The following is a 56079-nucleotide window of genomic DNA, read 5'->3' on the forward strand; positions in this document are numbered from 1 at the left end:
GGCCGAGGACCACGCCGTCCTTCACGATCACGCAGCCCACGGCCGGATTGGGCGCGACCCGGCCCAGCCCGCGGCGCGCCAGCGTCAGCGCGGCGCGCATCCAGCGCGCATCGGCGTCATCGAACATGGGGGCTCCGCTTCTGTCTCCTCGCCGCCTGTCTAGCGCGCGGCGCGGGCGGGCGCGAGGGGGGGGGGCGGCGCGGATCAGGGATCCTCGGGCTTGGCGAGGGGGCGCAGCTCGGCCACGAACTCCTCGAAGTCGTCGGCTTCCTGGAAGTTCTTGTAGACCGAGGCGAAGCGCACATAGGCGACGGTGTCGATGCGCGCCAGCGCTTCCATGACGATCTGGCCGATCTCGTCCGACTGGATGTCGCTGTCGCCCTTGGATTCCAGCCGACGCACGATGCCGGAGATCATCTGCTCTATGCGCTCGGGCTCTATCGGGCGTTTCTGGAGCGCGATGCGGATGGAGCGCGAGAGCTTGTCGCGGTCGAAATCCTCCCGCTTGCCGTTCTTCTTCACGACGGTCAGGTCGCGCAGCTGCACGCGCTCATAGGTGGTGAAGCGCCCGCCGCAGGCGGGGCAGAAGCGGCGCCGGCGGATGGCGACATGATCCTCCGCCGGGCGGCTGTCCTTCACCTGGGTCTCGGTGTTGCCGCAGAACGGGCAGCGCATGTTGGGTCCCTCCCATCCGCGAAACGCCGGCAGTATAGGGGCGCCGCCAAGCGTTGGGTAGGGGGCAGGCGCCGGGCGCCAGATATGCCGGGGAGCGGCCGTCCCGCGGGCCGGGCCTCTTCGCCCCCGGGGCGTCGGCGGACGCCTCGATTCGCCGGGAGCGCGCCCTGATTTGGCCTATGTTTCTGAAACTAACGGACTCCCTTATGAGTTGAGTGCGGCCCGACATGCGGGTTGATCCTCAAAGGCAACGAACGGCGGTCGGGGCATGGCCGAGAGTGTCAATTATGGAAACAATAGGGGGTCAAAAACACATTCTGTTATCTGTATATAAAATGTGAATCATTCGTGAAACGAGCCACATTTCCGCCACAATTCGTCAGCTAAACTATTCCTTAAGTTGAATGTCCTTGAGCGGAGCAATGGCATGCGTGACGAAAACGTAAGCGTCGATAATAAGTTGGACTTAGGTCGTAGATCCGGCCGGGTCGGGGTTCTGGCGGGCCTTGGGTTGGCGACTCTTGCCTGGGTGGCGCCGGCGCAGGCGGCCTTCGTGGATCTCACGCTGTTGACCGGCGGTCAGTTGCCGACCGATCCGTATAGCATTGTTGCCGATGACGGAACGATCGTGACCTTCGAAGCGCTGGGGTCGGGGAACAACCTGAGAGCGACGGACTCGGATCTCGATGTGGTCGTCGACGTGGATATTCTCGGCGATCCGATCGAGCTGAGCCTCGTCGGGCCGCTCTTCCAGCACGGGATCTGCGCGGATGACGACGACACCCTGATCCCGATCGAGGACTGCGCGGAGACGCTCAAGGTCAGTTTCGACAGGCCGGTGGACGACCTGGTGTTCGAGCAGCAGGGCGTCAACCTGCTGACCAGCACCGAACTGACCATCGAGTTCGCGGACACCTCGACGCTGACGCTGGATGAGTCCGATCTTCTGGCGCTGAACCTGGACCTTTCGCTGGGATCGCTGGTGGGCGCGAACATGGACGGGCGGACCTTCGACCTCGCCATCTACTCGGGCATCGTCTCGGTCACGCTGGTTCCGCAGGCGCTGGTGTCGACCGGGCTCTATTACGGCGGGTTCCAGTTCGCGGCGGAGGGCGCGGGCGCCAACGTGCCGCTGCCCCCGGCTGCGGCGGGACTGCTGGCGGGCGTCGCGGCGCTCGGCGCGATGAGCCGTCGCCGGCGGCGCAAGGCGGCCTGAGGCCCGGCTCGAGAACGGGGTCGAGGTCGGCGCGGTCCCCTGCCGACCTCGGCCCTTGCTCGGGATCGGCCGAAATGCGTGCCTTGGGTCGGTTCCGTCGCGGCGTCGCTCAGGCAAGCGCGCAGGCGTCGACCCCCGTCGCCTGCGGGCTGCGACGCGAGCGCCCCCGTCCGGTTCGCGAACCGGGCGGGGGCGTCGACGTTGGGCGCCGCGTTTCTCGGGCGTCAGCCGCGCCGCAGATTCGGCCGCGGGTTGGGCGCAGGCCCGAAGGGGCGGGGGTTCGGGGGCGGCGCGCTCACCCCGCGCCGCCGGTCAGGACGCGCAGGGCGCGTCAGAGCGAGGGGTAGATCGGGAAGCGGCGGCAGAGGGCGATGGCCTCTTCCTTCACTTCGGCCTCGATCGCCGCGTCGCCCTCGCCGTTGCTGGCGGCGAGACCGTCGACCACCTTCACGATCATGCGGGCGATCTGGCGGAACTCCGCCTCGCCGAAGCCGCGGGTGGTGCCGGCCGGCGCGCCGAGCCGGATGCCCGAGGTCACGAAGGGCTTCTCCGGGTCGAAGGGCACGCCGTTCTTGTTGCAGGTGACATGGGCGCGGCCCAGCGCGGCCTCGGTCGCCTTGCCGGTGACGCCCTTGGGGCGCAGGTCGGCGAGGCAGAGGTGGTTGTCGGTGCCGCCCGACACCACGTCGATGCCGCCCTTCATCAGCTCGTCCGCCATGGCCTGGGCGTTGGCGACGACCTGGGCGGCGTAGCTGCGGAACTCGGGGCGCAGGGCCTCGCCGAAGGCCACGGCCTTGGCGGCGATGACGTGCATCAGGGGGCCGCCCTGCAGGCCGGGGAAGACCGCCGAGTTGATCTTCTTGGCCACCGCCTCGTCATTGGTGAGGATCATGCCGCCGCGCGGACCGCGCAGGGACTTGTGGGTGGTGGTGGTGGTGACGTGGGCGTGCGGCACCGGCGAGGGATGCGCGCCGCCGGCCACCAGGCCCGCGATATGGGCCATGTCGACCATCAGCCAGGCCCCGACCTCGTCGGCGATGGCGCGGAAGGCGGCCCAGTCCCAGGTGCGGGAATAGGCGGTGCCGCCGGCCACGATCAGCTTGGGCTTGTGCTCCAGCGCCTTGGCGCGGATGTCGTCCATGTCCAGCAGCTGGTCCTGGGCGCGCACGCCGTAGGAGACCACGTTGAACCACTTGCCCGACATGTTCACCGGCGAGCCGTGGGTCAGGTGGCCGCCCGAATTCAGGTCGAGCCCCATGAAGGTGTCGCCGGGCTGAAGCAGGGCGAGGAACACGGCCTGGTTCATCTGGGAGCCGGAATTCGGCTGCACGTTGGCGTAGTTGGCCCCGAAGAGCTGCTTGGCACGGTCGATCGCCAGTTCCTCGGCGATGTCGACGAACTGGCAGCCGCCGTAGTAGCGCTTGCCCGGATAGCCCTCGGCGTACTTGTTGGTCATCACCGAGCCCTGCGCCTGCAGGACGGCGAGGGAGACGATGTTCTCGGAGGCGATCAGCTCGATCTCCTCGCGCTGGCGGCCGAGCTCTTTCTCGATGGCGCCGAAGATCGCGGGATCGCGGTCGGAGAGGCTCTCGGCGAAGAAGCCGGTGTCGCGGGTGGCGGCGTCCATGGCGGGTCTCCTCGGGCTCGGCGCGTATGGGGCGCGCCTGGGACTGGGCGGCCGGGCCGGACGGGGCGCGGCGGCGATTCCAGCGCGTGATACACCCATGCGCCCGGTTTGTCCCGCGCCGGGGCGGCGCATGGCGGCGCGGGAACGACGCGGGAACGGGGCTGGAAAGGCGGCGGGGGCGCATCGATCCTGCGCGGGGCGCGGGCGGCCGGGGCAGGGTCAGGGGCAGGGGCGCCCGCCGGAGGGCCCGCGGGCGGCTCCGGGGCGCCGCGGGCGCGCTGCAAAGGCGGCGCGGGCGGAGAGGCGCGCGGGTGGGAAACGACGGGAGGCCCGGCCCGGACGACGGCCCGGACGACGGCCCGGACGATGGTCTGGACGATGGTCTGGGGCGGCGCCCCGCGGAGGGCGGGGCGCGCGGCCGCACGCGTCCTGCGCGCGGACGCTTGCCCCCGGGCGCGGCTGCGGTCATGGTCGCGATCCGTTCCGGCCGCGCGGCCGGGCCGCCGACCCGGCTTTCGCGCCCCCGCCCTCCGCGCCCCCGCCCTCCGCGCCTCGGACGCCTACGGCCCCGTGCGCCTGTCCCGCGCGCCGCTCCCGGCGCCAATTCGCAGACCGAGACGCCGCCCGTGATGGACCCTCTTCTTCTTCAGCCGCGCATCCACTTCACGCGCTCCGACGCGCCGGTGGCTGTGGAGGCTTTCGAAGCGCTGACCGCCCGCTACGGCCAGGCCCCGCGGGCGGAATGCGACGTGGTGGTGGCGCTCGGCGGCGACGGGCTGATGCTGGAGACCCTGCAGGAGACGCTGGAAAGCGTCGGCGAGGGCGCGGCGCAGGAACGCCGCCCGGTCTACGGCATGCATCGCGGCACCGTCGGCTTCATGATGAACGACTATTCCGAGGACGGGCTGATCGAGCGGCTGATGGCGGCCGAGGCCGCCGCCATCAACCCGCTGCGCATGACCGCCCACCGCATCGACGGCGAGACCCGCGTGGCCCATGCCTTCAACGAGGTGAGCCTGCTGCGCGAGCGTCACCAGGCGGCGAAGATCCGCATCTGCATCGACGGGCGCGAGCGGATGCCGGAGCTGGTCTGCGACGGGGTGATCGTGGCGACGCCGGCGGGCTCGACCGCCTACAACTATTCGGCGCATGGGCCGATCCTGCCGATCGGGGCGGATATCCTGGCGCTGACGCCGATTTCGGCCTTCCGGCCCCGGCGCTGGCGCGGGGCGCTTCTGCCGCGGCATGCGCATGTGGAGCTGGAGGTGCTGGACCCGGAGCGGCGGCCGGTCTCGGCCACCGCCGACAACATCGAGACCCGGCATGTGACGCGGGTGGAGATCGAGCTCGACGCCTCGATCACCCACACGCTGCTGTTCGATCCGGGGCATGGACTGGCCGAGCGTCTGATTCGCGAACAGTTCGCCTGAGCGCCCCGCCCCGCCCCGACCCGACCCGCCTCGCCCCGCCGCGATCCGGCTGGCCTTCGGGCGCAGGACCTGAGAGATACGCGCCCCCGAACCGGCCCCGCCCGGGTTCCGCACGCACCGCGCCGCGGCGACCGGCGGGGTTGATCGACAGGCGCCCCGCGCCTGATGCTGGCGAGACGCGGCGGGCGAGACGCGACGAAGGAGAAGATCATGGCGCTGAGCGTCGGCGAACAGGTCAGGTGGTGGACGGTCGGGCTCGCGGTCCTGATCCTGTTCTTCTGGGTGATGTCGGGCGTCATGCTGCCGTTCCTGGCGGGCGCGGCGCTGGCCTATTTCCTCGACCCCGCCGCCGACCGGCTGGAGGCGCGGGGGCTGAGCCGCGCCGCCGCCACCGCGGTGATCACCGTCATCATGGGCGGGCTGTTCGTCGCCGTGCTGCTGCTGCTGATTCCGGCCTTCATCAACCAGGCCCAGGCGCTGATCGAGCAGGCGCCGGTCTACGCCGAGGCCGTGCGGAACTTCGTCGAGACCCGCTATCCCGAGATGCTGGAGGAGGGCTCGCCGCTGGCGCAGGGGCTCGACACCCTGCGCGGGCGGGCGGACGAATGGTCCATGCAGGCGGTGAAAAGCGCCTGGACGGGGGGGCTGGCGGTGATCGACTTCGTGACCCTGCTGGTGATCACGCCCGTCGTGGCCTTCTACCTGCTGATGGACTGGGACCGGCTGACCGCGCGGATCGACGGCTGGATCCCGCGGGATCATGTGGGGACGGTGCGCAAGCTCGCCTCCGACATCGACAGCGTGCTGGCGGGCTTCGTGCGCGGGCAGCTGACCGTCTGCGCCATCCTCGGGACCTTCTACGCGCTGGCGCTGATGCTGGCGGGGCTGCAGTTCGGGCTGGTGATCGGGCTTTTCGCGGGGCTGATCAGCTTCATCCCCTTCATCGGCTCCATCGTCGGGGGGCTGCTTTCGGTCGGGGTGGCGCTGTTCCAGTTCTGGGACGACCCGCTGATGATCCTCATCGTGGTGGGCATCTTCTTCGCGGGGCAGGCGGTGGAGGGCAACTTCCTGACGCCCAAGCTGGTGGGCGGCTCGGTCGGGCTGCATCCGGTGGCGCTGATGTTCGCGCTGTCGGCCTTCGGCTCGTTGCTGGGCTTCACCGGCATGCTGATCGCGGTGCCCACGGCGGCGGCGATCGGTGTGGTCGGGCGTTTCGCCATCGACCAGTACACCTCCGGGCGGCTCTACCAGGGGCATGAAGGGCAGGCGGAGGCGCAGGCCGCCGCCGCCCGAAGCGAGGAGCGGGCGGAGGTCCTCGCCGCCCGGACCTTCCCCCCGGCGGCGGCCGAGCGCGCCGAGGAAGAGACCCCGGGCTGATGACCCTGACCCGCCAGATACCGCTGGACCTGCCGGTTCGCGCGGCGCTGGGGCGCGAGGATTTCCTCGTGTCCGAGGGCAACGCGCTGGCCGTGGCCCAGATCGACGGCTGGCGGGACTGGCCGGGCCGGCGGCTGGCGCTGGTCGGGCCGGAAGGCGCGGGCAAGACCCATCTCGCCGCCGTCTGGGCGCAGGAGGCCGGCGCGCGGGTGATCCGGGCGGATGCGCTGGCGGAGGAGGATCTCGGCCAACTGGCCGCGCTGTCCGGCGTGGCGGTGGAGGACGCGGACCGGCTGGCGGACCCGGCGGCGGAACGGGCGCTGTTCCACCTGCATAACCGGCTGGAGGCCGCCGGCGGCGCGCTGCTGCTGACCGGGCGCGAGGCGCCGGCCCGCTGGCCCGTGGCGCTGCCCGACCTGCGCACCCGGCTCGCCGCCCTGCCGGTGGCCCGCATCGCCGAGCCCGACGACGCGCTGACCGAACGGCTGGTGGAGAAGCTCTTCGCCGACCGCGGGGTGGAGCCGGAGAAGGGCCTCGCGCGTTGGCTGGCCCTGCGCGCGCCGCGCGACCACCGCGCGCTGGCCGAAGCGGTGGCGGTGATCGACCGCGCCGCGCTCGCCGCCGCCCAGAAGCCGCATCGCCGGCTGGCCAGGCGGGCCCTGGCCGGGCGCCCCGGTTTCGAACACCTGCTGGACGCGGAGCGCGAGCCGGACGAAGATGGCGACGCGGCGCCCTGACACGTCGCCGGACGCCCGCCGCCGAAACGCCGAAATATCCGCCGCCCCGCGCATGAAACCGTCATCAAACCCGTGCAGGTTCCCGCCATGCGAGCCGATTTCCTGAACGCGCCCTGCGCGCCCGCCCCCGACCACCAGCTCTCCTTCGACACCGAAGGGCCCGAGCGGTTCATCAACCGTGAGCTCAGCTGGCTGGGCTTCAACTGGCGCGTGCTCTCGGAAGCCGAGAACAAGGCGCATCCGCTGCTGGAGCGCATGCGCTTCCTGTCGATCTCAGGCGGGAACCTGGACGAGTTCTACACGGTGCGCGTCGCCGGCCTGCGCGGGCTTGTGCGCGGCGGGGTCGAGGTCGGGTCCGCCGACGGGCTGACCCCGGCCCAGCAGCTGGCGCGCATCGACGCCGACGCCCGCGCCCTGATGGACCGTCAGCAGGTGGTGTGGGAGGAGCTGCGCCGCGCCCTGAAGGACGAGCATATCCAGGTGCTCGACCGCCGCGCGCTGACCAAGGCCGACGTGGAGCGGCTGGAGACCTATTTCCTCGAACAGGTGTTCCCGGTGGTGACGCCGCTGGCCATCGACCCGGCCCACCCGTTCCCCTTCATCCCCAACGAGGGCTTCGCGCTGGCGCTGAAGCTGGAGCGGCTGTCGGACGCCGCCCCGCTGGACGCGCTGCTGCCGATCCCCGCGCAGGTGCGCCGCTTCATCCGCCTGGAAGGCGGGCGCGAGGGGCTGGTCCGCTATCTGCCGCTGGAGGAGCTGCTCAAGCTCTTCATCGACCGGCTGTTCCCCGGCTACGCCATGGTGGGCCACGCGCTGTTCAAGGTGCTGCGCGACAGCGACCTGGAGGTCGAGGAAGAGGCCGAGGACCTGGTGCGCGAATTCGAGACCGCGCTCAAGCGCCGTCGCCGGGGCGGGGTGATCCGCCTGAAGATCGCCGCGGGCGCCCCCGCCGACCTGAAGGCCGAGATCACCGACAAGCTGGGCGTGGCCCGCGAGGAAGTGGTCGAGGTCGCCGGGGTGATCGGGATCAAGGACCTGTCGGAGCTGGTCACCAAGGACCGGCCCGAGCTGCTGTTCCACCCCTATACCCAGCGCATGCCGGAGCGGGTGAAGGACTTCAACGGCGATATCTTCGCGGCCGTCGCCCAGAAGGACATGCTGCTGCACCACCCCTATGAGAGCTTCGACATCGTGGTCCGCTTCCTGCAGCAGGCGGCGCGGGACCCGGACGTGGTGGCGATCAAGCAGACGCTCTACCGGACCTCGAAGGAATCGCCCATCGTCGCGGCGCTGTGCGAGGCGGCGGAGGACGGCAAGTCGGTCACCGCGCTGGTGGAACTGAAGGCCCGCTTCGACGAGGCCGCCAATATCCGCCAGTCCCGCCAGCTGGAGCGGGCGGGCGCCCAGGTCGTCTACGGCTTCATCGACTGGAAGACCCATGCCAAGGTCTCGATGGTGGTGCGGCGCGAGGGCGACCGGCTGGTGACCTACACCCATTGGGGGACGGGCAACTACCACCCGATCACCGCCAACATCTACACCGACCTGTCGCTGTTCACCTGCGACCAGGGCATGGGGCGCGACGCGGCGCGGCTGTTCAACTACGTCACCGGCTATGCCGAGCCCGAGGGGCTGGAGCGTCTGCGCCTGTCGCCCCGCACCCTGAAGAAGACCCTGATCGCGGGGCTGGAGGCCGAGGCCGAGCATGCCCGCGCCGGGCGGCCCGCCCAGGTCTGGGGCAAGATGAACTCGGTCATCGACCCCGAGATCATCGACGCGCTCTACGCCGCCAGCAAGGCCGGGGTGAAGATCGACCTGGTGGTGCGCGGCATCTGCGGGCTGCGGCCGGGCGTGTCGGGCCTGTCGGAGAACATCCGCATCAAGTCCATCGTCGGCCGCTTCCTGGAGCATTCGCGCATCGTCTGCTTCGGGGCGGGCTACGGGCTGCCCTCGCGCAAGTCGAAGGTCTGGATCTCCTCCGCCGACTGGATGGGGCGCAACCTCAACCGCCGGGTGGAGACGCTGGTGCCGATCCTGAACCCCACGGTCCACGCCCAGATCCTCGAACAGATCATGGCGGCGAATTTCCGCGACGAGGCGCAGAGCTCGGTGCTTCAGCCCGACGGCCACTGGCTGCGCGCCGAGCCGCCGGAGGGGGAGACGCCGTTCTCCGCGCATGAGTTCTTCATGACCCATCCCTCGCTGTCGGGCCGGGGCAGGGCGGGGGCGGAGGATGCGCCGCGCCTTATCCCCGAGGCGTTCGAGGCGGAGATCGAAGCCGCCGTCGCCGCCGCGCCGCCGGCGCCGGAGCCCGGGCCGGAAGCGGACGCGCAGCCGGCGTCGGTCGCCGAATGACGCCCGGCCCGAACGCCGCGGGCCGGCGTTCGGGCGGCGTCCCCCACCGCTGCTTCCGCCCTTCCCGCGTCGCCCGTCGCCGTCGCGTCATGCGCGCGGGTCGCGCGCATCGCCCTTGACCGACCCGCCCCCGCATGCGAGCGCAGGGGGGCCGGAGCCGGACCGAAAGGAACCGCCAGCGATGAGCGAGCCGTCACGCAAGGGCAAGGCCGGCGCGCGCCGCGCCGCCACGTCGTCCTTCGCCTCCGTCGCCCGCGTGCGGGACCGGGAGTCGGAGCGCGCTCCGACCCGAGTGGGCGTGGTCGATGTGGGATCGAACTCGGTGCGGCTGGTGGTCTACGAGGCCATGTCGCGCTCTCCCGCCTATTTCTTCAACGAAAAGGTGCTCTGCGGGCTCGGGTCCGAACTGGGCGAGACCGGGCGGCTGGCGCCGGGCGGCCGGGTGCGGGCGCTGGCCGCGCTGCGCCGGTTCGCGGCGCTGGCCGATCAGATGAAGGTCGACGCGCTGGACGGGGTCGCCACCGCCGCGGTGCGCGAGGCCGAGGATGGCGAGGAATTCGTGGCCGAGGTGCTCGCCGCCACCGGCATCACCCTGCGCATCGCCACCGGCGAGGACGAGGCCCGGCTGGCCGCCCAGGGCGTGCTGATGGGCTGGCCCGATGCGGACGGTCTGGTCGCGGACCTGGGCGGCGCCTCGCTGGAGCTGTGCCGGGTGGGACTGGGCGCGGTCGGGCGCGGGGTCACGCTGCCGCTGGGCCCGCTGCGGCTGATGAACGTCGCCGGGGGCGCCGCGGCGCAGGACCAGCTGATCGAGGCCTCGCTGGGTCTGGCGCGCGGGGTCATGGGCGCGCCGGGCGGGCGGCTTTATCTGGTGGGCGGATCGTGGCGGGCGCTGGCCAAGCTGCACATGGCGCGCACCAACTATCCGATGAAGGTGCTGCACGAATTCGAACTGCCCGCCGATGAGATGCTGGCGCTGGCCGAGGAGGTCGCGAACGCCGATCCCGAGTCGCTGGCGCGGGAGGCGCCCAGTTCCAAGGAGCGCCTGGCGGTGACGCCGATGGGCGCGCGGGTGCTGGCCGGGCTGATCCGGGCGGTGAAGCCGGCGCAGGTCGCGGTCTCCGCCTTCGGGCTGCGCGAGGGCGTGCTCTACGAGTATTTCCCCGACGCGCTGCGCCAGCAGGACCCGCTTCTGTCGGCGGCGCGGGAGACCGAGCGCCGGCTCGCCCGGTTCCCCGGATTCGGGGCGGAGCTTGCCGCCTGGGTCTGGCCCCTGTTCCCGATGGCGACGCTGAGCCGACGGCGGCTGATCGAGGCGGCCTGCCTGCTCAATGACGTGAGCTGGAACGCCCATCCCGACTATCGCGACCAGGGCGTGTTCGAGGCGGTGTTCCGCGCCAATCTTTCGGGCGTCGGCCATGCCGAGCGCGCCTGGATCGGGGCGGCGTTGCGCTACCGCTACAAGGCGGGGGCGGGGCGGACGCCCTCGCCGGCGCTGTCGCTGCTCACGCCCGAGGAGACCGCCGACGCCAAGCTGCTGGGCCGGGCGATCCGGCTGGGGGCGATGGTCTGCGGCTCGGCGCCCGGCGTGTTGCCCGGATGTTCGCTGGATGTGGGGGCGGAGACGCTGACCCTGCGGCTGGGGCCGGAGGCGACGGCGCTGGCCGGGGAAGTGGTGCTCAAGCGGCTGTCGGCGGTGGCCGAAACCCTGGATCTGCGCCCGGAGCTGACCACCGCCTGAACAATTCAGGCGCGGCCGATGGGGAGCTGCCCCGGGGTCGCGCCCAATTGGTCGCCACTTTACGCGAGCGTCAGCGTGGTGGGTCCGAATGCGGATTTATTCAGGAAAAGACGGCGGGGCCCCAAAATGAAACGGGCCCGCCAAGGCGGACCCGAGACTTGTATCGAGCGCTTCGTGCCTTGCGGCCGTCGCTCTTTCTCCTCCCCAGACTTGCGCCTGTTGTCTTTCGTTGGCCACTTTAACGCTTTGTAAAGGAAGCGCAAGAAAATTGCGTATCTCCGGCACTGGAGTAAGAATGTTCGCCTAACGTCCGCTGCGGTTGCGAAGGAAACGGCGGTTTCGCGCGGGGAATCCCTTCGCGGGCGCCGTATTTCGGCCCGGACCTCGCGGCGGCGCAGCGAAGCGACCCGTCGGCAAGCGATTCGCCGCGTACACGAAGCGGCCATGCGCCGGGGCGCGTCGCCGCCGCCGGTTCCGATCACGCAGAGGCGCGCGCCAGTCGCACGGCGCCGGGTCGGCGGGCGTTGTTGCGCCGCGCGCCGCCATGACCTAACCATCCAACGCCCGTTCCGGGCGCGCTTCGGCCCGTTCCGGGGGCGCCCCCTGTCCAGCGAGACCCGATCCATGCGCCTGAGCCGCTATTTCCTGCCCGTCCTCAAGGAGACCCCCTCCGACGCCCAGATCGCCTCGCACCGGCTGATGCTGCGCGCCGGCATGATCCGGCAGCAGGCCGCGGGCATCTATTCCTGGCTGCCGCTGGGCTTCCGGGTGCTGGAGAAGCTGCAGCGCATCGTGCATGAGGAGCAGCAGCGCGCCGGCCATATCCCGGTGCTGATGCCCACCCTCCAGCCCGCCGAGCTGTGGCGCGAAAGCGGCCGCTTCGACGCCTATGGCAAGGAACTGCTGCGTATCCGCGACCGGCATGACCGCGACATGCTTTACGGCCCGACCAACGAGGAGATGATCACCGACATCTTCCGCTCGGGCGTGTCGTCCTACAAGTCGCTGCCGATGACGCTCTACCACATCCAGTGGAAGTTCCGGGACGAGGTGCGGCCCCGGTTCGGCGTGATGCGCGGGCGCGAGTTCCTGATGAAGGACGGGTATAATTTCGACCTGACCTACGAGGACTCCATGCATGCCTACAACCGGCACATGGCCTCCTACCTGCGCACCTATGAGCGGATGGGGCTGAAGGCGATCCCGATGCGCGCCGACAGCGGACCCATCGGCGGCGACGACACCCATGAATTCCTGGTGCTGGCCGACACGGGCGAGTCCGAGGTCTTCTACGACAGCGCGGTGACCGAGCTGACGCTGGGCGACCGGGCGGTGGATTACGACGACCGCGCCCAGCTGGAAGCCATCAAGGCGGAGTGGACCACCCCCTACGCGCGCACCGACGAAACCCATGACGCCGCCCTGTTCGAGCAGATCCCCGAGGACCGCCGCAAGGTGGGCCGGGGCATCGAGGTCGGGCAGATCTTCTATTTCGGGATCAAGTATTCCGAGCCGATGGGCGCGATGGTGGCCGACGAGACCGGGGCCAAGGTGCCGGTGCACATGGGCAGCCACGGCATCGGCGTGAGCCGGCTGGTCGGCGCGCTGATCGAGGCGCATCACGATGACAAGGGCATCAAATGGCCCGAAGCGGTGGCGCCCTTCGGCGCCGGCATCGTCAACCTGAAGGTGGGCGACCCGGACGTGGACGCCGCCTGCGCCCAGATCTACGCGGCGCTGAGCGCGGCCGGCGTGGACCCCCTGCTGGACGACCGCGACGAGCGGGCGGGGCAGAAATTCGCGACCATGGAGCTGATCGGCCTGCCCTGGCGGATCACGGTCGGCCCGCGCGGCCTGAAGAACGGCGTGGTGGAGCTGACCTGCCGCGCCACGGGCGAGAGCGAGGAGCTTTCCGCCGAAGCCGCCTGCCTGAAGCTGGCCGGGATCTTCGCGGGGCTCTGAGCCGCGCGGCCCCGAAGGGGGGCGGGCCGAGGGGGGCGTCGAGCCCCCCGCGGCCCGCGCCGGGCTTCGCCCGACGGGCGCCCGGATTTCGCCGGGGTTTCCGGCGATGCCCGTCGCGGCCGCCGCCGGAGGCGGCCGCCACCCGACGCAGGAAGGATCTCGCATGAGCGACGCCGCGGGCGACAGGGACACGGACAGGGGCCGGGACAGGGGACGGGGCGGCTCGGCCCCCTTCGCGCCGCATGAATGGCAGATCGCCTGGCGCTACATGCGCGCGCGGCGGCGCGAGGGCGGGATCTCGGTCATCGTCTGGTACGCGCTGGTGGGCATCGCGCTGGCGGTCGGCACGCTGATCGTGGTGATGGCGGTGATGGTCGGCTTCCGGGCCGAGTTCACCGACCGCATCCTCGGCGCCGAGGGCCATGCCCGCATCTATCCCATCCCCGTGGTGCAGGACGACGGGCGCCGGGTTTCGGCCATCGACGACTACGACGCGCTGGCCGAGCGCATCGCCGCCGTGCCCGGCGTGATCCGCGCCGCGCCGATGATCGAGGCGCAGGTGCTCGTGTCCCGCGGGTCCGCCAATTCGGGCGCGGTGGTGCGGGGGATGCGGATCTCGGACCTGCAGGACCTGCCCTATGTCGCCCATCCCGAACTGTCGGAGGGGTCGCTGGAGGATCTCACGCACGGGATCGCGCTGGGCGAGGGCGTGGCGCGCGAGCTGGGCGCCTATGTCGGCGACATGATCACCATGATCCTGCCCGGCGGCCAGGCCACCCCCTTCGGCATGGCGCCCAAGATCAAGACCTTCGAACTGGTCTACGTGTTCCGGGTCGGGCGCGCGGATGTCGACCGGTCCCGGGTCTACATGACCTTCGAGGCCGCGCAGGACTATTTCAACAAGGGCGACACCGCCGACCAGGTGGAGGCGCTGATGGCGCATCCCGACCTGCTGGGCAGTCGCGCCAACCCGACCGAGGCCGACGCGGCCCTGATCCGGGCGGCGGGGCATAACCGGGTGCTGTGGACCTGGAAGGACGCGAACGGCGCGTTCCTCTCGGCGCTGGACGTGGAGCGGGCGGTGATGTTCATGATCCTCTCCCTCGTGGTGGTGATCGCGGCGCTCAACATCATCTCGGGGCTGGTGATGCTGGTGAAGAACAAGGGCCGCGATATCGGCATCCTGCGCACCATGGGGCTGACCCAGGGGGCGGTGATGCGGATCTTCTTCCTGTGCGGGGCGGGGATCGGCACGCTGGGCACGGCCATCGGGGTCGGGCTCGGCATTCTCTTCGTCATCTATATCGACCCGATCTTCGACGTGGTGAACTTCCTCGCCGGCGGCGGCATATGGAACCCGGAGATCCGGATGCTGACCGAGTTCCCGGCCGAACTGCGCTGGCAGGACGTGGCGGCCTCGGCCGGGCTGGCCCTGGCGCTGAGCTACGGGATCACCCTGTTCCCGGCGCGCCGGGCCGCGCGGCTCGATCCGGTGGAGGCGCTTCGCTATGAGTGAGCACGCATTGGAGCTGGCCGGGGTCGAGCGGGTCTACAACGCCGGCGAGCCCGGGGAGGTGCGGGTGCTGACCGGCGCCTCGCTGGCGATCCGGCCGGGTGAGGTCGTGGCGCTGGTGGCGCCCTCGGGGTCGGGCAAGTCGACGCTGCTGCATCTCGCGGGGCTGCTGGACCGGCCGGATGCGGGCTCCGTGCGCATCGCGGGCGAGGCGGCGGAGGCGCTGTCGGACGCGCGGCGCACGGCGATAAGGCGGCGGGACGTGGGGTTCGTCTACCAGTTCCACCACCTGTTGAAGGAGTTCTCGGCGGTGGAGAACGTGTCCCTGCCGATGCGCGCGGCGGGCCTGTCCGCGCGGGCGGCGGCGCGGCGGGCGGCGGCGCTGCTCGACCGGGTGGGGCTGGCGCCGCGCGGGCATCACCGGCCGGCGGAACTGTCGGGGGGCGAGCAGCAGCGGGTGGCGATCTGCCGGGCGCTGGCCAACCGGCCGCGGCTGCTGCTGGCGGACGAGCCGACGGGGAACCTGGACCCGGCGGCCTCCAGCCTGGTCTACGAGATGCTGGCCGGGCTGGCGCGGGACGAGGGGCTGGGGGCCTTGATCGCCACCCATAACCTGGAGCTGGCCGGGCGCATGGACCGCGTGCTGCGGCTGGAGGACGGGCGGGTGGTCGACGGCTGAACCGGCGCGGTCGGGCAGGGCTGCGGCCGCGACGCGAGCCGCATCGGCCCGCCGCGAACGGTCGTTGCAGAAGGAGGCGCCGAAGATGACGGTCAAACGCATCGTCGCCAACATCGCCGCCGCCTACGTCGAGGAGGTCGGCACGTTCTACTCGGAGCTTTTCGGCCTGACTGCCGTGATGGACCATGGCTGGATCGTCACCCTGGCCTCGGAGGAGGTCGCGCGCACGCAGCTCGGCATCGCCTCCGAGGGCGGCTCGGGCGCGCCGGTCCCCGATCTCTCGATCGAGGTGGAGGACGTCGACGCCGTCCATCAGCGCGCCCTGAGGCTGGGGCACGGGATCGTCTACCCGCTGACCGACGAGCCCTGGGGCGTCCGCCGCTTCTATCTGCGCGACCCGACGGGAAAGTTGCTGAACATCCTGTCGCATATCGACTGATCGCCACGAAAAAGGCCCCGGCAGCGATGCCGGGGCCTTTTTCGTAGCGGTCGCGAACGCCCGCGCTGTGCGGGCGCAAGGATCAGCTGGAGACGGTTTCCTTGTCGCCGCCGCCGCTGGGGGCCGCGGCCGGGGCGTCGCCGTCCGACCCGCTTCCCGAGCCGGAGCCGCCGGAGCCTTCGCCGCCTTCGGCCGGTTTCTCCCGGCGGGGACGCCGACGGCGCGGGGCGCGGGCGCGGGGGGCGGCTTCGGCCGGCGGCTCGGCGGCCTCGCCCTTGGACTCGGCCTCCGGGGTCGCGACCAGCGGATCGGCGTCGTCGGAGGCGTCGATCGTCTCCATCCCGCCGGACGCGGCGCCGTTGGAGCCGCCGCCATTGCCGTTCGCCCCGTTGTGAGAGGCGTTGTTGTGGGAGGCGTTGCCGGACCCGCTATGCGACCCGTTCTGGCCGCCGGACTGCCCGCGAGACGACTGTCCGTCGTCGACGGAGTCCCGCGCGCCGTCATTGCCGTTGTGGTTGCGGTCGCGCTGCTGCGACTGCGGCTGGCTGGCCTGCTGCTCGGCCTGGGCCGAGGACAGAAGGCGCAGGTAGTGTTCGGCATGCTGCAGGAAATTCTCGGCGGTCACACGGTCCCCGGAGGTCTGGGAATCCCGCGCAAGCTGCTCGTATTTCTCAATGATCTGCTGCGGCGTGCCGCGGACCTTGCCCTCGGGTCCAGCGCTTTCGAAAACGCGGTTGACCACGTTTCCCATGCTCTTGGGGCGATTGTTCTTACCGCGATTGCGGTTCGACTTCTGCGAAGGTCTCATAGCGTCCGGTTCTCTGCCCGATCGGGTCTCGCCCGATCCCGGCCCGGCCGGCGGGCGCGCATGCCCACGGGCTCCAGGCCACCGAGGCGAACCAGGTCGATGGACCCGGATCCGCGTCTACGATGCGATTGGCTGTTCGCCACGCCCGGCGCATGCGCAATTCCCCTCGCGCAAGGGGCGTCTCCGGCGAACAAGGCGACGTTACACGCAAATTCGCGTCCAAGACAAGCCCGGTTCGGTCTTCAGCGCCGGTATTTCCGCGCAAATCCGCAGTATCAGCGGAAATCAGCTTCGCTTCGGCGAAACTCCAGCGCCCTCGGGCGTCCGTCCAGGTCCGGATGCGCGGCGTGCAGGCGGAAGCCCTGTTCGGCGAAGATCGCGGCGACGTCGTTCTCCTGCCCCGCCCCGATCTCCAGGATCGCGCGGCCGCCGGGCGCGAGCGCCCGGTCGAGCCCGGCGGCGAGGGTCCGATAATCGGCGAGCCCGTCCGGCCCGGCGGCCAGCGCGCCCATCGGCTCCCAGTCGCGGACCTCGGGGTCCAGCGCCTCGACCTCGGCCTCGGGGATGTAGGGAGGGTTGGAGACGACCAGCCCGAAGCGGCCGCGCACCGGGGCGAACCAGTCGCCCTCCAGCAGTTGCGCGCGGTCGGCGACCCCGTGCGCCTCGGCATTGGCGCGGGCGAGCGCGAGGGCGGCGGGGCTGCGCTCCACCCCCATGCCGATGGTCTCGGGCCATTCCGCCAGCAGCGTGAGCAGGATGCAGCCCGATCCCAGCCCGAGGTCCAGCACCGCTTCGGGGCGCGGGCCGTCGAGGGCGGCGGCGATCAGGGTTTCGGTTTCCGGGCGAGGGTCGAGCACGTCGGCGGAGACGGCGAAGCGCCGGCCCCAGAACTCCCGCCCCCCGACGATCTGGGAGACGGGGCGGCGGGCGGCGCGCAGGGCGATGGCGGCGGCGAAGCGCGCGGTCTCGTCGGCCGGGGACGAGTCGGAGAGGCGGGCGGAGAAGGCGGCGGCCTCCAGCCCGGAGGCCCAGCGCAGCAGCAGGCGGGCGTCGCGGGGCGCGCCCTCGATCCCCGCAGCTGTCAGCGTGGCGACGCCGCTGGCCAGAAGATCGGCGCGGGAGCTCATGCGTCCAGCTCCGACAGGCGCGCGGCTTCGTCGGCCTCCGCCAGTGCGGAGAGGATCTCGTCCAGGTCGCCCTCCATCACTTCGCCCAGCTTGTAGAGGGTGAGGTTGATGCGGTGGTCGGTGACGCGGCCCTGCGGGAAATTGTAGGTGCGGATCCGCTCGGACCGGTCGCCGGAGCCGACCTGGCCCTTGCGGTCGGCGGCGCGGGCGGCGTCGGCCTCCTGCCGCTTGAGGTCGAAGAGCCTGGCGCGCAGCACCTCCATGGCGCGGGCGCGGTTCTGGTGCTGGGACTTTTCGGAGGAGGTGACGACGATCCCGGTGGGGATGTGGGTCAGGCGCACCGCGGAATCGGTGGTGTTCACATGCTGCCCGCCGGCGCCCGAGGCGCGCATGGTGTCGATGCGGATGTCGTTGGGATCTATGGCGATGTCGACTTCGGCGGCTTCGGGCAGCACGGCGACGGTAGCGGCCGAAGTGTGGATGCGCCCGCCGGATTCGGTGGCCGGCACCCGCTGCACCCGGTGCACGCCGCTTTCGCGCTTGAGCCGGGCGAAGACGCCCTCGCCCTTGATGGCGGCGGTGACCTCCTTGATCCCGCCGAGTTCGGTCGCGGTCTCGTCCAGCACCTCCAGCTTCCATCCGGCGCGCTCGGCGTGACGGGCATACATGCGCAGCAGGTCGGCGGCGAAAAGCGCGGCTTCCTCGCCCCCCGTGCCGGCGCGGATCTCAAGGATCGCGGGACGGGCGTCGGCGGCGTCGCGGGGCAGGAGGGCGCGGCGCATGGCGGCCTCCGCCTCGGGCAGGGCGGCGTTGAGGCGGGCGAGCTCCTCGTCGGCCAGCCCGCGCATCTCGGGGTCGGCGCGCAGGGCCTCCGCCTCGGCCAGGTCGCGCTGGAGCGTCGCCCAGGCGCGGGCCTGCTCGGCTGCGGGGCGCAGTTCGGCGTAGTCGCGCGACAGGGCGGCGACGTCGCCGCGGCCCTCGGCGAGGGAGGCTTCGAGGAATTCGAAGCGGGCGAGGATCTGGTCGATGGCGTCGCGGGAGATCATGGCGATCTAATCGCCCCACCCGGCGGCGCGGTCAAGGCGACCCGTGGGCCGGCGCCGCGAGCGGAGCGCGCGCCCGGCTGGCCCGTCCGCCGCATGGGAGCGGACGGGTGCGGCAAAGTCCGCGTGCCGGGCGGGACCATCATGCGACGATTTTCGCTTTGCCGTAGCGGAAACCGGGCGCAGGATGGCGGGGTGACTCGCCTCGCCCGCATAATCCGGGCCGCCCGGTCGGCCCGTTGCCGATGCCTCTCGTCAGGCTTCTCGGCGTTTGCGCTGCCGAGCCTGATGCTGCTGAGCCTGGCGGGGCTGAGCCTGGCGGGGCCGGGAATGGCGGCGGAATCAGGCGCGGATCGGATCGCGAGCCCGCCCCCGATCTCCCCTCGATCGGCGGGCGACCCGGTGTTCACGCCGCCGCCGGCCAAGGACGGCTACGCCTATCCGGACTGCTTTTGCGTGAACAAGGGCGGGGAGCGGACCCCGATGGGCGGCTCCGCCTGCATCGAGATCGGTTCCACCCGCTACACCGCCCGCTGCGGCATGTCCCTGAACAACCCCGCCTGGCGCAAGCTGCGCGACGGCTGCGATCCGGGGCCGGGGGTCTTACTGTTCGAGCGGTTCGAGCGCCTGAAGCCAGGCTGACAGCCGCGCCTTGTTGACCCCGAAATCCGACGACCCGAAGCGCGACCGCGAGATCGCGGCCAGCGTCGCGCCCTCGGGCGCGGGCAGGGTGAGGACGGTCACGTAGTCGGGAAATCCGAACACCGAAGAGCGCTGCACATATGTCACGGGGCCGTCGCCGGGCTCGCCCAGCACGCGGCTGGTGCGGGGCTGCGCCAGGACCATCGCGTCCAAGGCCAGCGACAGCTCGGTCGGCGGGGCGGCGTAAACGGGGGATTCGAAGTCGGCCGGCCCGGCGCCGGGCTGCAACGCTTCGGTCGGGGCCACGAGCGCGGCGTTCGTCAAGTCGCCCGGGGCGGAGAGCGGGTCCAGCGCCCAGGCCTCGGGGTCCAGAGGCGCGAGGCGGACGGCCAGCGACAGCACGATGCCGATGGCGAGGGCCAGCGCCGCCGCTCCGAACAGGATTTTGACGATCATCGGTATGGCATCCTGGTCGAGAGGGGCGGAACGGTCCCCGAAGGCGGGGGCGAGCGGTCTATTGAGCGGCCTGGCCGGCGGCGTCGGCTTCGGCCTTTTCGGCGGCGGCGCGCTCGGTCTCCAGCGCCTCGGCCTTCTGCTCCACGAGATCGACGATATGGTCGATCATCTCGCCATTTCCAATCTTGTGATCGGCGACGCCGGACAGATAGACCATGCCCGAACCCGCGCCGCCGCCGGTGAAGCCGATATCGGTCTCCCGCGCCTCGCCCGGCCCGTTCACCACGCAGCCGATGATGGACAGGGTGAGCGGCGTCTTCACATGCTCCAGCCGTTCCTCCAGCATCGCGACCGTCTTGATCACGTCGAAGCCCTGCCGCGCGCAGGAGGGGCAGGAGATGATCGTCACGCCCTTGTGGCGCAGGTTGAGCGACTTGAGGATCTCGTAGCCGACCTTCACTTCCTCGACCGGATCGGCGGAGAGGCTGATGCGGATGGTGTCGCCGATCCCCATCCAGAGCAGGTTGCCGAGCCCGATGGCCGACTTGATGGAGCCCGAGACGCGGCCGCCGGCCTCGGTCACGCCGAGATGCAGGGGCGCGTCGGTGGCGTCGGCCATGGCCATGTAGGCGGCGGAGGTCAGGAACACGTCGGACGCCTTCAGGGAGATCTTGTAGTCCCGGAAGTCGTTGTCTTCGAGCAGGCGGATATGGCGGAGGCCGGATTCCACCATCGCCTCGGGGCAGGGCTCGGCGTAGCGCTCCAGCAGGTCGCGTTCGAGGCTGCCGGCGTTGACCCCGATGCGGATCGAGCAGCCGTGGTCCTTGGCGGCCTTCACCACCTCGCGCACCTTGGCGTCGGAGCCGATATTGCCGGGATTGATGCGCAGGCAGGCGGCGCCGGCCTCGGCGGCCTCGATGGCGCGTTTGTAGTGGAAGTGGATGTCGGCGACGATCGGCACGGGGCTGGCCGCGACGATGGTCTTCAGCGCCCGGGTCGAGTCCTCGTCCGGGCAGGAGACGCGCACGATGTCGGCGCCCGCCTCGGCGCAGGCGCGGACCTGGGCGATGGTGGCGCGAATGTCGTGGGTCAGCGTGTTGGTCATGGTCTGGACGGAGATCGGGGCGTCGCCGCCGACCTCGACATTGCCGACCTTGATCTTGCGGGATTGGCGGCGGGCGATGTCTCGCCAGGGGCGGATGCTCATGCGGCGTTCCTTCGGCGTCCGTTCGGTCTGTCGCTGTGTATCGGCGCTGCGGTTCGGGACCGGTTGCGGCCGATATAGGGGGCGCGGGCGCGGATGGCGAGAGGGCCTTGAGCCGCGGCCGGCGTCAGCGAACCCTGCGGCGCCCTTCGGGCACGCCCTCTTCTCCGGCCGCTGGCGCGGCCTTCGGGTGGTCGGGCCCCCGGCCTCAGAGCGTCTTGAGGTCGGCGCCCGGGTCGGCCAGCGCGTCCGGGTCGGGGCTGCGCCCGGCTTCCAGCCAGCGCTTGCCGGTCATGTAGCCGCGCGGGTCGTTCATGGCGTCGACCGCGATCAGCTCCGCCCCGCGGAAATACCAGTGGGAGAGCGCCCCCGCCCGCGTGCCGGGGCGGGTGACGATGCGGTCCCAGTCGCGGGCCAGGCCGGCGATCTGCAGCTTCACGTCGAACTGGTCGGACCAGAACCAGGGCATCGGGTCATAGTCCACCGGCTCGTCCAGCATGGAGGCCGCGGCGGCCTCGCCCTGTTCGATGGCGTTCTGCACCGATTCCAGGCGGATCCGCGCGCCCCGCCACGGCAAGGAGGCGCAGTCGCCGGCGGCGAAGATCGACGGGTCGGCGGTGCGGCAGGCGGCGTCGACCTCGATCCCGCCGGAGGGCGCGAGCGCGAGGCCCGCGGCCTCGGCCAGCTCCGCATTGGCCTGCACGCCGATGCCGACCAGCACGAAATCCACGTCGAGCGGCGCGCCCTCGGCCAGCACGGCGCGGGCGACGCGGCCGTCGGGGCCCGGCTCCAGCCGCGTCAGGCCCACGCCCTCGCGCAGGTCCACGCCGCGGGCCCGGTGCAGGGCGGCGAACCAGCCGGCGGTCTCGGCGCAGGCGACGCGGCCGAGGATGCGCGGCGCGGCCTCGATCAGCGTGACCCGGAGGCCGAGCGAGACCGCGACCGCCGCCGCCTCCAGCCCGATATAGCCGCCGCCGACCACCAGCAGCCGCCGGCCTTCGACGAATTCGGGGGCCATGGCGTCCACGTCGGCGAGGCTGCGCACGGCGAAGACGCCGGGCAGCGCGCCGCCGAGGGCTTCGGGCAGGGCGCGGGGGCGGGCGCCGGTGGTCAGGGCGAGCTTGTCATAGGCCAGCGTCTCGCCGTCCTGGAACCGCACCGTCTTCGCGGCGCGGTCGATCGAGGCGGCCTTCAGGCCCGTGCGCAAGGCGATGTCATGCTCGGCGTAGAAGGCTTCGGGGCGCAGCAGCAGGCGGTCCCGGGCCATCTCGCCGAGCAGGTATTTCTTGGAGAGGGGCGGGCGCTGATAGGGCGCGGCGGGCTCGTCCCCCACCAGCGTCACCGGGCCGTCATAGCCCTTCGCGCGCAGCGCGGCCGCCAGCGAGGCGCCGGCCTGGCCCGCGCCGAGGATCACCATGCCGGCCATCGCCGCGCTCCCCCTCTCAGCCATCGGTTCAGCGTCCGGTCAGAACGGGATCTCGTCGTCGAGATCCGAGCGGCCGCCGCCGAAATCGCCGCCGCCGCCGCCCGAGGACCGGCCGCCGCCGCCCCCGCCGGAACCGCCGCCATATCCGCCGCCGCCGCCGCCGCCGCCGAAATCACCGCCGCCGCCGCCCTGGCCGCCGGGGCCGTCGAGCATGGTCAGTTCGGAGCGGAAGGGGCGCAGCACGACTTCGGTCGAATAACGGTCCTGGCCGGACTGGTCCTGCCATTTCCGGGTCTCGAGCTGGCCCTCGATATAGACCTTCGAGCCCTTGCGGAGATACTGCTCCGCCACTTTCGCCAGCGGCTCGGAGAAGATGGCGACCGAGTGCCACTCGGTCCGCTCCTTGCGCTCGCCGCTGTTCTTGTCGCGCCAGGTCTCGGAGGTCGCGATACGCAGGTTGCACACCCTGCCGCCGTTCTGGAACGTCCGGACCTCCGGGTCGCGCCCGAGATTGCCGATGATGATGACCTTGTTGACGCTGCCCGCCATGTCCGCCCTCTTCTGCCGTGCCTCGCCCGACTTCCCGCGGGCCGCGCATACGGCTCACGGCGGGGGCCGAAGCGACTCGATTCCGGTCGATGCCGGCTCGGGGGGGACGTTAGCGGCGCGTCCGCGCCAAGGCCATGGCCCCGGAGGCCGGGCGACGCCACGGAGGGGCGGCGGCGGAGGGCGCCGCCGGGGGGCGGGGCGCGGATCGTCCGGGCCCGGCGCGCCCGGCGGACTTGACCTGCGGCGCCCGGGCGGGCGTCATGATCCCGTCGCGAAACCGACCGGCAGACAGACCCAGCGAGGCGAGACATGCAGGATGACGTGGCCCCGCCGCGCCCGGACCATCCCCAGACCCTGGGAGAGCGCCGCCATGACCCGGACGCGCTGCGCCGGGCCTTCGAGTCGGCCGATTATCCCTACGCCACCAAAATGCGCCGCCCGGCCTACGAAGCCCGCAAGGCCGAACTTCAGGTGGAATTGCTGAAGGTCCAGGCCTGGGCGCGCGACACCGGGCAGCGCATCGTCATCGTCTTCGAAGGCCGCGACGCCGCCGGCAAGGGCGGCGCGATCAAGCGGTTCATGGAGCATCTCAATCCCCGCGGCGCCCGGGTGGTGGCGCTGGAGAAGCCCACCGACGTGGAGCGCGGGCAATGGTATTTCCAGCGCTATATCAAACACCTGCCCACCGCAGGCGAGTTGGTGCTGTTCGACCGGTCCTGGTACAATCGCGCCGGGGTGGAGCGGGTGATGGGCTTTTGCGACGAGGCCGAATACATCGAGTTCATGCATCAGGCCCCGGAGCTGGAGCGGATGTGGGCGCGCTCCGGCGTGACGCTGATCAAGTACTGGTTCTCGGTCAGCCGGGCCGAGCAGCGCCGGCGCTTCAAGGCGCGCGAGACCGACCCGCTGAAGCGTTGGAAACTGTCGCCGGTGGACCTCGCCTCGGTCGGGCGCTGGGATGAGTACACCGTGGCCAAGGAGGCGATGTTCCGCCATACGGACACCGCCGACGCGCCCTGGACCCTGATCAAGTCCGACGACAAGAAACGCGCGCGGATCAACTGTATGCGGCACTTTCTTTCGCGGCTGGATTATGCGGACAAAGACCCGGCGGTGGTCGCCCATCCCGACCCGCTGATCGTGCGCCAGGGCACGCGCGGGCTGAGTTGGGCGCGGCCGGCGGACGCCGCGGCGGGCGACGCGGGCGTCATTCCCGCGGCCCGGGCCGGCGGCGATCCGGGGGACTGAAACCCCGCCGCGAGCATCTTCGACCGGGGCGAGCGGGGCCGGGGCTGCTGACAACGTGCTGTCAGCAGCGACCTCGCGCCGCGCGGGCTTGCGTGAATGTTCTCGTTTCGTTTACCATTTTGAGGTCTCGCAACCCCGGCCCGACGGCCTATCTGGAGGGCTTGCGAATTCAGACGGCGCGCGGGGCGGAGAACGATCCATGACTGAGCTCAAGACCATCTCGATCCGCGGCGCGCGCGAGCACAATCTCAAGTCCATCGATGTGGACCTGCCGCGCGACAATCTGGTGGTGATCACCGGGCTGTCGGGATCGGGCAAGTCCTCGCTGGCCTTCGACACCATCTACGCCGAAGGGCAGCGGCGCTATGTGGAGAGCCTGTCGGCCTACGCGCGCCAGTTCCTCAACATGATGCAGAAGCCGGACGTGGACCATATCTCGGGCCTCTCGCCGGCGATTTCGATCGAGCAGAAGACGACCTCGAAGAATCCGCGCTCGACCGTCGGCACGGTGACCGAGATCTACGACTACATGCGCCTGCTTTTCGCCCGCGCCGGAACGCCCTATTCGCCGGCCACCGGGCTGCCGATCGAGGCGCAGCAGGTCTCCGACATGGTCGACCGGGTGATGGCGATGGAGGACGGCGTGCGCGCCTACCTGCTCGCCCCCATGGTGCGCGACCGCAAAGGCGAATACCGCAAGGAATTCGCGGACTTGCGCAAGCAGGGATTCCAGCGGGTGAAGGTCAACGGCGAGTTTTACGAGCTCGACGAGCCGCCGGTGCTGGACAAGAAGTTCCGCCACAACATCGACGTGGTGATCGACCGGATCGTGGTCCGCGAGGGGATCGAGCAACGGCTGGCGGACTCGTTCTCCACCGCGCTCGGGCTCGCCGACGGCATCGCGGTGGTGGAAACCGCGCCGAAGGAGGGCGACCCGGAGCGGTTCGTGTTCTCCGAGAAATTCGCCTGTCCGGTCAGCGGCTTCACCATCGCTGAGATCGAGCCGCGGCTGTTCTCCTTCAACGCGCCCTTCGGGGCCTGCCCGAAATGCGACGGGCTGGGGATGGAGCTCTATTTCGACGACCGCCTGATCGTGCCGGATGAAAGCCTGTCGATCTGGAACGGCGCGCTGGCCCCTTGGGCGAAATCCAAGAGCCCCTACTTCAAGCAAACCATCGAAGCCATTGCGAAACATTACGAATTTGACTTCAAGACGGCCTGGAAAGACCTGCCGGAAAAGGTGCGCGAGGTGTTCCTGCGCGGCTCCGGCAAGGAGGAGATCGCGTTCCGCTACGACGAGGGGGGGCGGGTCTACTCGGTCTCGCGACCGTTCGAGGGCGTGGTGCCCAACATGGAGCGGCGCTGGCGGGAGACGGACAGCAACTGGGTGCGCGAGGAGTTCGAGCGCTACCAGAACAACCGTCCCTGCGGGGCCTGCGGCGGCGCACGGTTGAAGCCGGAAGCGCTGGCCGTGAAGATCGGCGGCGATCACATTGGAATCGTGACGCAAAAGTCGATTCGCGACGCGCTTGACTGGATCGAGGCCGCGCCCGAGGCGCTGTCGGTGCAGAAGAACCAGGTCGCGGCCGCGATCCTCAAGGAAATCCGCGAACGTCTTGGATTTCTTGTGAATGTCGGGCTGGACTATCTGACCCTGTCGCGAGGATCGGGGACGCTCTCGGGCGGGGAAAGCCAGCGGATCCGACTTGCTAGCCAGATCGGGTCGGGGCTCACGGGCGTGCTCTACGTGCTGGACGAGCCCTCCATCGGGTTGCATCAGCGCGACAACGGTCGGCTGCTGGAGACGCTGAAGAATCTCCGCGATCAGGGCAACACGGTGATCGTGGTCGAGCATGACGAGGAAGCGATCCGCGAGGCCGACTACGTGGTCGACATCGGCCCCGGCGCCGGCGTGCATGGCGGCGAGATCATCGCCGAAGGGACCCCGGCGGATATCGCGGCGCATCCGAAGTCATTGACGGGAATGTATCTTTCGGGCGCGCGCGAGATTGCGATTCCGGCTGAGCGGCGCAAGGGCAACGGCAAGTCGCTGGTGGTCGAGGGGGCCAGCGGCAACAACCTGAGGGACGTGACCGCCGCGTTCCCGCTGGGCGAGTTCGTCTGCGTCACCGGCGTCTCCGGCGGCGGGAAGTCCACGCTGACCATCGAGACTCTGTTCAAGACCGCCTCCATGCGCCTGAACGGGGCCAAGCAGGTTCCCGGACCGTGCCGGAGCCTGAAGGGGCTGGAGCATCTCGACAAGGTGGTGGACATCGACCAGTCGCCGATCGGGCGCACGCCGCGTTCGAATCCAGCCACTTACACCGGCGCCTTCACCCATATTCGCGACTGGTTCGCCGGCCTGCCGGAGGCGAAGACCCGCGGCTACAAGCCCGGCCGCTTCAGCTTCAACGTGAAGGGCGGCCGCTGCGAGGCCTGCCAGGGCGACGGCGTCATCAAGATCGAGATGCATTTCCTGCCCGACGTCTACGTCGAATGCGAAACCTGTCACGGCAAGCGCTACAACCGTGAGACGCTCGAAGTTCTTTTCAAGGGCAAGAGTATCGCGGACGTTCTTGATATGACGGTTGAGGACGCCCAGCAGTTCTTCCAGGCGGTGCCCTCGATCCGGGAGAAGATGGACACGCTGATGCAGGTGGGGCTGGGCTATGTCCGGGTCGGCCAGCAGGCCACCACGCTCTCGGGCGGCGAGGCGCAGCGGGTCAAGCTGGCCAAGGAGCTCAGCCGACGCGCCACGGGCCGCACGCTCTACATCCTCGATGAGCCGACCACCGGCCTGCATTTCGAAGACGTGCGTAAGTTGCTGGAAGTGCTCCATCATCTTGTCGATCAGGGCAATTCGGTAGTGGTGATCGAGCACAACCTGGACGTGATCAAGACCGCGGACTGGCTGATCGACATCGGGCCCGAGGGCGGCGATGGCGGCGGCGAGATCGTCGCGGTCGGGACCCCGGAGGATGTGGCGCGCGAGCCGCGGTCGCATACCGGGCGCTATCTCGGCGAGATCTTCGCCGCGAAGGGGCGGGTGGCCGCCGAATAGCGGCCCTCTCAATTCGCGCTTGCATGCTGCTTGACGGATACGCCCGTCGCGCGTCACGCTCCCCTGGTCAGGAACCTCGGACCCGGGAGCAACGCCATGACCGTCGCCAGGATTCTCCGTCAGAAAGGCTCGGCCGACGTGGCCACGATCACCGCCGCCGAAACGGTGGCCGACGCGGCCGCTGCGCTGTCCAGCAAGCGAATCGGCGCGCTGGTGGTGTCGAATGACGGCAAGGCCGTGGCCGGCATCATCTCCGAGCGCGACGTGGTGCGCTGGCTGGGAACGGACGGCGCGACCTGCCTGTCGATGCCGGTGGCGGACGTCATGACGGCCAAGGTCGTGACCTGCGCGCCCGAGGATGACGTGGCCGAGATCATGCAGCGCATGACCACCGGGCGGTTTCGCCACATCCCGGTCATCGACGAGGGCCGGCTCGCGGGCGTGATCTCCATCGGCGACGTGGTGAAGTATCGGATGGACGTGCTGCAGCACGAGGCCGAGGCGCTCACGGATATGATCAAGGGCTACTAGGCCCGTATGCGCGGGGGCGTTTCCGGCGCTTTTTCCTGCCTGGGCCGCTCTTGACCAAGCGGCTCGGATGGTGTCGCTTGTCCTGACGACCGCACGGGAGCGGTTCAAAGAACGGGCGCCCGCGCGCCGGGCGTCAGGACGACCCCGGCCCGCGTCCGCGACCCGGCAGGGAGGGGACATGACGCGCAGCACCACGCGCACGGGCCTTTATCCGGGCACGTTCGACCCGGTCACGTTGGGCCATCTGGACATCATCCGCCGCGCGGCGACTCTGGTCGACAAGCTGGTGATCGGCGTCGCGATCAATCGGGACAAGGGTCCGCTGTTCTCGCTCGAGGAACGGACCGAGATGATCGAGGCGCAGGTCAAGCCGATCGCGGAGCAGACCGGCACGCAGATCGTCTGCGAGCCGTTCGAGAACTTGCTCATCCATTTCGCCGAACAGGTGGGCGCGCAGGTGATCGTGCGCGGCCTGCGCGCGGTGTCGGATTTCGAGTACGAGTTCCAGATGGTCGGCATGAATCGGGCCATGAACGATTCGGTCGAGACCCTGTTCCTGATGGCCGACGCGCATCATCAGGCCATCGCCTCCAAGCTGGTCAAGGAGATCGCGCGGCTGGGCGGCGATGTCTCGAACTTCGTGCCGAAGGAAATCGAGACCCAGCTGCTGACGCGTCTGGGGCGCTGAACCCGGAGCGCCGCGGCGAGCGGGTCAGCGCAGGCCGCCGCCGGCGCGCCGCTCCAGGTCCGGCGGGTCGTCGGCCGGTCGGGAGGCGATGTCCTCCCGGCCGAAGGCGGCCGGGCGTTTGCGAGGGGGGGCGAGGTCGTGTTCGGCCTCGGCCTCCCAGCGCATCACCTCGCGCAGCTGCGCCTCGGGCATCGGGGCGCCGAAATAGAAGCCTTGCAGGTTGTCGCAGCCCAGGTCCACCAGAGCCTCGGCCTGGCTTCTGGTCTCGACCCCTTCCGCGGTGACCTTCATGTCGAGCCGCCGTCCCAGCGCGATGATGGCGGAGATGGTCGTGCGGGCGCGGTCCGGTTTCTGGTCGAAGGCCAGAACGAAGCTGCGGTCCAGCTTCAGCCGGTCGAAGCGGAAGCGCCAGAGATAGGACAGGCTGGAGTAGCCTGTCCCGAAATCGTCCATGGCCAGCGAGACGCCGAGCGCCTTCAGATCTTCGAGCTGGGCCTCCACTTCCTCGACGTTCGAGATCAGGAGGGATTCGGTGACCTCGAGCTCCAGTCGCTCGGGCGCCAGGCCGGACGCGTCCAGCGCGCTGCGGACCGAGGCGATGAGCCCGCCGTCGCGGAACTGCTCCACCGACAGGTTGACGGCGACGGTCAGCGGCTCGGGCCATTGGGCGGCGGCGGCGGTGGCTTCGTGCAGGGCCCAGGCGCCGAGCTGGTCGATGGCGCCGATATCCTCGGCGGCGGGAATGAACTCGCCGGGCGAGATCGGCTTGCCGGAGGCGTCGGTCAGGCGCATCAGCGCCTCGAAGCCGCGGGTGCGGCCGTCTTCGGCCCGGACCAGCGGTTGATAATGCAACGAGAAGCGGTTGCGCAGGATGCCGTCGCGGATGCTGCGTTCCACCTGCCGGCGACGGCGGACACGGGTCTCCATCTCCGGCCGGAAGACGCGCATCTGGCCCTGGCCCAGGGTCCGGGCCTCCTGCAAGGCGATTTCGGCGCGGCGCAGGCCGCCGTCCACGCCCAGCGCGCCTGCGTCCATCCGACAGGCGCCGATGGAGACGCTGACCGAAATCGCCCGGCCCGATACCGTGATCGGCGCTGCGCAACGGGTCGAGAGGCGCGCGAGAATAGGTTCCAGCTGCGCATCGGGCGCGAGGCGCACGACCACCCCGAACATGTCGGCGCCCAGACGCCCCAGGATGTCGCCGCGGCGCAGGCTGGCGCGCAGGCCGGCCGCGATCCGGCGCAGCACCGCGTCGCCGCTTTCCGCGCCATGCAGGTCATTCACCGAGTGGAAGCCGTCGATGTCGATGCAGATCACCGCGAAACTTTCGCCCTCTTTCGCGACCTCCTGCGCCAGGCGGGAGGCTTCGGTGGCGAAACCGGCCCGGTTGGGAAGGCCGGTGAGCAGGTCGCGCTGCGCGATCCGCTGCATTTCGTCCTGCGCCTTGCGGGATCTGCCGCGCGTCGCCAGCCAGCCCAGCGCCGGCGCCCCGAAGCCGATCAGCGCCACCAGCGCCACGCCGACGCCGGCGATGCGCATGGTTTCGGTCATCTCCTCCGAAAAGCTGGTGACGTCGAGATAGATCTCGACATAGCCGGCGAGATCGCCGTTGGGCGCGTGGAGGGGCAGGAACGCCTCCGCGTAGCGCTGCGGGCGGTCGTCGGCGTCGCCGGCGTCGTCGAGCTCGATCACCGTGCGGCCTGCGCGGATCATGCGCCAGACCTCGGGCTGCGCGGCGGCGAGGCTGTCCACGGCCGGGTCGGGCGCGGCCTCGGCGGTGGGTTCGGGCCGGTACCTGCGGCGGGACGCCGGGCGTGCGGCCCGCGCCTCCGACGCTGACGGGAGCGGCGCGGAGGCGTCGTGGATCCGCACATGGGCCAGGCCCCGGCCATTCCAGGTCCGCAGCACCGCGACCTCTCGTCCCGCGGTGTCGAAAAGCTTGAAGGCGAAGGCTTCCTCGATCAGGCCGGCGTCGCGAAGGGCGTCTTCGTCAGCCTCCCTCAGGCCGACGCCGAGCAACTTGCGCGGCAGGTCGGGCAGGGCGCGGCGCATATGCGCGACCCAGGACTGGGCGAGGCGGCTGGCATGCCCTTCCTCCGCCTTGCCGACCGTCCAGATCATCACGCCTTCGAGCGAGGCCACGAAGCACAGGGCCGCGAGCAGCAGAAGGGCGGGCATGCGCAAGCCGCTGGCCCTTCCGCCGATCAAGCGGCCGTTGCTGCGCATCATCAGGCCTCTCCTTCTTCGCATCGTCCCGGCGATCCGGGGGCTCTGGCCGAGGGGGCGTCCGCCTCGGAAGCGGGCGATCCCGCAGGCGCGTGGAAAACTCGTAAGGCCCTGATGCTTACGGGACGCTTAATCGCGGCGCCGCGGGCGTGGTTTGACCCCGGGCGCGATCCGCGATACGCCCCGGATCTCCGGCGTGATCGATCCGCGCCGCGTCCCCTGAGCAGGCAGGAGCCTCCGGTGATGAAACGACTGATCGCCGCGCTTTTCGCGCTGACCCTTTTCGCCCCGCAGATGGAGGCCCTGGCCGTGGAGCAGGACCCGCAGAACACCCTCGTCATCGAGCTCAAGGACGGAAACGTCCTGATCGAGCTGCTGCCGCAGGTGGCGCCCCAGCATGTCGAGCGCATCAAGACGCTCGCCAAGGAGGGCTTTTACGACGGCGTGGTGTTCCACCGCGTGATCGACGGCTTCATGGCCCAGACCGGCGACCCGACCGGGACCGGCCGCGGCGGCTCCAAGCTGCCCGACGTGCCGGCGGAGTTCTCCTCCGTGCCGTTCGAGCGCGGGACGGTGGGCGCGGCGCGGTCGCAGAACCCGAACTCGGCGAACTCGCAGTTCTTCATCATGTTCGCGCCGGGTCACTTCCTCAACGGCCAGTACACGGTCTGGGGCCAGGTGATCGAGGGCATGGAGCACGTGGACAACATCGCCAAGGGCGAGCCGCCGCGTAATCCCGACAAGATGGTCAAGGTCTACCTGCTCGCCGACAAGTGAGCCGGGACTGACGGTTGCGGGCCGGGCGCGAGCTTTTCGCGCCCGGCCCTTTTCGTTTGGGGCCCCGGGCGACGGGGCGGCAGGGACGGACGGGCCGATGCGCGTCGACGATTTCGATTTCGAGTTGCCCGAGGCGCTGATCGCGCTGCGGCCGGCGCGGCCGCGGTCCTCTGCGCGGATGCTGGTCTCGCGCCCCGGGGGGGGCGGAGAGACCGGGGGGGGGATCGAGGATCGGCGGGTCTCGGACCTGGCCTCGATCCTGCGGCCGGGCGATCTGCTGGTGTTCAACGACACCCGCGTGATCCCGGCGCGGCTGTTCGGCGAGCGGCGGCGCGAGAGCGCGGACGGGCCGGGCGTGGCGAAGGTCGAGGCGACGTTGATCGCGCGCGAGGGCGATGCCGCCTGGCGGGCGCTGGCGCGGCCGGGCAAGCGGCTGCGGGTGGGGGACCGGCTGTATTTCGGCGCGGACGGGGCGTTGGGCGCCGAGCTGACCGAAAAGGCCGAGGGCGGCGAGGTGCGGCTGGTCTTCGACCGGGGCGGGCCGGCGCTGGACACGGCCATCGCGGAGGCCGGGGTGATGCCGCTGCCTCCCTATATCGCGCAGCGGCGCGCGGCGGACGCGGCCGACCGGGACGATTACCAGACGGTGTTCGCTTCGAAGCTCGGCGCCGTCGCGGCCCCGACCGCGAGCCTGCATTTCGACGCGCCGCTGCTGGCGGCGCTGGAGGCGGCGGGCGTGCGCTCGACCCGGCTGACGCTGCATGTGGGGGCGGGGACCTTCCTGCCGGTGAAGTCGGACACGCTCGACGGCCACAAGATGCATTCGGAATGGGGCGAGGTGCCCGAGGCCGCGGCCGAGGCGGTGCTCGAGACCCGCGCGGCGGGCGGCCGGGTGATCCCGGTCGGCACCACGGCGCTGCGGCTGGTGGAGACGGCGGGGCGCGAGGACCGCTTTCTGGAGCCCTGGGCCGGCGACACCGACATTTTCATTCGGCCTGGCCATCGGTTCCGCATCGCCGATGGGCTGATGACCAATTTCCACCTGCCGCGCTCGACGCTGATGATGCTGGTCGCGGGGCTGGTGGGGATGGATCGGATGCGCGCCATCTACGCTCACGCGGTGGCGGAGCGGTATCGGTTTTATTCCTACGGGGACTCCAGCCTGCTGTTCCCTTGACCGGGCGCGGGCGCGGGCGGCGGCGGGGGAGGCGGGTTCGCACCCGCCCTACCGCGTGGCGAAGGGCGCGCTCCGGTCCCGCAGGCCCATCTCCCGCAGGCTCAGGTTTCGCAGGCGGATTTCAGCAGGGCGAGGGCGTGCAGGATGGTGGCCTCGCGCACCTTGCCGCGGCCGAGCGCGCCGAACTGGATGGTCTCGGTGCGCACTGGGTCGGTTCCCGCCACGAGGCCGAAACAGACCATGCCCTCGGGCTTGGGGCCGGACGCGCCGGGACCGGCGACGCCGGTGACCGATACCGCGATCCGGGCGCGGGAGCGTTCCAGCGCGCCCGTGGCCATGGCGCCGGCGGCGGGCTCGGACACCGCGCCATGCTCGCGCAATACCGCGCCGGAGACGCCCAGCGCCTCCTGCTTGGCATGGTTGGAATAGACCACATAACCCCGCTCGGCGACGGCCGAAGACCCCGCGATGGCGGTCAGCGCGCCCATGATGAGCCCGCCGGTGCAGCTCTCGGCGGTCACGATTTTCACGCCGGCGGCCTTGGCGGCGGCGACCACCTCGGCGGCGAGCGTCAGGATCTCGGGCGGGAGCAGGTCGTCGGTCATAGACTCAGAGCCATCCATGCGCGATCGCGGCCGCGGCCGTGACCAGGATCGCCGAGATCAGCCCCGCCACCAGATCATCGGCCATGACGCCGAGCGCGCCGGGCAGGCGCTCGGCCGTGGAAACCGGCGGGGGCTTGAGTATGTCGAAGGCGCGGAAAAGAAGAAAGGCCGCGACCCAGCCCGGCCAGGGGAACACATGCGGCGCGGCGTTGGCGAGCCAGAGGCCCAGCGACAGCGGCGCCATGGCGAGCAGCTGGCCGGCGAATTCGTCGGCGATGACCTCGCCCGGGTCCTTCTCGCCATGGGCGGCGAGGTAGCGGTCCGTCGACGTGTAGCCCAGCACGGTGGCGACGATCAGCCCGAAGGCGAAAAGCGGGAAGCCCCCGGCCCAGTGCAGCAGCCAGCCCGCGGGCAGGGCGGCGAGGGAGCCGAAGGTGCCCGGCGCGAAGGGCGCGCGCACGCCGAGGCCGAAGAGGGTCGCGAAGCCGGAAGTGATCATGCTCATCTCAGGTTGGAACGCCGTTCATGGCATCGGCGCGTTCGTCATCGGAACGATCGTCCGCGGGCGGGGCGCACGGCAGGGCGAGGCTTGCCGCGGCCTGGGCCGCGATGCCCTCGCCGCGGCCGGGAAAGCCGAGCCGCTCGGTGGTGGTGGCCTTCACCGAGACCCGGCCGAGGTCGATCCGCAGGATCTCGGCGAGGCGGCGTCTCATTAGATCCGAATGCGGGCCGATTTTGGGCGCTTCGCAGATCAGCGTCACGTCGACATTGACGATGCGCCCGCCGCGGGCGGCGACGCGCTCCGCGGCCTTGGCGAGGAAGATCGCCGAGTCCGCGCCCTTCCATTGCGGGTCGGAGGGCGGGAACCAGCGGCCGATATCGCCCTCGGCCAGCGCCCCGAAGATGGCGTCGGTGAGGGCGTGCATGCCCACGTCGCCGTCGGAATGAGCGAGAAAGCCCCGGTCGAAGGGAATCGAGACGCCGCAGATCGTGACCTGATCGCCGGGGCCGAAGGCGTGGACGTCGAAGCCGCTTCCGGACCGGTATTCGGTATGGGCCGTGGGGGCGGATCGGGCGAGGTCGGCCTCGGCGCGCATGAAATCCTCCGGGGTGGTCAGCTTGATGTTCGCGGGATCGCCCGGCGTCAGGGCCACGGCGAGACCGGCGGCGCGGGCGAGCTCGGCGTCGTCGGTCGCCTCCAGCCCGGTTTCGGCGGCGCGGCGATGGGCGTCGAGGATCGCGGCGTAACGGAAACCCTGCGGGGTCTGGGCGCGGACCAGCCTGTCGCGGGGGAGAAGCTCTCCAGCGAAGCCGTCTGAGTCGCGACGCAGGGTGTCGACGAGCGGCAGGACGGGGCAGGCGGCGGGATGGGCGTCGAGCGCGGCCGCGACGTCGCCCACCAGCCGGGGCGTCGCGAAGGGGCGGGCGGCGTCGTGGATCAGAACGCGCGCGTCGGGGGCGGCGGCCAGCGCCTCCAGCCCCAGGCGCACGCTCTCCTGCCGGGTCGCGCCGCCGGCGACGGGCGGGGCGAGCGGCGCGTCGAGCCCGGCCACCGCCTCGGCATAGGCGGCGACGTCGTCGACATGGATCACGACGGCGATGCGCTCGGCCCCCGCGGCGGCGAGGGCCGCCAGCGTGCGGCGCAGGACCGGGACCCCGCCCAGGCGCCGGTATTGCTTGGGGCCGCCGGGTCCGGCGCGGGTTCCCCGGCCGGCGGCGACGACCAGCGCGTGCAGCATCGGCGGGGGCGCGGTCGGGGAAGACGCGGTTGGGGAAGGCGCGGTTGGGGAAGACGCGGCGGGGGACATCGCGGCTGGGCGCTCCGTGAGGCGAGGGACGGGCCGGGCGGGCGCATCGGCGTGGGCGCGGCGCGGCCGGGGAAGGGGGTTGCGAGTTGTCGCGGGGCGGACGCTACAGCGCGGTCTTGCGCCGCTCAAGGCCCAAGGCTATGCGTTGTCCGTGCATAAGGAATGAGCAGATGTGTGTCTCTGTAGGCAATCTGTCTCTCCGGGATCCGGTAATGCTCGCGCCCATGGCAGGAATCACGGATCTGCCCTTTCGGCGGCAGGTCGCGCGGTTCGGCGCGGGCATGATGGTGTCGGAGATGATCGCCTCGCGCGAGATCGCGACGGGGGATGCGCGTGCGCGCGCCAAGGCGGAGATCGAGGGCGGGCTGGGCCTGACCTCGGTGCAGATCGCCGGGCGCGAGCCGCATTGGGTGGCGGAAGCCGCGCGCCTGGCCGAGGGGCTGGGCGCGCCGGTCGTGGACATCAACATGGGCTGCCCGGCCAAGAAGGTGACGGGCGGGCTCTCGGGCTCGGCCCTGATGCGGGTCCCCGACCTGGCGCTGAGCCTGATCGAGGCGGCGGCGGAGGCGGTCTCGGTCCCGGTCACGCTGAAGATGCGGCTGGGCTGGGACGCGACGAGCCGCAACGCCCCCGACATCGCCCGGCGGGCGGAGTCCGCGGGCGTCGCGATGATCGTGGTGCATGGCCGCGACCGCTGCCAGTTCTACGAGGGCGCCGCGGACTGGACCGCGATCGGGGAGACGGTGCGCGCGGTCTCCATCCCGGTGATCGCCAATGGCGATATCGCCGACGCCGAGGACGCGCGCCTGGCGCTGGCGCGATCCGGCGCGGCGGGCGTGATGGTCGGGCGCGCGGCGCGGGGCAGGCCCTGGCTGCCGGCGCGCATCGCCGCCGGGCTCGCGGGGCGGCGGCCGCCGCCCGAGCCGGGGCCCGAGGCGGAGACCGACCTCTGCTGCGCGCACTACGAGGACATGCTGTCCTTCTACGGAACCGAAACCGGCCGGCGCTGCGCGCGCAAGCATCTCGGCTGGCGGCTGGAACGCGCGCCCGGCGCGAAGCCCCTGATCGCCCGCCTGATGCGCGAGGAAAGCCCCGCAAGGGTGCTCGCCGCCCTGCGGGCCGAACTGCCCGGACTGCTGGCGGAGATCCCCGCCGGCCCCTCCCGCGCCATCGAGGACGCCGCATGACCAAAGAGGCCCGCTGGTCCGCCATCTGGAACGCCGTTCCCTTCGCGGCGCTGCTGTTCGACGCCGAGGACAAGGTGGTCGAGGTCAACAGCGCCGCCGAGGTGTTCTTCGACCTTTCGGCCAAGGTGCTGGAGGGACGCGCCCTGGAGATGCTGTTCGGCCCGAACTCGCGCATCGCCGACCTGGTAGACCAGGTGCGCGGCGGCACGCTCTCGGTCGGCGAGCATGACATGGAGATCGGCTTCGCCGACCGGCCGCCGCGGGTGGCTGACATCCATATCGCCAAGATCGCCGAGACCGGGGGCGACGTGCTGCTGGTCATCCAGCCCCAGTCGGTGGCCGAGAAGATGGACCGTTCGCTGACCCACCGGGCGGCGGCGCGCTCGGTCACCGGGATGGCGGCGATGCTGGCGCATGAGATCAAGAACCCGCTGGCCGGGATCTCGGGCGCCGCGCAGCTGCTGGCCATGCAGCTCGGCGACGAGGAGACCGAGCTGACCGACCTGATCCGCGAGGAGGCGGACCGCATCGCCAAGCTGCTCGACAAGGTGGAGCTGTTCGGGGACAACCGCCTGGCCCAGCGGCTTCCGGTCAACATCCACGACGTGCTGGACCGCGCCAAGCTGTCGGCCGCGTCGGGCTTCGCCAAGCATGTGCGCTTCGCGGAGGAGTTCGACCCGTCCCTGCCGCCGACCATGGGCGATTCCGGGCAGTTGATGCAGGTGTTTCTCAACCTGCTCAAGAACGCCGCCGAGGCGACGCCGCAGGTGGGCGGCATGATCACCATCCGCACGTCATACCGGCCGGGCATCCGCATGGCCTCTCCCGGCGGCGGGCATGAGAGCCTGCCGCTTCAGGTCACCATTTCGGACAACGGTTCGGGCGTGCCGGAGGGGCTGAAGCGGGACATCTTCGAGCCCTTCGTGACCTCGAAATCCACGGGCTCGGGGCTGGGGCTGTCGCTGGTCTCCAAGATCGTGGCGGATCATGGCGGCGTCGTGGAATGCGAGAGCGATCCGGGCTGGACCACCTTCCGGCTGCTGCTGCCGGTGTGGACCGATCCGGCCGAAACCAGGGCGCGCGGCGCCAAGGCGCGCGCGAAGAAGGAGACGAAGGCATGAGCGGCGGTCGGTTGAACGGGACGGTCCTGGTCGCGGACGACGATCGCGCCATCCGCACGGTGCTGAGCCAGGCGCTGACCCGGGCGGGATGCCGGGTGCGCTCGACCGGATCGGCGTCGACCCTGTGGCGCTGGGTGGAGGACGGCGAGGGCGACGCCATCGTCACCGACGTGATGATGCCCGACGGCGACGCGCTGGACCTGCTGCCGGCGATCCGCAAGAAGCGGCCGGAGCTGCCGGTGATCGTGATGTCGGCGCAGAACAACATGCTGACCGCGATCCGCGCCGCGGAGGTCGGGGCCTACGAATACCTGCCCAAGCCCTTCGACCTGCGCCAGGTGATCGAGCATGTGGAGCGCGCCCTGGAAGGCGCCCGCACGCCCGAGGCGGCGTCGCCGGATACGGGCCGGGACGAGGGGCTTCCGATCATCGGCCGCTCGGCGGCCATGCAGGAAGTCTACCGGATCATGGCGCGGCTGATGAACACCGACCTGACGGTGATGATCAACGGCGAGAGCGGGACGGGCAAGGAACTGGTGGCCCGCGCCCTGCACAGCTTCGGCTGGCGCAAGCAGGGCCCCTTCGTGGCGGTGAACATGGCCGCGATCCCGCGCGACCTGATCGAGGCGGAGCTGTTCGGCCATGAGCGCGGCGCCTTCACCGGCGCCACCGAGCGGATGGCCGGCAAGTTCGAGGCCGCGGCCTCGGGCACGCTGTTCCTCGACGAGATCGGGGACATGCCGCTGGACGCCCAGACCCGGCTGCTGCGGGTGCTGCAGGACGGCCAGTTCACCCGCATCGGCGGGCGCACGCCGATCAAGGCCGACGTGCGGGTGATCGCCGCCACCCACCAGGACCTGCGCGGGCTGATCAACGAGGGTTCGTTCCGCGAGGACCTGTTCTACCGGCTCAACGTGGTGCCGGTGCGCCTGCCGCCTCTGCGCGACCGGGTAGAGGACGTGCCCGACCTCGCCCGCGCCTTCCTGCGCAAGGCCGAAAGCGAGGGGCTGCCGCGCAAGGCGGTGAGCTCCGAGGCGCTGGAGGCGCTGAAGTCCCAGGCCTGGCCCGGCAACGTGCGCGAGCTCGAGAACCTGATGAAGCGGCTGGCGGCCCTGTGCGCCGACGATGTCATCAGCCTCGCCGACGTCGAAAAGGAGCTGGCGGCCCGCCCCTCCGCCGTCGCGCCGGACGTGGAGCGGGGGGCGTCGCTGGGGGCCTCGGTCGAGGCGCATCTGCGCGCCTATTTCCAGCTGCATGGCGACGCGCTGCCGCCGCCGGGTCTTTATGACCGGATCCTGCGGGAAGTGGAGCTGCCGCTGATCGCGCTGACGCTCTCGGCGACGCGGGGGAACCAGCTTCGCGCCGCGGACCTGCTCGGCATCAACCGGAATACGTTGCGCAAGAAGATCAGAGAGCTTGACATTCCGGTCACGCGCGGCAAGACGTTGATGTAAAGTTGCAACAGTGGGACGGGCGCTTATCGGCGCCTGGTCCCGGTCCGAAGCCTTGTCCGCCGGTCTCACGATGCGGTCGGGGCGCGTTCCCCGGCGATCGCCCGGCACCTTGATCCGAAAGGCACGATTTGGCCCCGCGCAGCGCCCGCGCAGCACGCTCCCTGATCGACAACGCCGCGGCCTTGCCCGGCGCGGTAATGAAGGGCGGCTGGTCGCGGGCCGCCCGGTTGCAGGTGACGGTGCTGGTGGTGCTTGTCGGCCCGGTGCTGGCGGCGCTGACCGGCTGGGCCCTGTCCGGGGGCGTCGACGGGCCGGTGCGCCAGGAGACGCTGCGCGGGGTCTTCCTGCTCGACGTCGTATACATCCTCGTCATCGCGGGGCTGGTGATCTGGCGGGTCACGGCGCTGATCTCGGCGCGGCGCGCGCGCTCGGCGGGCTCGCGCCTGCATCTGCGGCTGACCGGGGTGTTCGCGGTCATGGCGCTGGCGCCGACCATTCTCGTCGCGGTCTTCGCGACGCTCACCGTCAGTTTCGGGATCGAGGGCTGGTTTTCGGATCAGATCGGTTCGGTCGTGCGCAATTCGCTGGTGACCGCGCAGAGCTACGAGCAGGAGCACCGGCGCCGCATCCGGGCCGAGATCCTGGCCATGGCCAACGACCTCAACCGCGCTGGCGAGCAGGGGATCAACGACGGCCAGCTGGGCGAACTGCTGCGCGCCCAGGCCCGGCTGCGCGAGTTCCCGGAGGCCTATGTCTTCGACAGCTCGATGGAGCTGCGGGCGCGGGGCGAGTTCTCCTACCTTTTCGGGTTCGTGCCGCCGGATACCGAGGCGCTGGCCCGGGCGCGGGCGGGGGAGGTCGTCGTGGTCTCCGACAGCGACGCCAACGAGATCCGGGCGCTGGTCTACCTGCGGAGCTTCTTCGACTACTATCTGCTGGTCAGCCGCAACGTGGACGGCGAGGTGCTGCGCCTGCTGGACGAGACCCAGGACACCGTCCAGCTATACGAGCGGCTGGAGAAGGACCGCTCCACCATCCTTCTGGAATTCGCGATCCTCTATGTGGGCTTCGCGCTGGTGGTGACGCTGGCGGCGATCTGGGCGGGGCTCTATTTCGCGGAGCGCCTGGCGCGGCCCATCGGACGGCTGGCCGGCGCGGCGGAACGGGTCGGCGCGGGCGATCTGGACGTAAGGGTGCGCGAGGAGCGCGGCGACGACGAGATCGCGGTGCTGAGCCGGATCTTCAACCGCATGACCGAGCAGGTGAAGGGCCAGCGCGACGCGCTGGTCGCGGTGAACCACGAGACCGAGCGGCGCCGGCGCTTCATGGCCACCGTGCTGGGGGGCGTGACCGCCGGGGTCGCGCGCCTGGACGCGGCGGGACGGGTGGAGCTGCTGAACGAGGCCGGCGCGCGGATGCTGGGGGTGACCCCGCTGGAGGCCGCGGGACGGCCGCTGGGGGAACTCGCGCCCATGTTCCAGCCGCTGCTGGACCAGGCGCGGGATCGCCGGGCGGGACACGCCACCGACCGCATCCACGCGAGCCTCCAGGGCGCGGACCGGGATTTCCTGGCCCGCGTGGCGCGCACCGCGCCGGACGGGGACGCGGAGGCTTTCGTGCTGACCTTCGACGACCTGACCGAGCTGGTCGCCGCTCAGCGCATGGCCGCCTGGGGCGACATCGCCCGGCGCATCGCGCATGAGATCAAGAACCCGCTGACCCCGATCCAGCTTTCCGCCGAACGCCTCAAGGCCAAGTTCGCCGGCCGGCTGGAGGGACGCGAGCGGGAGCGGTTCGACAGCTACTCGGACATGATCGTGCGGCAGGCGGGCGACATCCGCCGCATGGTCGACGAGTTCTCGCGCTTCGCCCGGATGCCGGCGCCGGTGCCCGAGCCCAACGACGTGGGCGAGATCCTGCGCGAAGCCGTGCTGCTGCAATCGGAGGCCGGCGGTTCGGTGATCTTCGAGGCGGTCGAGCACGGCGAGCCCCGCGCCATCCGCTGCGACCGGGGAATGCTGGCGCAGGCGCTGACCAATCTGCTCAAGAACGCCGGCGAGGCGGTGGAGGCTCGGCTCGCACTTCGCCCCGAGCCGCCGGGCCGGGTGCGGGTGGAGCTGACCCGGACGCCGGAGGCCGAGGTGATCCGGATCATGGACAATGGGGTCGGCTTGCCGGAGACAGGTCGCTCTCGCCTGCTCGAGCCCTATGTGACCACGAGAGACAAGGGCACGGGGCTCGGCCTCGCGATCGTCAAGAAGATCGTGGAAGAGCATGGTGGGGGATTCGCGCTGGACGATGCGCCGGAAGGCTGGGACAGGCCTGACGGCGCCGACGCGACGCCCGGGGATGCGCCGCAGGACGAATCCGAGCCCGCGCGGCAGGGCGACGAAAAGCACGCGCCGCGAGGCGAGGCTAAAAACGCGCCGCGAGGCGCGATGGCGGTGATCCGCCTGCCGGCGACGCCGGCGGGCGGCGGCAAGGGGCCCGGAACGGGGACGCCCGAGGGCGGGGGCCCTTCGACGGCGCGCGCCGGGACGGACAATAACGCAAACCGCGAGGCCGATCGCCGCAAGGCGGCGGCGCAGACCGCGGAGACCGAGACGGGGCGCGCAGACCTCGCCGACGGCGGAGAGGCAGGAGCAGGAACGCATGGCTGACATTCTGGTGGTCGACGACGAAGCGGATATCCGCGAACTGGTCGCCGACATCCTGGAGGACGAGGGCCACGCGACCCGACAGGCCGCGGACGCCGACGGCGCGCTGCGGGCGGTGGAGACGGCGCGGCCCGATCTCATCATCCTCGACATCTGGTTGCAGGGCAGCCGCATGGACGGGATCGAGATCCTCAAGACCGTGCGTCGCAACCAGCCGGACATTCCGGTGGTGATCATCTCGGGTCACGGCAATATCGAGGTCGCGGTGGCCGCGGTGAAGCAGGGCGCCTACGACTTCATCGAGAAGCCCTTCACCACCGATCAGCTGATGCTGGTCGCCACCCGCGCGCTGGAGGCGAGCCGCCTGCGCCGGGAGAACGCCGCGCTGAAGGTCTCGGACCAGCAGCAGGCGGAGATCCTGGGCGCGAGCCATGCGGTGGCGGCGCTGCGCCAGAAGCTCGACCGGGTGGCGCGGACCGCGAGCCGGGTGCTGCTGTCGGGGCCCTCGGGGTCCGGCAAGGAAGTGGCGGCGCGCTATATCCACGCGCGGTCCGAGCGGTCAGGCAAGGCCTTCGTGGTGCTCAACTCGGCGACGATCGAGCCGGGCAAGATGGAAGAGACGCTGTTCGGGCGCGAGCGTGACGACGGCGGCGTGGTTCCCGGCCTGTTCGAGAAGGCGCATGGCGGGACCCTGTTCCTCGACGAGGTGGCGGAGATGCCGCCGGGGACCCAGGCCAAGATCCTGCGGGTGCTGGTCGATCAGCGTTTCGCGCGCGTCGGCGGCGCGGACATGGTGCAGGTGGACACGCGGGTGATTTCGGCCACGACGCGGGATCTGGAGGGTCTGATCGGCGCCGGCAAGTTCCGCGAGGACCTCTACCATCGCTTGTCCGTGGTGCCGCTGGAGACGCCGCCGCTGGCCGCGCGGCGCGAGGACATCCCGATGCTGGCCGAGCATTTCCTCGCCCGCCTGTCGGAGAGCGAGGGCCTGCCGCTGCGCCGTCTGTCGGCCGACGCCTCGGCGCTGCTGCAGACCCAGAACTGGCCGGGCAATGTGCGCCAGCTTCGCAACGTCATGGAGCAGGTGCTGATCCTGGGGCAGGGCGCGGGCGATATCCGGCCGGAGGAGCTGCCGTTATCGGCGGGGGAACCGGCGGAGGGCGGCTCGATCCTGTCGCCGGCCATGGCGACGCTGCCGCTTCGCGAGGCGCGGGAATTGTTCGAGCGCGACTATCTTATCGCCCAGATCAACCGCTTCGGCGGCAACATCTCCAAGACCGCGGCCTTCGTGGGAATGGAGCGATCGGCGCTGCACCGGAAACTGAAGAGCCTCGGGGTCGCCACGGTGACCCGCGGCGGCGCGCGCGTGGCGGTGGTCGGCGAGGGCGACGAAGAGGAATTCGAGGACTGAGGCCGGGAGAGGCGGACCCGGCCGACGGGGGCGCCCGGAGGCCGCAGGGCCGTCGATCCGCCCGTTTCCCAGCCTTCCGGGCCTGAGCGCGGGGCGTGCAGGTCGAGGGACGTTCTCGCCACGTTGCAGGCGGTGAGGCGGGCCAGCCTTTCCGACGGGATCAGGTGGACCAGGCGCAGGTTGGGCTGCGTGGGGGCGATGCGCCTGGGGGAGGGGTGCGTCCCGGTCACGCCGCGATGGGCGCGTCGTCGGCGTCCTGGCCCCCGATCAGGGGCAGGGCGCGGGCGGGGCCCCGTGACCGGGCGCGCAGGCCGGCGAGGCCAAGCGTCCGGGGGCGGTCATCCCAACAGGTCCGGCAGCAGAGCCGCGGCGGCCGCGGCGGGGGGCGTCAGGGCTTCGCGGTCCTCGCCGGGACGGAAGCGGGCGCGGAGCGCGGTCGGCATGGCCGGAGGCGCGAGGTGCAGGACCTCGTGGCGGAACGCGGCGGCTTCCTCGGCCCAGGCGCCGGTGAGGGCGCGGGCGGCGGCCTGCGACGCGGCGTAGGCGCCGTGGAAGGGGCCGGTATTCACCAGATCCTCGAAGAACACCGCCCGCCCGGCCGGCGCGGCGCGCAGCAGCGGGTCCACCACCCGGATCAGCCGCGCCGTGGCGCGGGCGTTGACGGCGAAGGTCTTGTCCCAGTCCTTGGCGTCCGCATGTTCGGCCGGCGAGAGCGGCGGCGCGTGCACGGCGGCATGAACCCAGAGGTCCAGCCGGCCCCAGCGCTGGTGGATGGCGGCGCCCAGCCGCTCCAGCCCCGGATCGTCGGTGACGTCGAGCGGGACCAGAGTCGCGCCCGGGCCGCCGGCGGCCCGGATGGCGTCGTCCAGCTCCTCCAGCCCGCCGACGGTGCGGGCCACGGCGATGATTTCGGCCCCACGGGCGCCCAGCGCCTCGGCGAGCGCGCGGCCGAGGCCGCGGGAGGCGCCGGTGACCAGCGCCGCCTTTCCAGAAAGTTCCAACGTCATGAGAGCCTTATTCGGCGGCCTTGAGAGAGATCCGGCCCATCTCGATCATGTCGGAGGGCTGGACGGGGTATTCGCCCGAGAAGCAGGCGTCGCAATATTGGGGCCGCTCGGGGTCGCGGCCGGTCTCCTCTCCCACAGCGCGGTAGAGGCCGTCGAGCGACACGAAACGCAGCGAGTCGACGCCGATATGGTCGCGCATCTCCTCCTCCGACATGGAAGAGGCGAGGAGCTTGTCCTTGTCGGGCGTGTCGACGCCGTAGAAGCAGGGCCAGGCGGTGGGCGGCGAGGCGATGCGGAAATGCACCTCGCGCGCGCCGGCGTCGAGGATCATGTCCTTGATCTTCATCGAGGTCGTGCCGCGCACCACCGAGTCGTCCACCAGCACCACCCGCTTGCCGCGGATGATGGCGCGGTTGACGTTGAGCTTGAGGCGCACGCCCATGTTGCGGATCTGCTCCGTCGGCTCGATGAAGGTGCGGCCCACATACTGGTTGCGGATGATCCCCATGGCGAAGGGGATGCCCGATTCCTGGCTGTAGCCGATGGCGGCCGGCGTGCCCGAATCCGGCACCGCGCAGACCAGGTCGGCTTCCACCGGCGCCTCGCGCGCCAGTTCGACGCCGATGCGGCGGCGGCTCTCATAGACCGAGGCGCCGCCGATGACGCTGTCGGGGCGCGAGAAATACACATGCTCGAAGATGCAGAAGCGTGGGCGCTGCGGCTCGAACGGCATGGTGGAGCGCAGGCCGGTGTCGTCGATGGTCACCATCTCGCCGGGGAGCACGTCGCGGATGAACTCGGCCCCGACGATGTCGAGGGCGCAGGTCTCGGACGCCAGGATCCAGGCGTCTCCGATCCGTCCCAGCACCAGCGGGCGCACGCCAAGGGGGTCGCGCACGCCGATCAGCCCGTCGGAGGTCAGCGCCAGGAAGGAGAACGCGCCTTCGACGCGGCGCAGCGCGTCCTTGAGGCGTTCGGGGATGGTGCGATGGAAGGACCGGGCCATCAGATGCAGCACCGCCTCGGTGTCCGAGGTGGTGTGGAACAGCGAGCCGCGCTCGATCAGTTCGCGCTTGATCTGCAGGGCGTTGGTAAGATTGCCGTTATGCGCGATGGCGACGCCGCCGACGGCGAGGTCGCCATGAAAGGGCTGCACGTCGCGCAGGGTGGTATGGCCCTTGGACCCGGTGGTCGAGTAGCGGACATGGCCGATGCCGGAGCGGCCGGGGAGCTGCTCCATGGTCTCGGCGGAAGTGAAGTTGTCGCGCACGTAGCCGAGTTTCTTGACCACGTTGAAGCCGCGGGACTCGTCATGCGTGACGATGCCCCCGGCCTCCTGGCCGCGATGCTGGAGCGCGTGCAGGCCCAGCGCCACGAAGTTGGCGGCGTCGCCGGCCCCGTAGATGCCGAACAGGCCGCATTCCTCGCGCAGCTTGTCGCCGTCGGGGCTCTCGAACGGGCTGGCGAGCGGAAATCGGCGGGGCTCTTGCATCGGCTGGAAGCTCCCATGAGCGAGGTTGGCGCCGGGGGTGAACATATTCCGGTTCCGGCGGCTTGTCATCGCGTCGTCATGCAGCAGCGTCGCCCGAAAGCGCCGGCACGCCGCCGCATTCGGACATCAGGCTGTTGACCGGATCGAAGAGCCAGGAGGGCAGGGTGGTGGGCAGCTCGGCGCTCATGATCGAGGCGGCTTCGGCGATCATGCCGATCAGGCGCGAGTCGTCGATGATCGCCAGCCGGTCCGTGGGCGGCACCACCTGGTCGTAGATCAGGTAGACCACGGCGGCGAGCACCAGCCCGCGCGCCACGCCGAAGACGAAGCCCAGACCCTTGTCGACCGGGCCCAGCACGCTGTCCTGCACCGCCGAGGAGAACAGCGGCGTGAAGATCGACAGCAGAATCAGCGCGATGGCGAAGGACACCGAGAAGGCGGCGAGCTTCGAGAGCGTGCAGGACGAGGCCAGCATGGGGCCGACGCCCGGAATCTCCTGCAACAGCGGCTCGATGAGCAGGGCGACGTTCAGCGCCGCGATGGCGGCCAGGATCCAGCCGAGGATCGCCAGCGCCTCGCGCGTGAAGCCGCGCGACCAGGCCAGCAGGCCCGAAATCAGCAGCACGGCGAGGATCACCCCGTCCGCGATCGTGAAGCTCATGCGTTCTCGTCCCTCGCCAAGCGCGCGCCGGGGGTCGCCCCCGGGGATCGCCCGTCCCACCAGATGCGGGCGACGCGCGTCCTGCGCATCCCCCGCCCGATTCCGCGCCGGCTTACGCTTCGGCGTCGAGGAGGCGGGCCACCAACCCGCTCAGATCCTCGATTCGGTGCACCGTCATGCCAGAATTCGCGCCCGGCTTCACCTGCGAAGGGGCCAGCGCGACGTTGAAGCCGAGCTTGGCGGCCTCCCGCAGGCGGGTGTCGGTCTGCGGCGCCGGGCGCACGGCCCCTGACAGGCTTATCTCGCCGAACACCACGGTGTCGGGTTCCAGCGCGCGGTCCTGGGCGGCCGAGAGCAGGGCCGCGGCCACGGCGAGATCCGCCGCGGGCTCCGACACGCGAAGGCCTCCGGCGACGTTGAGATAAACGTCCCGGCCGCCGAGCGCCACCCCGCAGCGCGCTTCGAGCACCGCGAGGATCATCGCGAGCCGGCCGCTGTCCCAGCCCACCACCGCCCGGCGGGGCGAGCCGGGGGCGGCGGATCCGACCAGGGCCTGGATCTCCACCAGCAGGGGGCGCGTGCCCTCGACGCCGGCGAAGACCACGGTGCCGGGGGAGGCGCGGCCGCGCTCCGACAGGAACAGGGCGGAGGGGTTGGAGACCTGGGCGAGGCCGCGGGCGGTCATTTCGAACACCCCGATCTCGTCCGAGGGGCCGAAGCGGTTCTTCACGGCGCGCAGGATGCGGAACGGGTGGCCGCGCTCGCCCTCGAAATAAAGCACGGTGTCGACCATGTGCTCGACCACGCGGGGGCCGGCGATCTGGCCCTCCTTGGTGACGTGGCCGACCAGGATGACCGCGGCGCCGCGGGTCTTGGCGAACGCGGTGAGCGCATGGGCCGCGGCGCGGACCTGGGAGACGGAGCCGGGGGCGCTGTCGACCGAATCGAGCCACATGGTCTGGATCGAGTCGACCACGACGACGTCGGGCTTCTCCTCCTCCAGCGTGGCGAGGATTTCGCGCAGGCCGGTTTCCGCGGCGAGCTGCACGGGGCTGTCCTGCAGGCCGAGCCGGGCGGCGCGCATGCGGATCTGGCCGGTGGCTTCCTCTCCGGACACGTAGATGGCCTTGGCCCCCTGGCGCGCGAAGGCGGCGGTGGCCTGAAGCAGCAGGGTGGACTTGCCGATGCCGGGATCGCCGCCGACCAGCACGGCGGACGCGGTGGCGAGGCCGCCGCCGAGCACGCGGTCCAGCTCTCCCACCCCGGCGGACATGCGGGCGGGGGCGGGTTCGGAGCCTGCGAGCGCCACCAGCGGCACGCGGCGAATGCGGTTCTTGCCGGGGCCGGTGGGCTTGGGGAGGGCGGGGCCGAGGCCCGCGTCCTCGGTGATCGAATTCCAGGCCCCGCAGGCGTCGCAGCGCCCCGCCCATTTGCCATGGACGGCGCCGCATTCGGCGCAGGTGAAGGTGGGGGCGGAGCGGGCCATGGGCCGGTTGTGGACGCTCCGCATGCGAAGGGCAAGCGGGGGGCGGAAGGCTATTGCGCGCGGGTGTGGCGGCGCGCGGTCAGCATCGAAAGCGCCAGCGACAGCAGGATGCAGAAGGCGAAGAGCCAGAGGCCCCATGCGGTCTCCACCCGCCCCACGCCGACGCCCTTGACGATGACGATGGTGAGCGCGAGCAGGAACATGTCGGCCATGGCGAGCTTGCCCAGCAGTTCCAGCGCCGGGAGGGCGCGGGGGGTGAGCCGGCCGAAATGCACGGCGGCGAGCGACAGGGTCTTGGCGTAGGGCAGGACCAGCGCCAGCAGAGCCACCAGCAGGGCGAGCGCCGCGTCCGCCTCCCACAACGCGCCGAGGCCGGAGAGGATCGACACGTCCTCGCCGGCCATGAAGGGCAGGAAGCCGGTGCGCGCCACGGGCGCGGTCCAGGCCAGCGGCCAGAGCGGCAGAAGCGCGAGATTGGCGAAGGCGAGATGCCGGGGTGTGATGGGCGCGGGGGCGAGGGTCACGGACGAGGCTCAGGCGAGCAGGGCGAAATCCGTCGCATCTATCTGTGACTCCCCGATGTTTTCGAGCCGCATTTCGCCCGCGCCGTCGAGATAGGCGATGCGCAGGTCGCCACGATGCTCGCGGAAGGAGAGATCGTCGAAATCCGCGCCCCGGTCCAGCGCGATCAGGTCGAGGCCCGGCTGCCAGTCCAGCACCGTGTCCTTGCCGCCGTCGCGGGCGAAGACGAAGATGTCGGCGCCATCGCCGCCCTGAAGCCGGTCCCGCGAGGCGCCGCCGTCGAGACGGTCGTCGCCCGCGCCGCCCTCCAGCCGGTCCCGGCCCCGGCCGCCGCGCAGGTCGTCGTCGCCCTCGCCGCCGCGCAGAAGGTCCCGCCCGGCGCCGCCCTTCAGCAGATCGGCCCCCGGGCCGCCGTCGAGGCGGTCGCCCCCGCCTCCGCCCCTGATCACGTCATCGCCTTCGCCGGCGAAGACACGGTCGGCCTTGCCCTTGGCCGAGATCCGGTCGTCGAGATGCGTGGCGATGAACTCGTCCCGCCCGCGGGACCCCTGGATGGACACCACGTCCTTGCGGTCCACCCAGCGGGCCTTGGGCGTGTCGCCGGGCGCGCCGTAGAGCTGGCGCATGGCCTGGAGATCGAGGCGGCCGAGTTCCGTCGTGTCGTCGCTCCGGTTGTAGGCGAGCACCGTCAGCCCGCCATGCGCGGCGTCGTAGCTGATCGAGGGCTCGCCCGAGAACGGGTGCTTGAAGCCCAGGGCATGGCCGATTTCGTGCAGGACCAGCGAATGGCCGAAGCGTCCGGGGGCGAAGGCTTGCGGATCGCCCGCGAAGCGCGCGTTGAGGAACAGGTCGCCGCCGATATCGTCATGCGTCTGCCGGGTCTGCCGCGCGCCGTCCACGGTCGTCTGATACTGGCCGGGATAGTAGGCGTAGCCGTCGAGCTGTCCGCCGGTGGCGTTGGTCCGTCCGGCCATGCCGACCAGGGCGAAACGGAGATCGCCGCGCGCTGCGTCCGGCGTCTCCACCAGCGCGATTCCGGCGGAGTCGGCCCAAGTCTCCAGCGCCGTCCGGATGCCGTCCTTCTGCGCGGGCTTCCAGTCCTGGTAGCCGGAGAACCGCCCCTTGGCATAGGGCGCGGGGCGGTCGCCGAAGCTGTAGGTGACGACGACGGGCGTGCCGGCGTCCTCCTCCGCGTTCCACCGCAGCCAGGGCTTTCGTCGTCCGGTGAGAATCTGGGTGGAGGTCATCAAGGGGCTCGGCGTCTGGGGTCTTCGTCGGATCGAACGCTAGGTGCGGGGCCGTCAGACGTCCGACGCAAAAGCGCCGCGCCGAGGAAATCGCATCCCGAAGCCCGGAGCCGCCCCGCGGCGCGTCAGCGGATCGCGGCGATGGGGCCTTCGGCGCGACCGTGGATGAACTGGGAGACGTAGGGGTCTTCGGTGGCGTCGAGCTCCCCGACCGCGCCCTGCCAGCGGATCTCGCCCTCATGGATCATCGCCACCCGGTCGGCGATGGCGCGCACCGAGGTCATGTCATGGGTGATGGTCATGGCGGTGGCGCCGATCTCGGTGACCAGCTCGCGGATCAGCTCGTTGATCACGCCGGCCATGATCGGGTCGAGGCCGGTGGTCGGCTCGTCGAAGAAGATGATCTCGGGGTCGGTGGCGATGGCGCGGGCGAGACCGACGCGCTTCTGCATGCCGCCCGAAAGCTCGGCGGGGAAGAGATCCGCGGTCTCCGGCGTGAGCCCGACGCGGCGGAGCTTCTCGATGGCGATTTCGCGGGCCTCGGCGCGGGGGCGGCGATGGGCGCCGTGGCGCATGCGGAAGGCGACGTTCTCCCAGACCAGCATGGAGTCGAACAGCGCGCCGCCCTGGAACAGCATCCCGAACCGCGACAGCAGCGCCTCGCGGTTGCGGGCGGTGGCGCGGGCGCCGTTGATGAGGATTTCGCCGGCGTCGGGCTCGATGATGCCGAGCACGCATTTCAGGGTCACCGATTTGCCGGTGCCGGAGCCGCCGATGATCACCATGCTCTCGCCCTTTGCCACGTCGAGATCGACGCCGCGCAGGACGTGCTTGGGCCCGAAGGACTTGCGGACGCCCTTGAGGGCGATGCGGGACGGGGCCGGGGGATTGGCGTCGGTCATGAGGAGAACAGCGCCTCGGTCAGGATGTAGTTGGCGGCGAGGATCAGGATCGAGGCCGAGACCACCGCGTTGGTGGTGGCGGCCCCGACGCCCTGGGCGCCGCGGCCCGAGTTGTAGCCCTGGTAGCAGCCCATCAGCGCGATGATGAAGCCGAAGGCGGCGGCCTTGATCAGGCCCGACACGATGTCGTCGCCCGTCAGGTATTGCTCGGTGTTGCGGATATAGGCGGAGGGCGCGAAGTTCAGCCGGGTCACGCCCACCAGAAACCCGCCCATGATGCCGATGACGTCGCCCACGAAGGCGAGGATCGGCATGGCGATGGTCGCGGCCAGCAGGCGCGGCGCGACGAGGTATTTCATCGGGTTGGTGGAGAGCGTGGTCAGGGCGTCGATCTGCTCGGTCACCCGCATGGTGCCGAGTTCCGCCGCCACGGAGGCGGAGACGCGGCCCGCCACCATCAACCCGCCGAGCACGGGGCCGAGTTCGCGCACCATGCCGATGGCGACGATGGAGGGGACGACGGATTCGGCGTTGAACCGCGCCCCGCCCGAATAGATCTGCAACGCCAGCGCGCCGCCGGTGAAGAGCGCGGTCATGCCGACGACGGGCAGGGAGAAATATCCGATCCGCAGGAACTGGCGGGCGAATTCCGCCGGATACCAGGGCGGGCGGAAGATGTGGCTGGCGCCGGACAGCGCGAACAGGGTCAGCGCGCCGGTGGCGCGGCACAGGCCCAGCGCCGTGGCCCCGATGGCTGCGAGGAACGCGGCGACGGAAGTGAGGACGATCATCAGGCGGCGGATCCATCGAAAAGGGCGGTGGCGACGTGGCGGCGCCGTCGGACGACCGAAACCGGCCGCGGGACATTCGCAACGGGCGACGGGGTCTTGGTCTCCTGCGCGCCCGTTCCCTGATATATCGACGCCGGCGGCGGGAACCAAGGGCGTGCGGGCCGGTGGGATCGGGTCACGCGAGGCGCCGGGAGGGGAAAGGGTCGCGGCCGAGGAGCTCGGACAGCCAGGAGATGTCCGGGCGGGAGGTTTCCTCCACCGCGCGCAGGATGTGGGTCGGGGGGCTGAAGGTCCGCGCCGTCCTGGCCGATGACCGACAGGAAATCTATGAGCGCGTCGCCGCCGGTCAGCTCCTCCGGGTCGTGGATGCGCAGCGTCAGCCGGTTGCGCCCCAGCCCGCGCTGCCAGGGGCCGAGCGCGCGGCGGCAACGCGGCGGCCGCGGGCGTATCCGGTCCAGCGTCTCGCCGTTGCGCAGGCGGGCGGCACCCTTTCCCATAAGCGCGAGCAGGGCCCGTCGCTTTCGTGGCGCGAGCTGCCGGAAGGTCTCGGAGGTCAGAACCACGTCATCCCCGGCGGCAAGTCGGGCGAGCGCGTCGGCGAGCGCGGCCTCGGCCGCCTCCCGGCCCGGACCCGCCCGGTTCAGCGCCAACGCGCGCTGGATCCAGGTGGCACCGGTCTTGGGCATCCCGATATGGAGATACAGGGTTCCGGGACCGTCGGGGGCGACTGCGCTCCTGGCGGCCCCCGGCGTCACGCGCCGGCCTTCTCGTAGGTCCGCAGATAGCGGGCGCCGAGCCCAGTGAGCACCTCGTAGCCGGTGGTGCCGCTGGCCGCGGCCAGCCGGTCGACGTTCTGGTTGGGGCCGAGGATTTCGGCGAAGTCGCCGGGCGAGGGCTCGGGGATGTCGGTCAGATCGACGGTGATCATGTCCATCGAGACGCGCCCGGCCACCGGCGCCGGTCGGCCGTTCACATAGACGTCGAAGTCTTTCGACAGCCGGTGCAGCCCGTCCGCGTAGCCGATGGGCAGCACGCCGATGCGGCTGGCGCGGCGGGCGGTCCAGGTGGCGCCGTAGCCGACGCTTTCGCCCGCCGGGATTTCACGCACCTGCAGGAACGGGACCATGAGGGTGACGACGTGGCGGGCGTCGACGAAGGGCTCCCCGCCGTAGAGACCCACGCCGGGGCGCACCAGGTCGAAATGGAAGGGCGCGCCCAGCAGCGTCCCGCCCGTGGCGGCGAGCGAGCGGCGGGCGCCGGGGGCGATGCGGGAGGCAAGCTCGGACCGGCCCAGGAAGGCGCCGCGCTGGCGGGCGTTCATGGAGTTCGCGGGCTCGTCGGCATTGGCGAGATGGGACATGACCAGGGTCAGGTCCAGCCCCTCGGGCGGATCGGCGCGCAGGGCGTCGAGTTCGGCCGCGGTGAAGCCGAGGCGGTTGATCCCGCTCTCGATATGCAGTCCGGGGCCGGAGGTCGGGCGAATGTCGTCGCGCGCCGCCAGCCAGGCCTCGACCTGGAAGGGCGAGGACAGGACCGGGCGCAGGTCGGTTCCGCGGAAGGCGGGCGCGTCGTCGGGCATGTAGCCGTTGAACACGTAGATCGCGGGGCCGGGGCCGAGGGTCTCGCGCAGGGCCGCGCCCTCGCCGGCCTGGGCCACGAAGAAGGTGCGGGCGCCGGCCTCGTGCAGCGCGGTCGCGGCGGGGGCGAGCCCGGTCCCGTAAGCGTCGGCCTTGACCACCGCGGCGGCCTCGGCGGTGGGGGCTTTGGCCGCCAGCGCGCGCCAGTTGTCGGCGATGGCGTCGAGATGCACGGTCAGCCGCGCTTTCGATCCCGCGGCGACGGGCCGGGCGGGGATGGAGGCGGACGCGGCGGCGGCGGATGAGGTCATGGGCGCGGCTCCCGCCGGATCAGAAGGCGTCATCGCGTCCGACCTGGGGATAGGCGTCGCGAGCGAGGTCGCCGAAGCGGGTGAACCGGCCCTCGAAGGCCAGTTCCACGGAGCCGATGGGACCGTGACGCTGCTTGCCGATGATGACCTCGGCCTTGCCGCGCACGTTCTCCATGACCTCCTGCCACCTCATCGTGGCCTCCACGTCGGTTTCGGAGGGCTTCTCGCGTTCCTTGTAGTATTCCTCGCGGAACACGAACATCACCACGTCCGCATCCTGTTCGATCGATCCCGATTCCCGAAGGTCCGAAAGCTGCGGCCGCTTGTCCTCCCGGCTCTCCACCTGCCGCGACAGCTGGGAGAGCGCGATGACGGGGATGTTGAGCTCCTTCGCGATGGCCTTGAGGCCCATGGAGATCTCCGCGATCTCGTTCACGCGGTTGTCGGTGCGTCCGGCGCCGCGGACCAGCTGAAGATAGTCGATGAACAGCGCGTCGAGCCCGTGCTGGCGCTTGAGCCGGCGGGCGCGGGCGGCGAGGGTCGAGATCGGCAGGGCCGGCGTGTCGTCGATGTAGAAGGGCATCTTCTCCAGTTCGCGCGCGGCTTCGACGAAGCGGCGGAACTCCTCCTCCTCCATGTCGCCGCGGCGGATCTGCTCGGAGGGCACGCGGGACTGTTCGGAGAGGATGCGGGTGGCGAGCTGCTCGGCCGACATTTCGAGCGAGAAGAACCCGACCTTGCCGCCATTGACCGTGCCGAAGGTGCCGTCGGGCTTCTCGCCCTCCCGGAAGGCCTTGGCGATGTTGAAGGCGACGTTGGTGGCCAGCGAGGTCTTGCCCATGGAGGGACGCCCCGCGAGGATCAGGAGGTCCGAAGGGTGCAGGCCGCCGAGGCGACGGTCGAGGTCGACCAGGCCGGAGGAGATGCCGGCCAGCCCGCCGTCGCGCTGATAGGCGGCGTTGGCGACTTCGATCGCCTCGGTCGCGGCCGACAGGAAGGACCGGAAGCCGCCGTCGGAGCGGCCCTTTTCGGCCAGCGAATAGAGGCTCTGCTCGGCTTCCACGATCTGGTCGGAGGGCTCGGTTTCCGCATCCGCGGCCTGGGCGCGGTCGCGGATCTCCAGGCCGATTCGCATCAGGTCGCGGCGGATGGCGAGGTCGTAGATCGCCTGGGCGTAGTCCTTGGCCGAATAGATCGAGATCGCCGCGCCCGCGAGCCGCGCCAGATAGGAAGCGCCGCCGAGTTCCTTGAGGCCCTCGTCGTCTTCGAGGAAGGTCTTCAGGGTGACGGCGTTGGCCTGGAAGTTCTTCTGGATGCGGCGCGCGGCGGTGGCGAAGATGCGGGCATGAACGGGGTCGTAGAAATGCTCGGCCGCGAGGAAGCTCGCGACCCGGTCATAGACCTCGTTGTTGATCAGGATCGCGCCCAGCAGCGCCTGCTCGGCCTCGATGTTCGAGGGCGAGGCGGCGGGGGCGGCGAGCGCCGTGTTCGCCGGATCCTCCGCCGGCGGGGCGGGGGGAGGCGGGCCGTCGTCCATGGGGGTCTCCGTGCTGGTTCGCCTTTCCCTACACCCGAAATCGGGCCCTCGGGCAAGGCGGCATCAAGGCCCGGCGAGCGTGCGGGTATTGCGCTCCGCCCAGGTGGGAAACATGTTACCACGTGATCGAGACATACGCAGCCAAGGAGCGGGCGATGACCTTGCGGATCAATGACACGGCGCCGGATTTCGAGGCGGACACCACCGAGGGACCGATCAGGTTCCATGACTGGATCGGCGACGGATGGGCGATTCTGTTCAGCCATCCCAAGGACTTCACGCCGGTCTGCACGACCGAGCTGGGGACCATGGCGGGGCTGGCGCCCGAGTTCGCCAAGCGGAATTGCAAGATCATCGGGATCAGCGTCGACCCGGTGGAGAGCCACGTGAAGTGGAAGGCGGATATCGCCTCGGCCACCGGCAACGACGTCGGCTACCCGATGATCGGCGACGAGACGCTGGCGGTGGCCAAGGCCTTCGGGATGCTGCCCTCGGATGCGGGAGCGAGCTCCGAGGGGCGGACGGCGGCGGACAACGCCACGGTGCGCACGGTGTTCGTCATCGGGCCGGACAAGAAGATCAAGATGCAGATGGCCTATCCGATGACCACGGGCCGCAACTTCAACGAGCTGCTGCGGGTGCTGGATTCGCTGCAGCTGACCATGGGGCACAAGGTGGCGACGCCGGCGAACTGGGCGCAGGGCGACGACGTGATCGTGGTCCCCGCGGTGTCGGACGCCGACGCCGAGGCGCAGCACGGGTCGTTCGAGCGCAAGCTGCCCTATCTGCGGATGGTCAAGCAGCCGGGCTGATCGGGACCGCCTTTTCGGTGTCAGGGGCCGCGCGTCGGGCACGACGCGCGGCCCTTTGCGTTGCAGGCTTGCCGGGTCTGGCGCAGCGCAGCGTCGACCAAGGCCTCGGCGGCGCGTCTTGCGGCGCGGGCGGCTGCCTCGGGCGGGACGCCGCGTTCGGTCAGCGCGGCGAGGGTCTCGAAGCCGGTGAGGGCGACCAGCGCGCTCAGCAGGTCATCGAATACGGCCGGGGGCAGCCGGTCGCGGGCGGGGGCGAGGGCGGCGCGGAAGGCGGCTTCCGCCCGCGGGCTGGGGCGGGGCGGGGCGGGCGTCGGGTCACGGCGCAGGCGGGCCTGTTCGCGCAGCGCGAGATGGCGGCGCAGCTGCGGCGCGAGGCGCGTGGCGAAGGCGAGACGCCAGTCGCAGACGGCCAGCGCCCGGTCCGGGGGAGCGGTGAGGCCCGCGAGAATGTCCGGGATGGGGGCGCATTCGGGGTCGGTCACCGCGGCTTCGGCCAGAAGCTCCGGCGACGGGAACTGGCGGTAGGCGGTGGCGCGGGAGAGGCCAGCGGCGCGGGCGGCCTCGGTCACGCTGGGGGGCTTTCCCGCCGCGTAGAGCGCGCGTGCGGCGGCGATCAGCGCGCCGCGTGAGGCGGCGGCGCGGCGGGCGGGAGAAGAGGGGGGCCTGGCTGGGTGGGACATGGCGAGCGCCCCTTCTATCGGGCGTCCGCGGTTTGCATCCGGTTAAGCTTGGGATTGAGACGGCTGTCTCATGCGTCCTTTTCCAACAGCAGCGCGG

At 70.9% G+C, this 56079-nt stretch carries 49 protein-coding genes (1 of these 49 only partly in view); 23 read left to right on the forward strand and 26 right to left on the reverse strand.

Translation table 11 applies throughout. The annotated features are described in order from the left end of the window. Together ribD and nrdR are read right to left on the reverse strand one after the other, a co-directional pair. On the reverse strand, positions 1 to 127 hold the beginning of the coding sequence (gene ribD / locus BLV24_RS03570) for a bifunctional diaminohydroxyphosphoribosylaminopyrimidine deaminase/5-amino-6-(5-phosphoribosylamino)uracil reductase RibD (RefSeq protein WP_245710368.1). The gene continues 986 nt to the left of window position 1, outside the view; the window shows 127 of its 1113 coding nt (coding positions 1-127); it begins with the start codon at positions 125 to 127; its stop codon lies beyond the left edge, outside the window. A gap of 77 nt (positions 128 to 204) precedes the next feature. Continuing rightward, a complete protein-coding gene (gene nrdR, locus BLV24_RS03575; RefSeq protein WP_092679736.1) occupies positions 205 to 675 on the reverse strand; it encodes a transcriptional regulator NrdR in 471 nt (156 codons plus the stop codon). A 511-nt stretch (positions 676 to 1186) separates the two neighbouring features. Between nrdR and BLV24_RS03580 the strand changes: the two genes are divergently transcribed. After that, positions 1187 to 1891: a hypothetical protein gene (locus BLV24_RS03580; RefSeq protein ID WP_143040200.1), complete on the forward strand. Its 705-nt coding sequence runs from the start codon at positions 1187 to 1189 to the stop codon at positions 1889 to 1891. A 331-nt stretch (positions 1892 to 2222) separates the two neighbouring features. Here the strand turns inward: BLV24_RS03580 and glyA are convergent, their stop codons facing one another. Next, positions 2223 to 3518, reverse strand: coding sequence for a serine hydroxymethyltransferase (gene glyA, locus BLV24_RS03585; protein WP_092679738.1), 1296 nt, complete (start codon positions 3516 to 3518; stop codon positions 2223 to 2225). Positions 3519 to 4147: 629 nt separating this feature from the next. Between glyA and BLV24_RS03590 the strand changes: the two genes are divergently transcribed. From BLV24_RS03590 to BLV24_RS03630, 9 genes are all read left to right on the forward strand, one after another. Next, on the forward strand, positions 4148 to 4948 hold the full coding sequence (locus tag BLV24_RS03590; protein WP_092679739.1) for an NAD kinase: 801 nt from the start codon (positions 4148 to 4150) through the stop codon (positions 4946 to 4948). A 210-nt stretch (positions 4949 to 5158) separates the two neighbouring features. Continuing rightward, positions 5159 to 6325 carry an AI-2E family transporter gene (locus BLV24_RS03595; protein WP_092679740.1) on the forward strand — a complete coding sequence of 389 codons (1167 nt, stop codon included), beginning with the start codon at positions 5159 to 5161 and terminating at the stop codon, positions 6323 to 6325. Beyond that, positions 6325 to 7062, forward strand: coding sequence for a P-loop NTPase family protein (locus BLV24_RS03600; protein WP_176954604.1), 738 nt, complete (start codon positions 6325 to 6327; stop codon positions 7060 to 7062). Before BLV24_RS03595 ends, BLV24_RS03600 begins: the two co-directional genes overlap by 1 nt. Before the next feature lie 87 nt (positions 7063 to 7149). After that, a complete protein-coding gene (locus BLV24_RS03605) occupies positions 7150 to 9417 on the forward strand; it encodes an RNA degradosome polyphosphate kinase (RefSeq protein WP_092679741.1) in 2268 nt (755 codons plus the stop codon). A gap of 181 nt (positions 9418 to 9598) precedes the next feature. After that, complete coding sequence (locus tag BLV24_RS03610; protein WP_176954605.1) at positions 9599 to 11158, forward strand: Ppx/GppA family phosphatase; 1560 nt, start codon at positions 9599 to 9601, stop codon at positions 11156 to 11158. Positions 11159 to 11782: 624 nt separating this feature from the next. Further along, positions 11783 to 13120: a proline--tRNA ligase gene (gene proS, locus BLV24_RS03615; protein WP_092679743.1), complete on the forward strand. Its 1338-nt coding sequence runs from the start codon at positions 11783 to 11785 to the stop codon at positions 13118 to 13120. Between the two features lie 268 nt (positions 13121 to 13388). Further along, a complete protein-coding gene (locus tag BLV24_RS03620; RefSeq protein WP_245710408.1) occupies positions 13389 to 14636 on the forward strand; it encodes an ABC transporter permease in 1248 nt (415 codons plus the stop codon). Beyond that, on the forward strand, positions 14629 to 15312 hold the full coding sequence (locus BLV24_RS03625) for an ABC transporter ATP-binding protein (RefSeq protein WP_092679745.1): 684 nt from the start codon (positions 14629 to 14631) through the stop codon (positions 15310 to 15312). The genes BLV24_RS03620 and BLV24_RS03625 overlap by 8 nt, the downstream gene beginning before the upstream one ends. A gap of 85 nt (positions 15313 to 15397) precedes the next feature. Beyond that, positions 15398 to 15751, forward strand: a complete 354-nt coding sequence (locus BLV24_RS03630) for a VOC family protein (protein WP_092679746.1) — start codon at positions 15398 to 15400, stop codon at positions 15749 to 15751. Positions 15752 to 15833: 82 nt separating this feature from the next. On the opposite strand, the gene BLV24_RS03635 is transcribed toward BLV24_RS03630, so the two are convergent. From BLV24_RS03635 to prfA, 3 genes are all read right to left on the reverse strand, one after another. Then, positions 15834 to 16559 (reverse strand): DUF4167 domain-containing protein, encoded by a 726-nt coding sequence (locus tag BLV24_RS03635; protein WP_092679747.1) that lies wholly within the window; start codon positions 16557 to 16559, stop codon positions 15834 to 15836. A gap of 275 nt (positions 16560 to 16834) precedes the next feature. Continuing rightward, complete coding sequence (gene prmC / locus BLV24_RS03640; protein ID WP_092679748.1) at positions 16835 to 17686, reverse strand: peptide chain release factor N(5)-glutamine methyltransferase; 852 nt, start codon at positions 17684 to 17686, stop codon at positions 16835 to 16837. After that, a complete protein-coding gene (prfA, locus tag BLV24_RS03645) occupies positions 17683 to 18732 on the reverse strand; it encodes a peptide chain release factor 1 (RefSeq protein WP_092679749.1) in 1050 nt (349 codons plus the stop codon). Before prfA ends, prmC begins: the two co-directional genes overlap by 4 nt. A gap of 285 nt (positions 18733 to 19017) precedes the next feature. Here prfA and BLV24_RS03650 point away from each other — a divergent pair, with 285 nt between their 5' ends. Continuing rightward, positions 19018 to 19371 (forward strand): hypothetical protein, encoded by a 354-nt coding sequence (locus tag BLV24_RS03650; RefSeq protein ID WP_092679750.1) that lies wholly within the window; start codon positions 19018 to 19020, stop codon positions 19369 to 19371. Here the strand turns inward: BLV24_RS03650 and BLV24_RS03655 are convergent. The 4 genes from BLV24_RS03655 to ssb all read right to left on the reverse strand — a co-directional run bounded on the left by BLV24_RS03655 (position 19333) and on the right by ssb (position 23006). Further along, positions 19333 to 19827: a DUF1499 domain-containing protein gene (locus BLV24_RS03655; RefSeq protein WP_092679751.1), complete on the reverse strand. Its 495-nt coding sequence runs from the start codon at positions 19825 to 19827 to the stop codon at positions 19333 to 19335. The genes BLV24_RS03650 and BLV24_RS03655 overlap by 39 nt on opposite strands. A 58-nt stretch (positions 19828 to 19885) precedes the next feature. Further along, positions 19886 to 21034, reverse strand: a complete 1149-nt coding sequence (gene ispG / locus BLV24_RS03660; protein WP_092679752.1) for a flavodoxin-dependent (E)-4-hydroxy-3-methylbut-2-enyl-diphosphate synthase — start codon at positions 21032 to 21034, stop codon at positions 19886 to 19888. A 205-nt stretch (positions 21035 to 21239) separates the two neighbouring features. After that, a complete protein-coding gene (locus tag BLV24_RS03665; protein ID WP_092679753.1) occupies positions 21240 to 22457 on the reverse strand; it encodes an NAD(P)/FAD-dependent oxidoreductase in 1218 nt (405 codons plus the stop codon). A 39-nt stretch (positions 22458 to 22496) separates the two neighbouring features. Next, positions 22497 to 23006, reverse strand: coding sequence for a single-stranded DNA-binding protein (gene ssb, locus BLV24_RS03670; RefSeq protein WP_092679754.1), 510 nt, complete (start codon positions 23004 to 23006; stop codon positions 22497 to 22499). A gap of 309 nt (positions 23007 to 23315) precedes the next feature. On the opposite strand from ssb, the gene ppk2 reads away from it, so the two are divergent. The 4 genes from ppk2 (at position 23316) to coaD (ending at position 28534) form a co-directional block, all read left to right on the forward strand. Beyond that, positions 23316 to 24254: a polyphosphate kinase 2 gene (gene ppk2, locus BLV24_RS03675; protein ID WP_092679755.1), complete on the forward strand. Its 939-nt coding sequence runs from the start codon at positions 23316 to 23318 to the stop codon at positions 24252 to 24254. A 199-nt stretch (positions 24255 to 24453) separates the two neighbouring features. Then, positions 24454 to 27315: an excinuclease ABC subunit UvrA gene (gene uvrA, locus BLV24_RS03680; protein WP_092679756.1), complete on the forward strand. Its 2862-nt coding sequence runs from the start codon at positions 24454 to 24456 to the stop codon at positions 27313 to 27315. A gap of 96 nt (positions 27316 to 27411) precedes the next feature. After that, a complete protein-coding gene (locus BLV24_RS03685) occupies positions 27412 to 27846 on the forward strand; it encodes a CBS domain-containing protein (protein WP_092679757.1) in 435 nt (144 codons plus the stop codon). 178 nt (positions 27847 to 28024) lie between these two features. Continuing rightward, on the forward strand, positions 28025 to 28534 hold the full coding sequence (coaD, locus tag BLV24_RS03690; RefSeq protein WP_092679758.1) for a pantetheine-phosphate adenylyltransferase: 510 nt from the start codon (positions 28025 to 28027) through the stop codon (positions 28532 to 28534). A 24-nt stretch (positions 28535 to 28558) separates the two neighbouring features. Here the strand turns inward: coaD and BLV24_RS03695 are convergent, their stop codons facing one another. Beyond that, positions 28559 to 30763 (reverse strand): putative bifunctional diguanylate cyclase/phosphodiesterase, encoded by a 2205-nt coding sequence (locus tag BLV24_RS03695; RefSeq protein WP_092679759.1) that lies wholly within the window; start codon positions 30761 to 30763, stop codon positions 28559 to 28561. A gap of 240 nt (positions 30764 to 31003) precedes the next feature. Between BLV24_RS03695 and BLV24_RS03700 the strand changes: the two genes are divergently transcribed. Further along, the gene (locus BLV24_RS03700) at positions 31004 to 31537 is read left to right on the forward strand and encodes a peptidylprolyl isomerase (RefSeq protein WP_092679760.1); all 534 of its coding nucleotides are present in this window, start codon (positions 31004 to 31006) and stop codon (positions 31535 to 31537) included. 97 nt (positions 31538 to 31634) lie between these two features. After that, the gene (gene queA, locus BLV24_RS03705) at positions 31635 to 32714 is read left to right on the forward strand and encodes a tRNA preQ1(34) S-adenosylmethionine ribosyltransferase-isomerase QueA (RefSeq protein ID WP_092679761.1); all 1080 of its coding nucleotides are present in this window, start codon (positions 31635 to 31637) and stop codon (positions 32712 to 32714) included. A gap of 101 nt (positions 32715 to 32815) precedes the next feature. On the opposite strand, the gene BLV24_RS03710 is transcribed toward queA, so the two are convergent. The 3 genes from BLV24_RS03710 to BLV24_RS03720 are packed head-to-tail and all read right to left on the reverse strand — an operon-like array spanning position 32816 to position 35058. Continuing rightward, positions 32816 to 33319: a CinA family protein gene (locus tag BLV24_RS03710; RefSeq protein ID WP_092679762.1), complete on the reverse strand. Its 504-nt coding sequence runs from the start codon at positions 33317 to 33319 to the stop codon at positions 32816 to 32818. A 4-nt stretch (positions 33320 to 33323) separates the two neighbouring features. Then, the gene (locus BLV24_RS03715; RefSeq protein ID WP_245710370.1) at positions 33324 to 33818 is read right to left on the reverse strand and encodes a phosphatidylglycerophosphatase A family protein; all 495 of its coding nucleotides are present in this window, start codon (positions 33816 to 33818) and stop codon (positions 33324 to 33326) included. 7 nt (positions 33819 to 33825) lie between these two features. Then, positions 33826 to 35058 carry a bifunctional 2-C-methyl-D-erythritol 4-phosphate cytidylyltransferase/2-C-methyl-D-erythritol 2,4-cyclodiphosphate synthase gene (locus BLV24_RS03720; protein WP_092679764.1) on the reverse strand — a complete coding sequence of 411 codons (1233 nt, stop codon included), beginning with the start codon at positions 35056 to 35058 and terminating at the stop codon, positions 33826 to 33828. Positions 35059 to 35297: 239 nt separating this feature from the next. Between BLV24_RS03720 and dusB the strand changes: the two genes are divergently transcribed. The 5 genes from dusB (at position 35298) to ntrX (ending at position 42957) form a co-directional block, all read left to right on the forward strand. Further along, positions 35298 to 36314, forward strand: a complete 1017-nt coding sequence (dusB, locus tag BLV24_RS03725) for a tRNA dihydrouridine synthase DusB (protein WP_092679765.1) — start codon at positions 35298 to 35300, stop codon at positions 36312 to 36314. Then, the gene (locus tag BLV24_RS03730; RefSeq protein WP_092679766.1) at positions 36311 to 37435 is read left to right on the forward strand and encodes a two-component system sensor histidine kinase NtrB; all 1125 of its coding nucleotides are present in this window, start codon (positions 36311 to 36313) and stop codon (positions 37433 to 37435) included. Before dusB ends, BLV24_RS03730 begins: the two co-directional genes overlap by 4 nt. Further along, positions 37432 to 38889, forward strand: a complete 1458-nt coding sequence (ntrC, locus tag BLV24_RS03735; protein WP_092679767.1) for a nitrogen regulation protein NR(I) — start codon at positions 37432 to 37434, stop codon at positions 38887 to 38889. The genes BLV24_RS03730 and ntrC overlap by 4 nt, the downstream gene beginning before the upstream one ends. 197 nt (positions 38890 to 39086) lie before the next feature. Further along, complete coding sequence (locus BLV24_RS03740; protein ID WP_092679768.1) at positions 39087 to 41549, forward strand: sensor histidine kinase NtrY-like; 2463 nt, start codon at positions 39087 to 39089, stop codon at positions 41547 to 41549. Next, positions 41542 to 42957, forward strand: coding sequence for a nitrogen assimilation response regulator NtrX (gene ntrX / locus BLV24_RS03745; RefSeq protein WP_092679769.1), 1416 nt, complete (start codon positions 41542 to 41544; stop codon positions 42955 to 42957). The genes BLV24_RS03740 and ntrX overlap by 8 nt, the downstream gene beginning before the upstream one ends. Before the next feature lie 338 nt (positions 42958 to 43295). On the opposite strand, the gene BLV24_RS03750 is transcribed toward ntrX, so the two are convergent. The 11 genes from BLV24_RS03750 to BLV24_RS03800 form a co-directional block, all read right to left on the reverse strand. After that, positions 43296 to 43964 carry an SDR family NAD(P)-dependent oxidoreductase gene (locus tag BLV24_RS03750; protein ID WP_176954606.1) on the reverse strand — a complete coding sequence of 223 codons (669 nt, stop codon included), beginning with the start codon at positions 43962 to 43964 and terminating at the stop codon, positions 43296 to 43298. 7 nt (positions 43965 to 43971) lie between these two features. After that, positions 43972 to 45456 (reverse strand): amidophosphoribosyltransferase, encoded by a 1485-nt coding sequence (purF, locus tag BLV24_RS03755; protein ID WP_092680258.1) that lies wholly within the window; start codon positions 45454 to 45456, stop codon positions 43972 to 43974. Between the two features lie 76 nt (positions 45457 to 45532). Beyond that, complete coding sequence (locus tag BLV24_RS03760) at positions 45533 to 46117, reverse strand: CvpA family protein (RefSeq protein WP_092679770.1); 585 nt, start codon at positions 46115 to 46117, stop codon at positions 45533 to 45535. A gap of 112 nt (positions 46118 to 46229) precedes the next feature. Next, complete coding sequence (gene radA, locus BLV24_RS03765; RefSeq protein ID WP_092679771.1) at positions 46230 to 47603, reverse strand: DNA repair protein RadA; 1374 nt, start codon at positions 47601 to 47603, stop codon at positions 46230 to 46232. Between the two features lie 50 nt (positions 47604 to 47653). Continuing rightward, on the reverse strand, positions 47654 to 48127 hold the full coding sequence (locus tag BLV24_RS03770; protein ID WP_245710371.1) for a paraquat-inducible protein A: 474 nt from the start codon (positions 48125 to 48127) through the stop codon (positions 47654 to 47656). A gap of 9 nt (positions 48128 to 48136) precedes the next feature. Next, on the reverse strand, positions 48137 to 49372 hold the full coding sequence (locus BLV24_RS03775; RefSeq protein ID WP_092679772.1) for a hypothetical protein: 1236 nt from the start codon (positions 49370 to 49372) through the stop codon (positions 48137 to 48139). A gap of 125 nt (positions 49373 to 49497) precedes the next feature. Further along, positions 49498 to 50274 carry an ABC transporter ATP-binding protein gene (locus tag BLV24_RS03780; RefSeq protein ID WP_092679773.1) on the reverse strand — a complete coding sequence of 259 codons (777 nt, stop codon included), beginning with the start codon at positions 50272 to 50274 and terminating at the stop codon, positions 49498 to 49500. Beyond that, positions 50271 to 51065, reverse strand: a complete 795-nt coding sequence (locus BLV24_RS03785) for an MlaE family ABC transporter permease (protein ID WP_092679774.1) — start codon at positions 51063 to 51065, stop codon at positions 50271 to 50273. The genes BLV24_RS03780 and BLV24_RS03785 overlap by 4 nt, the downstream gene beginning before the upstream one ends. Next, positions 51065 to 51751: a hypothetical protein gene (locus tag BLV24_RS21425; RefSeq protein WP_143040202.1), complete on the reverse strand. Its 687-nt coding sequence runs from the start codon at positions 51749 to 51751 to the stop codon at positions 51065 to 51067. Before BLV24_RS21425 ends, BLV24_RS03785 begins: the two co-directional genes overlap by 1 nt. Before the next feature lie 65 nt (positions 51752 to 51816). Then, on the reverse strand, positions 51817 to 52953 hold the full coding sequence (alr, locus tag BLV24_RS03795; protein ID WP_092679776.1) for an alanine racemase: 1137 nt from the start codon (positions 52951 to 52953) through the stop codon (positions 51817 to 51819). Positions 52954 to 52972: 19 nt separating this feature from the next. Further along, entirely contained in the window at positions 52973 to 54490 is a 1518-nt protein-coding gene (locus tag BLV24_RS03800; RefSeq protein WP_092679777.1) for a replicative DNA helicase, read from the reverse strand. A 155-nt stretch (positions 54491 to 54645) separates the two neighbouring features. Here BLV24_RS03800 and BLV24_RS03805 point away from each other — a divergent pair, with 155 nt between their 5' ends. Next, entirely contained in the window at positions 54646 to 55302 is a 657-nt protein-coding gene (locus BLV24_RS03805) for a peroxiredoxin (protein ID WP_092679778.1), read from the forward strand. A gap of 20 nt (positions 55303 to 55322) precedes the next feature. Here BLV24_RS03805 and BLV24_RS03810 read toward each other — a convergent pair whose 3' ends face one another. After that, positions 55323 to 55982, reverse strand: coding sequence for a hypothetical protein (locus BLV24_RS03810; RefSeq protein ID WP_143040203.1), 660 nt, complete (start codon positions 55980 to 55982; stop codon positions 55323 to 55325). Positions 55983 to 56079 lie beyond the last annotated feature (97 nt).

The organism is Albimonas donghaensis (assembly GCF_900106695.1).
Taxonomy (GTDB): domain Bacteria; phylum Pseudomonadota; class Alphaproteobacteria; order Rhodobacterales; family Rhodobacteraceae; genus Albimonas; species Albimonas donghaensis.

What these genes read in the sequence shown, in the direction of transcription:
- queA (WP_092679761.1), top strand. Translation starts at nt 31,635, where the DNA reads ATGCGCGTCGACGATTTCGATTTCGAGTTGCCCGAGGCGCTGATCGCG.
- ispG (WP_092679752.1), bottom strand. Translation starts at nt 21,034, where the DNA reads ATGAGCATCCGCCCCTGGCGAGACATCGCCCGCCGCCAATCCCGCAAG.
- BLV24_RS03655 (WP_092679751.1), bottom strand. Translation starts at nt 19,827, where the DNA reads ATGATCGTCAAAATCCTGTTCGGAGCGGCGGCGCTGGCCCTCGCCATC.
- BLV24_RS03685 (WP_092679757.1), top strand. Translation starts at nt 27,412, where the DNA reads ATGACCGTCGCCAGGATTCTCCGTCAGAAAGGCTCGGCCGACGTGGCC.
- proS (WP_092679743.1), top strand. Translation starts at nt 11,783, where the DNA reads ATGCGCCTGAGCCGCTATTTCCTGCCCGTCCTCAAGGAGACCCCCTCC.
- BLV24_RS03620 (WP_245710408.1), top strand. Translation starts at nt 13,389, where the DNA reads ATGCGCGCGCGGCGGCGCGAGGGCGGGATCTCGGTCATCGTCTGGTAC.
- BLV24_RS03730 (WP_092679766.1), top strand. Translation starts at nt 36,311, where the DNA reads ATGACCAAAGAGGCCCGCTGGTCCGCCATCTGGAACGCCGTTCCCTTC.
- BLV24_RS03805 (WP_092679778.1), top strand. Translation starts at nt 54,646, where the DNA reads ATGACCTTGCGGATCAATGACACGGCGCCGGATTTCGAGGCGGACACC.
- BLV24_RS03650 (WP_092679750.1), top strand. Translation starts at nt 19,018, where the DNA reads ATGCTGCTGAGCCTGGCGGGGCTGAGCCTGGCGGGGCCGGGAATGGCG.
- BLV24_RS03810 (WP_143040203.1), bottom strand. Translation starts at nt 55,982, where the DNA reads ATGTCCCACCCAGCCAGGCCCCCCTCTTCTCCCGCCCGCCGCGCCGCC.
- BLV24_RS03780 (WP_092679773.1), bottom strand. Translation starts at nt 50,274, where the DNA reads ATGACCGACGCCAATCCCCCGGCCCCGTCCCGCATCGCCCTCAAGGGC.
- BLV24_RS03720 (WP_092679764.1), bottom strand. Translation starts at nt 35,058, where the DNA reads ATGCTGCACGCGCTGGTCGTCGCCGCCGGCCGGGGAACCCGCGCCGGA.
- BLV24_RS03665 (WP_092679753.1), bottom strand. Translation starts at nt 22,457, where the DNA reads ATGGCCGGCATGGTGATCCTCGGCGCGGGCCAGGCCGGCGCCTCGCTG.
- BLV24_RS03605 (WP_092679741.1), top strand. Translation starts at nt 7,150, where the DNA reads ATGCGAGCCGATTTCCTGAACGCGCCCTGCGCGCCCGCCCCCGACCAC.
- BLV24_RS03635 (WP_092679747.1), bottom strand. Translation starts at nt 16,559, where the DNA reads ATGAGACCTTCGCAGAAGTCGAACCGCAATCGCGGTAAGAACAATCGC.
- prfA (WP_092679749.1), bottom strand. Translation starts at nt 18,732, where the DNA reads ATGATCTCCCGCGACGCCATCGACCAGATCCTCGCCCGCTTCGAATTC.
- alr (WP_092679776.1), bottom strand. Translation starts at nt 52,953, where the DNA reads ATGACCTCATCCGCCGCCGCCGCGTCCGCCTCCATCCCCGCCCGGCCC.
- BLV24_RS03715 (WP_245710370.1), bottom strand. Translation starts at nt 33,818, where the DNA reads ATGATCACTTCCGGCTTCGCGACCCTCTTCGGCCTCGGCGTGCGCGCG.
- dusB (WP_092679765.1), top strand. Translation starts at nt 35,298, where the DNA reads ATGTGTGTCTCTGTAGGCAATCTGTCTCTCCGGGATCCGGTAATGCTC.
- radA (WP_092679771.1), bottom strand. Translation starts at nt 47,603, where the DNA reads ATGGCCCGCTCCGCCCCCACCTTCACCTGCGCCGAATGCGGCGCCGTC.
- uvrA (WP_092679756.1), top strand. Translation starts at nt 24,454, where the DNA reads ATGACTGAGCTCAAGACCATCTCGATCCGCGGCGCGCGCGAGCACAAT.
- ntrC (WP_092679767.1), top strand. Translation starts at nt 37,432, where the DNA reads ATGAGCGGCGGTCGGTTGAACGGGACGGTCCTGGTCGCGGACGACGAT.
- BLV24_RS03785 (WP_092679774.1), bottom strand. Translation starts at nt 51,065, where the DNA reads ATGATCGTCCTCACTTCCGTCGCCGCGTTCCTCGCAGCCATCGGGGCC.
- BLV24_RS03630 (WP_092679746.1), top strand. Translation starts at nt 15,398, where the DNA reads ATGACGGTCAAACGCATCGTCGCCAACATCGCCGCCGCCTACGTCGAG.
- BLV24_RS03695 (WP_092679759.1), bottom strand. Translation starts at nt 30,763, where the DNA reads ATGATGCGCAGCAACGGCCGCTTGATCGGCGGAAGGGCCAGCGGCTTG.
- ppk2 (WP_092679755.1), top strand. Translation starts at nt 23,316, where the DNA reads ATGCAGGATGACGTGGCCCCGCCGCGCCCGGACCATCCCCAGACCCTG.
- BLV24_RS03740 (WP_092679768.1), top strand. Translation starts at nt 39,087, where the DNA reads ATGAAGGGCGGCTGGTCGCGGGCCGCCCGGTTGCAGGTGACGGTGCTG.
- purF (WP_092680258.1), bottom strand. Translation starts at nt 45,456, where the DNA reads ATGCAAGAGCCCCGCCGATTTCCGCTCGCCAGCCCGTTCGAGAGCCCC.
- BLV24_RS03700 (WP_092679760.1), top strand. Translation starts at nt 31,004, where the DNA reads ATGAAACGACTGATCGCCGCGCTTTTCGCGCTGACCCTTTTCGCCCCG.
- BLV24_RS03610 (WP_176954605.1), top strand. Translation starts at nt 9,599, where the DNA reads ATGAGCGAGCCGTCACGCAAGGGCAAGGCCGGCGCGCGCCGCGCCGCC.
- ntrX (WP_092679769.1), top strand. Translation starts at nt 41,542, where the DNA reads ATGGCTGACATTCTGGTGGTCGACGACGAAGCGGATATCCGCGAACTG.
- BLV24_RS03600 (WP_176954604.1), top strand. Translation starts at nt 6,325, where the DNA reads ATGACCCTGACCCGCCAGATACCGCTGGACCTGCCGGTTCGCGCGGCG.
- prmC (WP_092679748.1), bottom strand. Translation starts at nt 17,686, where the DNA reads ATGAGCTCCCGCGCCGATCTTCTGGCCAGCGGCGTCGCCACGCTGACA.
- BLV24_RS03590 (WP_092679739.1), top strand. Translation starts at nt 4,148, where the DNA reads ATGGACCCTCTTCTTCTTCAGCCGCGCATCCACTTCACGCGCTCCGAC.
- BLV24_RS03775 (WP_092679772.1), bottom strand. Translation starts at nt 49,372, where the DNA reads ATGACCTCCACCCAGATTCTCACCGGACGACGAAAGCCCTGGCTGCGG.
- BLV24_RS03760 (WP_092679770.1), bottom strand. Translation starts at nt 46,117, where the DNA reads ATGAGCTTCACGATCGCGGACGGGGTGATCCTCGCCGTGCTGCTGATT.
- BLV24_RS03595 (WP_092679740.1), top strand. Translation starts at nt 5,159, where the DNA reads ATGGCGCTGAGCGTCGGCGAACAGGTCAGGTGGTGGACGGTCGGGCTC.
- BLV24_RS03800 (WP_092679777.1), bottom strand. Translation starts at nt 54,490, where the DNA reads ATGGACGACGGCCCGCCTCCCCCCGCCCCGCCGGCGGAGGATCCGGCG.
- BLV24_RS03710 (WP_092679762.1), bottom strand. Translation starts at nt 33,319, where the DNA reads ATGACCGACGACCTGCTCCCGCCCGAGATCCTGACGCTCGCCGCCGAG.
- BLV24_RS03625 (WP_092679745.1), top strand. Translation starts at nt 14,629, where the DNA reads ATGAGTGAGCACGCATTGGAGCTGGCCGGGGTCGAGCGGGTCTACAAC.
- coaD (WP_092679758.1), top strand. Translation starts at nt 28,025, where the DNA reads ATGACGCGCAGCACCACGCGCACGGGCCTTTATCCGGGCACGTTCGAC.
- nrdR (WP_092679736.1), bottom strand. Translation starts at nt 675, where the DNA reads ATGCGCTGCCCGTTCTGCGGCAACACCGAGACCCAGGTGAAGGACAGC.
- BLV24_RS03750 (WP_176954606.1), bottom strand. Translation starts at nt 43,964, where the DNA reads ATGACGTTGGAACTTTCTGGAAAGGCGGCGCTGGTCACCGGCGCCTCC.
- glyA (WP_092679738.1), bottom strand. Translation starts at nt 3,518, where the DNA reads ATGGACGCCGCCACCCGCGACACCGGCTTCTTCGCCGAGAGCCTCTCC.
- ssb (WP_092679754.1), bottom strand. Translation starts at nt 23,006, where the DNA reads ATGGCGGGCAGCGTCAACAAGGTCATCATCATCGGCAATCTCGGGCGC.
- BLV24_RS21425 (WP_143040202.1), bottom strand. Translation starts at nt 51,751, where the DNA reads ATGCCCAAGACCGGTGCCACCTGGATCCAGCGCGCGTTGGCGCTGAAC.